This is a genomic window from Mesorhizobium sp. M4B.F.Ca.ET.089.01.1.1 (genome assembly GCF_004022605.1).
Taxonomy (GTDB): Bacteria; Pseudomonadota; Alphaproteobacteria; order Rhizobiales; family Rhizobiaceae; genus Mesorhizobium; species Mesorhizobium abyssinicae.
Genome location: NZ_RZOS01000004.1, coordinates 1 through 48,876 on the forward strand (window position 1 = coordinate 1; position 48,876 = coordinate 48,876).

The 48,876-nt window shown below is 61.7% G+C and carries 38 protein-coding genes and 2 pseudogenes; 23 read left to right on the forward strand and 17 right to left on the reverse strand.

What is annotated here, in order from left to right:
• Nucleotides 1-706 precede the first annotated feature (706 nt).
• Complete coding sequence (locus EN780_RS00810; RefSeq protein WP_128271606.1) at nt 707-889, forward strand: hypothetical protein; 183 nt, start codon at nt 707-709, stop codon at nt 887-889.
• A 1,428-nt stretch (nt 890-2,317) separates the two neighbouring features.
• On the opposite strand, the gene EN780_RS00815 is transcribed toward EN780_RS00810, so the two are convergent.
• A complete protein-coding gene (locus EN780_RS00815; RefSeq protein ID WP_127282319.1) occupies nt 2,318-3,031 on the reverse strand; it encodes a helix-turn-helix domain-containing protein in 714 nt (237 codons plus the stop codon).
• A gap of 177 nt (nt 3,032-3,208) precedes the next feature.
• Here EN780_RS00815 and EN780_RS00820 point away from each other — a divergent pair, with 177 nt between their 5' ends.
• From EN780_RS00820 to EN780_RS38605, 8 genes are all read left to right on the forward strand, one after another.
• Entirely contained in the window at nt 3,209-5,947 is a 2,739-nt protein-coding gene (locus EN780_RS00820; protein WP_128271608.1) for an MFS transporter, read from the forward strand.
• A 14-nt stretch (nt 5,948-5,961) separates the two neighbouring features.
• The gene (locus EN780_RS00825) at nt 5,962-9,702 is read left to right on the forward strand and encodes a nitrate reductase subunit alpha (protein ID WP_128271610.1); all 3,741 of its coding nucleotides are present in this window, start codon (nt 5,962-5,964) and stop codon (nt 9,700-9,702) included.
• Nucleotides 9,699-11,225 (forward strand): nitrate reductase subunit beta, encoded by a 1,527-nt coding sequence (gene narH, locus EN780_RS00830; RefSeq protein ID WP_127311190.1) that lies wholly within the window; start codon nt 9,699-9,701, stop codon nt 11,223-11,225. The genes EN780_RS00825 and narH overlap by 4 nt, the downstream gene beginning before the upstream one ends.
• Entirely contained in the window at nt 11,225-11,917 is a 693-nt protein-coding gene (narJ, locus tag EN780_RS00835; RefSeq protein ID WP_128271641.1) for a nitrate reductase molybdenum cofactor assembly chaperone, read from the forward strand. The genes narH and narJ overlap by 1 nt, the downstream gene beginning before the upstream one ends.
• A 12-nt stretch (nt 11,918-11,929) precedes the next feature.
• Entirely contained in the window at nt 11,930-12,709 is a 780-nt protein-coding gene (gene narI / locus EN780_RS00840; protein WP_127282306.1) for a respiratory nitrate reductase subunit gamma, read from the forward strand.
• A 3-nt stretch (nt 12,710-12,712) separates the two neighbouring features.
• The gene (locus EN780_RS00845; RefSeq protein ID WP_127311189.1) at nt 12,713-13,612 is read left to right on the forward strand and encodes a peptidylprolyl isomerase; all 900 of its coding nucleotides are present in this window, start codon (nt 12,713-12,715) and stop codon (nt 13,610-13,612) included.
• Between the two features lie 626 nt (nt 13,613-14,238).
• A complete protein-coding gene (locus EN780_RS00855) occupies nt 14,239-14,835 on the forward strand; it encodes a DUF2478 domain-containing protein (protein ID WP_127310526.1) in 597 nt (198 codons plus the stop codon).
• A 7-nt stretch (nt 14,836-14,842) separates the two neighbouring features.
• Nucleotides 14,843-14,980 (forward strand): hypothetical protein, encoded by a 138-nt coding sequence (locus EN780_RS38605; protein ID WP_167509424.1) that lies wholly within the window; start codon nt 14,843-14,845, stop codon nt 14,978-14,980.
• A gap of 97 nt (nt 14,981-15,077) precedes the next feature.
• On the opposite strand, the gene EN780_RS00860 is transcribed toward EN780_RS38605, so the two are convergent.
• From EN780_RS00860 to EN780_RS00875, 4 genes are all read right to left on the reverse strand, one after another.
• Entirely contained in the window at nt 15,078-18,344 is a 3,267-nt protein-coding gene (locus EN780_RS00860) for an efflux RND transporter permease subunit (RefSeq protein ID WP_128271614.1), read from the reverse strand.
• A complete protein-coding gene (locus EN780_RS00865) occupies nt 18,341-19,351 on the reverse strand; it encodes an efflux RND transporter periplasmic adaptor subunit (RefSeq protein ID WP_128271616.1) in 1,011 nt (336 codons plus the stop codon). Before EN780_RS00865 ends, EN780_RS00860 begins: the two co-directional genes overlap by 4 nt.
• A gap of 65 nt (nt 19,352-19,416) precedes the next feature.
• On the reverse strand, nt 19,417-19,620 hold the full coding sequence (locus EN780_RS00870; RefSeq protein WP_127310529.1) for a DUF2892 domain-containing protein: 204 nt from the start codon (nt 19,618-19,620) through the stop codon (nt 19,417-19,419).
• A 25-nt stretch (nt 19,621-19,645) separates the two neighbouring features.
• On the reverse strand, nt 19,646-20,938 hold the full coding sequence (locus tag EN780_RS00875; protein WP_127310530.1) for an FAD/NAD(P)-binding oxidoreductase: 1,293 nt from the start codon (nt 20,936-20,938) through the stop codon (nt 19,646-19,648).
• A gap of 168 nt (nt 20,939-21,106) precedes the next feature.
• Between EN780_RS00875 and EN780_RS00880 the strand changes: the two genes are divergently transcribed.
• The 4 genes and pseudogenes from EN780_RS00880 to EN780_RS00895 form a co-directional block, all read left to right on the forward strand.
• Nucleotides 21,107-21,403, forward strand: coding sequence for a metalloregulator ArsR/SmtB family transcription factor (locus EN780_RS00880; RefSeq protein WP_127287183.1), 297 nt, complete (start codon nt 21,107-21,109; stop codon nt 21,401-21,403).
• Between the two features lie 136 nt (nt 21,404-21,539).
• Nucleotides 21,540-21,944: a host attachment protein gene (locus EN780_RS00885; protein ID WP_127287182.1), complete on the forward strand. Its 405-nt coding sequence runs from the start codon at nt 21,540-21,542 to the stop codon at nt 21,942-21,944.
• A gap of 717 nt (nt 21,945-22,661) precedes the next feature.
• Complete coding sequence (locus EN780_RS00890; RefSeq protein ID WP_245478313.1) at nt 22,662-23,105, forward strand: pyridoxamine 5'-phosphate oxidase family protein; 444 nt, start codon at nt 22,662-22,664, stop codon at nt 23,103-23,105.
• Between the two features lie 139 nt (nt 23,106-23,244).
• A pseudogene (locus EN780_RS00895) lies at nt 23,245-23,436 on the forward strand (NapC/NirT family cytochrome c); the annotation flags it as partial.
• A 142-nt stretch (nt 23,437-23,578) separates the two neighbouring features.
• On the opposite strand, the gene EN780_RS00900 reads toward EN780_RS00895, so the two are convergent.
• Complete coding sequence (locus EN780_RS00900; protein WP_128271618.1) at nt 23,579-24,031, reverse strand: pyridoxamine 5'-phosphate oxidase family protein; 453 nt, start codon at nt 24,029-24,031, stop codon at nt 23,579-23,581.
• A 346-nt stretch (nt 24,032-24,377) separates the two neighbouring features.
• On the opposite strand from EN780_RS00900, the gene EN780_RS00905 reads away from it, so the two are divergent.
• From EN780_RS00905 to EN780_RS00925, 5 genes are all read left to right on the forward strand, one after another.
• Nucleotides 24,378-25,217, forward strand: a complete 840-nt coding sequence (locus EN780_RS00905) for a universal stress protein (RefSeq protein ID WP_245499836.1) — start codon at nt 24,378-24,380, stop codon at nt 25,215-25,217.
• A gap of 12 nt (nt 25,218-25,229) precedes the next feature.
• Nucleotides 25,230-26,867: an MBL fold metallo-hydrolase gene (locus EN780_RS00910; protein WP_127281995.1), complete on the forward strand. Its 1,638-nt coding sequence runs from the start codon at nt 25,230-25,232 to the stop codon at nt 26,865-26,867.
• Between the two features lie 74 nt (nt 26,868-26,941).
• Nucleotides 26,942-29,500 carry a cation-translocating P-type ATPase gene (locus tag EN780_RS00915; RefSeq protein WP_128271644.1) on the forward strand — a complete coding sequence of 853 codons (2,559 nt, stop codon included), beginning with the start codon at nt 26,942-26,944 and terminating at the stop codon, nt 29,498-29,500.
• Between the two features lie 182 nt (nt 29,501-29,682).
• Complete coding sequence (locus EN780_RS00920; RefSeq protein ID WP_128271620.1) at nt 29,683-32,070, forward strand: phosphoketolase family protein; 2,388 nt, start codon at nt 29,683-29,685, stop codon at nt 32,068-32,070.
• Between the two features lie 70 nt (nt 32,071-32,140).
• Complete coding sequence (locus EN780_RS00925) at nt 32,141-33,307, forward strand: acetate/propionate family kinase (RefSeq protein WP_128271622.1); 1,167 nt, start codon at nt 32,141-32,143, stop codon at nt 33,305-33,307.
• A 43-nt stretch (nt 33,308-33,350) separates the two neighbouring features.
• Here the strand turns inward: EN780_RS00925 and EN780_RS00930 are convergent, their stop codons facing one another.
• Both EN780_RS00930 and EN780_RS00935 read right to left on the reverse strand, forming a co-directional pair.
• A complete protein-coding gene (locus EN780_RS00930; protein ID WP_127309451.1) occupies nt 33,351-33,866 on the reverse strand; it encodes a GNAT family N-acetyltransferase in 516 nt (171 codons plus the stop codon).
• A gap of 64 nt (nt 33,867-33,930) precedes the next feature.
• The gene (locus EN780_RS00935) at nt 33,931-34,578 is read right to left on the reverse strand and encodes a helix-turn-helix domain-containing protein (protein ID WP_127281999.1); all 648 of its coding nucleotides are present in this window, start codon (nt 34,576-34,578) and stop codon (nt 33,931-33,933) included.
• A gap of 486 nt (nt 34,579-35,064) precedes the next feature.
• Here EN780_RS00935 and EN780_RS00940 point away from each other — a divergent pair, with 486 nt between their 5' ends.
• The 3 genes from EN780_RS00940 (at nt 35,065) to EN780_RS00950 (ending at nt 37,581) form a co-directional block, all read left to right on the forward strand.
• Complete coding sequence (locus tag EN780_RS00940; protein ID WP_127309452.1) at nt 35,065-35,313, forward strand: hypothetical protein; 249 nt, start codon at nt 35,065-35,067, stop codon at nt 35,311-35,313.
• A gap of 104 nt (nt 35,314-35,417) precedes the next feature.
• Complete coding sequence (locus EN780_RS00945; protein WP_127309453.1) at nt 35,418-36,158, forward strand: metallophosphoesterase family protein; 741 nt, start codon at nt 35,418-35,420, stop codon at nt 36,156-36,158.
• A 19-nt stretch (nt 36,159-36,177) separates the two neighbouring features.
• Complete coding sequence (locus EN780_RS00950) at nt 36,178-37,581, forward strand: bifunctional serine/threonine-protein kinase/universal stress protein (protein WP_128271624.1); 1,404 nt, start codon at nt 36,178-36,180, stop codon at nt 37,579-37,581.
• A 34-nt stretch (nt 37,582-37,615) separates the two neighbouring features.
• Here the strand turns inward: EN780_RS00950 and EN780_RS00955 are convergent, their stop codons facing one another.
• Together EN780_RS00955 and groL are read right to left on the reverse strand one after the other, a co-directional pair.
• Entirely contained in the window at nt 37,616-38,437 is an 822-nt protein-coding gene (locus EN780_RS00955; RefSeq protein WP_128271626.1) for a universal stress protein, read from the reverse strand.
• A 136-nt stretch (nt 38,438-38,573) separates the two neighbouring features.
• Nucleotides 38,574-40,196 carry a chaperonin GroEL gene (groL, locus tag EN780_RS00960; protein ID WP_127282045.1) on the reverse strand — a complete coding sequence of 541 codons (1,623 nt, stop codon included), beginning with the start codon at nt 40,194-40,196 and terminating at the stop codon, nt 38,574-38,576.
• A 363-nt stretch (nt 40,197-40,559) separates the two neighbouring features.
• On the opposite strand from groL, the gene EN780_RS00970 reads away from it, so the two are divergent.
• Complete coding sequence (locus tag EN780_RS00970) at nt 40,560-41,081, forward strand: SRPBCC family protein (protein ID WP_245499837.1); 522 nt, start codon at nt 40,560-40,562, stop codon at nt 41,079-41,081.
• Here the strand turns inward: EN780_RS00970 and arcC are convergent.
• The 4 genes from arcC to arcD are packed head-to-tail and all read right to left on the reverse strand — an operon-like array spanning nt 41,057 to nt 45,711.
• Nucleotides 41,057-41,998, reverse strand: a complete 942-nt coding sequence (arcC, locus tag EN780_RS00975; protein ID WP_127282004.1) for a carbamate kinase — start codon at nt 41,996-41,998, stop codon at nt 41,057-41,059. The two genes, EN780_RS00970 and arcC, sit on opposite strands and share 25 nt — an antisense overlap.
• Nucleotide 41,999: 1 nt before the next feature.
• Complete coding sequence (gene argF, locus EN780_RS00980) at nt 42,000-43,001, reverse strand: ornithine carbamoyltransferase (RefSeq protein WP_127282005.1); 1,002 nt, start codon at nt 42,999-43,001, stop codon at nt 42,000-42,002.
• An 18-nt stretch (nt 43,002-43,019) separates the two neighbouring features.
• Nucleotides 43,020-44,234 carry an arginine deiminase gene (locus tag EN780_RS00985; protein ID WP_128271630.1) on the reverse strand — a complete coding sequence of 405 codons (1,215 nt, stop codon included), beginning with the start codon at nt 44,232-44,234 and terminating at the stop codon, nt 43,020-43,022.
• A 10-nt stretch (nt 44,235-44,244) separates the two neighbouring features.
• Nucleotides 44,245-45,711, reverse strand: a complete 1,467-nt coding sequence (gene arcD, locus EN780_RS00990; protein ID WP_128271632.1) for an arginine-ornithine antiporter — start codon at nt 45,709-45,711, stop codon at nt 44,245-44,247.
• A gap of 346 nt (nt 45,712-46,057) precedes the next feature.
• Here arcD and EN780_RS00995 point away from each other — a divergent pair, with 346 nt between their 5' ends.
• A complete protein-coding gene (locus EN780_RS00995) occupies nt 46,058-46,507 on the forward strand; it encodes a sulfocyanin-like copper-binding protein (protein WP_245499838.1) in 450 nt (149 codons plus the stop codon).
• Between the two features lie 58 nt (nt 46,508-46,565).
• On the opposite strand, the pseudogene EN780_RS01000 reads toward EN780_RS00995, so the two are convergent.
• The 3 genes and pseudogenes from EN780_RS01000 to EN780_RS01010 all read right to left on the reverse strand — a co-directional run.
• Nucleotides 46,566-47,157, reverse strand: a pseudogene (locus EN780_RS01000) (NAD(P)H-dependent oxidoreductase).
• A 32-nt stretch (nt 47,158-47,189) separates the two neighbouring features.
• A complete protein-coding gene (locus tag EN780_RS01005; RefSeq protein WP_128271636.1) occupies nt 47,190-47,576 on the reverse strand; it encodes a hypothetical protein in 387 nt (128 codons plus the stop codon).
• Between the two features lie 74 nt (nt 47,577-47,650).
• On the reverse strand, nt 47,651-48,876 hold a 1,226-nt coding region (locus EN780_RS01010; protein WP_128271638.1), incomplete at its 5' end, for an MgtC/SapB family protein.

Below are 48,876 nucleotides of genomic sequence, written 5' to 3' on the forward strand. Positions count from 1 at the left end.
ATGCTGGAAACGACGCGGACGTCGGCCGCTGCACATGCTCCAGCGCCTGGTCGGCGATGACGACCGAGAATTGCTCGTCGGTTGCGGTCGCGGCAGATGTCGAAGTCGGTGAAGTCGACGAGCGATAGCTCGGACAGGTTGCCTTCCAATAGCGGTCCCGCCGGGCGATGTCTCGATCACGTGGGAGGCCTTGTGGTTGCCCGCCTCGAGAAAACCGCCTCGATCTGGCGGATGCGCAGCCAGCTGCGGCTATCGTAGCTGATCAGCCGTTTCACTGCATGTTTGCCGCGAACCTTTAGGATCCCGGCAAGGCTTGTCATTCTCGACCTCCTCATGACGGTGCGGGGACCAGCGCTGTGGGCGCTGGTCCGGCAAAGGTCCTCAATGATAGCGGCATAGCTAATTCGCCGCGGCACTGGGGCGGGGTGGAACTGCCGACCACCGCGCCGAGAAGGGCACCCGATCACGGTGCTCTGGGTGTTGCCGCCAAAAGCCTGGCCGACAGAGCGCCACCGGCAACGCCGATCAGTGCGCCGGTGTAATGTCATTAGTTGGCGGGTGGGGCCCACTGGGGAACGTGGACGCAACAGCCCCGGCGCCGATTAAGTCGGCACCTCACCCTTCAGAGTTAAAGGCTCCAAAGATCGCCGACCCGAACACCGACGCGTATCTAGTTCCGGGCGAGAAATCCCTGTAAAATGCCGCGATGAAGCGCAGCACGATCTATGCCGTCTATCAACCGCCCGTGTTCGGGCTTCCATTCCTCGCCGTGGTTCTAAAGCCGGACGGCACGACAACGTCTCGGCAGTTTGAGACTGTCGATGAGGCGCGCGCCTTCAACAAGTTCATGGCGCAGGCGGATCAATCAAGCGGCAAGACGCAGCATTAAAGGAAAAGCCCCAGCGCTGAAGGGGTGTTCTGCGCTAGGGCTTGTTTGGGCATGTACGCAATACCCTGCATGTCCACGTATGAGCTTGCGCTAATATCGTGAACGAAGGGTGAAGCGCTCACCGTGACCCGTTGGTGCCCCCACCAGCACCCGAAGCGGAGCCTCAGGCTTCATACTGACAGCGGGCGCTTCTTTTCAGGATCGACGGCGTCAGTACCGGTGAAATCGCGGACCATTTGCTCGGCAAATTTGAGCGCTTGCGGACCTCGCGGCGCAAGTCTCTGCCGGCGCCTTTAGCAAAGAGGTCGCAGATCGCCTCTTCGCGGACAGCGCGTATCAAAGCGATCAGCTCGACTCTTGTTCCGACAATTTTTGGTAGTCACGCATCCCGTCGACGTCGAAGACAGCCGAGTTTAACTGCTCCCCGAGAGCTTGGGGGGCGAGTCCGCCTATTTCTGGTAGCGAACACTTCAGGACATGCTGAAGCAAATCGGTCGGCCGCGTGTCCTGGAGACGGCGATGCCGCTCGTCCATTCCCCCCTGGCTACTCGGCGCTGAGGCCGTGGTTGCAACTGAAATTGGGGCTTGCATGAATGATGGCGCGACCAAGTGCCGATGGTTCGCGACGGATGGATCGCTCCAGTGGGGCGTGATAGATTGTGCTGACGGTACTTTTTGCGATCGAGTCGAGTGTCGACCGAACACCGTGAGAACGAAAATCGGCCGATTGGCACCGATAGTTGCTGAAACCTCAAAAAAATTTTTGTGACAATTTTCTCTTTAAAATCAATATCGTAAGTTTTGGCGGCCTGCGTGTCGGAAATTCAGGCCATTGCGAATAAAAAACCCATCTAAATCAAGGATTTAGATGGGTTTAAAACAATTGAGTGGGAGTAGGGGGAAAACGCCGGCGATAGCGTAGTTTGGGTGGCGATTTTCGCTGCCCTATGAATTGCCTTCGTGTCCATATCTGACTCCTACTCGACTGGAATTTCCATCGCCATCTGGCAGACCGATCTGCGCTGACATCCCGGATCAAGTAAAGTGCTTTCGAATGGCGCGAGCGCTGTGGCGTAAAACGGCGTGCGTAAAGGCGTGCTTGCTTAGCGCCTCGAAACAGACGTGAAAGGGCTCTGCTCGCTCCGGATAGCGGACGTCATCAGCGGCTGGAGCGGGGTCAGGAACTGATCGCTGCGGACGCTATGGCGATGCTGGTCTAGGCGAATGGCATTGTCGTGGAGGGAAGGGCAAAGTTGCCGTTAATGCGGTCATGCCTCTGCATTCCAGTCATGCCTGGGTGTTCGCGGCAGAAGGGTTCATTCAACCACGGCCGATATCATCGCCAGTCCTGACAGAAGGTTGGGGCGAGCACCTGCGGCAAATCCGCTGCCAAGCTCAGGTTGACTATGGCCGGACTAGGCGCGACGATCAGATTGCAAAGCCCTCACCGTCCGTCCCGTCGATGAGCGGGTCGGGAGCGCATGCGGCGGCGACGCGGGCCGCATCGAGAATTTCGATCGTCTGGCCGTCGACCCTGATGCCTGACTTTCCCAGGCTCGACAGTGCACGCGAAAAGGACTCGCGTGTTATGCCGAGCTCGGAGGCGATGAGCGTCTTCTCGAACGGCAGAACGGCTCGGTCCGGCGTGCCCTGCCGCTTCGACAGGGCCAGGAGATAGCAACCAACGCGCTCGGTCGAGCTCCTCAGCTTGAGGTTCTTGATCTGCCGGACCATGCGTCGAAATTGAGCGGCGAGGCTTCCGATCGCCGCATGAGCCAGCAAAGGCTCTACTTCCACCGCCGCCCGAAACGCTCCCGCGTGAATCAACAAGAACCGCGAAGGCTCTGGCACTCGGGCCTGCATGAGATAAGGCGCGCCGGTCAGGACGGCGGCGGGTATGACGAGATCTGGGGCTCTGACAGCCTCGATCAAGACTTCACGGCCTTCGGCCGATCGTCCAAACAACTGGGCCGACCCTGCCAGCACGATCAGCTGGAAGTTCGGCACGTCGCCTTGTTCGAACAGAACGGTGCCTGCGGACACGCTGTGCACCATGGCATGTCGCATCAGATCGGTCCGGCGGGGTAAGGGTAGCCCCCGAAACAACGGCAGCTCCTCCGGCGCCACGCCCTCATACGTCATTTCATCCAAATGTGTCGTCTCCGATGTGAGGCTTCCCTTTGCTTCCGCATCCTGAGTGACAAATGTCACGGCATGCCTTGATTTGGATCAATGCCGGATGATGCCGGCTTGGTCATGTTGGCCTTGAGGGGGCGAGAGTCCGCTCCTTGAGGCCAACCGTCTAAGAGGCTGCCGACAATGAAAACAACCGCGGATCCGAAGTCCGGTCAAATCCTGGGCGCAAGCACGGCGGCATTTACGGTCTGCTTCGCGGTCTGGACCATCTTTTCCATCATCGGCATTCGCATCCGCCAGGAACTCGGCCTCAGCGAGACGCAGTTCGGCCTGCTCCTCGGCACGCCGATCCTGACGGGTTCGCTGCTCAGGGTGGCGCTTGGCATCTGGACCGACCGCTACGGGGGCCGGATCGTCTTCACGGTGAACATGCTCGCGGCCGCGGTCGCAACTTTCCTTCTGTCGTATGCTCATACCTATCCTCAGATGCTGGTCGCAGCCCTCGGCGTCGGGATCGCCGGCGGCTCCTTCTCGGTCGGTGTCGCCTATGTGTCGCGTTGGTTCCCGCCGCAAAGACAAGGTACGGCGCTTGGTATCTTCGGTGCGGGCAATGTCGGTGCCGCCGTCACCAAATTCCTCGCCCCCTTCGTGCTCGTCGCCTTCGGATGGCAGGCCGTGGCTGAGGCCTGGGCAGCGGCCCTCGTCGTCATGGCCGCCATCTTCTGGTTCATGACGGATGACGACCCGGTCATCGTCGAACGTCGGCGATCCGGCATCAAGCCGAAAAGCGCGTGGCTCGAACTCGAACCATTGAAGAACGTGCAGATCTGGCGTTTCGCGCTCTACTATTTCTTCGTGTTCGGCGCCTTTGTCGCGCTCGCGCTTTGGCTGCCGCAATATCTCATCAACGTCTACGGCCTCGACATCAAGACGGCCGGCATGATTGCTGCCTTCTTCTCCGTGCCGGCGAGCCTGTTTCGCGCCTATGGCGGACACCTTTCGGACAGCTTCGGCGCGCGTCGCGTGCTCTACTGGACCTTCATGATTTCGGTGGCGGCGACCTTCGTCCTTTCCTATCCACCGACCGACTACGTCGTCCACGGCATCAACGGGACGACCGCCTTCCACATCGAGATGGGCCTCGTCGGCTTCATCGTCACTATATTCGTGCTCGGCTTCTTCATGGCCCTCGGCAAGGCCGCCGTCTACAAGCACATCCCGGTCTACTATCCCGACCATGTCGGTTCGGTCGGCGGACTCGTCGGCATGATCGGCGGCCTTGGCGGTTTCGTGCTGCCGATCCTGTTCGGCTTGCTGCTTGACCTGACGGGCCTCTGGACGAGTTGCTTCATGGCGCTCTTCCTGCTGGTCTCCGGCGCGCTGATCTGGATGCATATGGCGATCCGCCAGATGGAACGCGGCACCGTTGGCGAGGCCCTCGCCAAGCTGCCGCCTTTCCCGGAAATGCAGGACATGCCCACGCCTGTGGCAAAGGCCCGGACGGGCGGTGCTCTAACCGACTGGCGTCCGGAGGACAAAGCGTTCTGGGCTGAAACCGGCCGCCGCATCGCGAAACGCAATCTGTGGCTGTCGATACCGGCGCTACTGCTTTCGTTTGCCATCTGGCAGGTGTGGTCAGTCGTCGTCGCCAAGCTTCCGCTCGTCGGCTTCACCTTCACCACCGACCAACTCTTCTGGCTCGCCGCTTTGCCCGGAATCTCCGGGGCGACGCTGCGAATCTTTTATTCCTTCATGGTGCCGATCTTCGGCGGCCGGCTCTGGACGACGCTTACGACCTGGTCGCTCATCATACCGGCCGTGGGCATCGGGTATGCGGTACAAAATCCCGACACGCCCTATGTCGTGCTGTTGATCCTGGCACTCCTTTGCGGCTTTGGCGGCGGCAACTTCGCCTCGTCCATGGCCAACATCTCCTTCTTCTTCCCGAAGGCGGAGAAGGGAAATGCGCTTGCACTCAACGCCGGCCTTGGCAATCTCGGCGTCAGCGTCGTCCAGTTCATCGTGCCGCTGGCAATCACCACGGGGATCTTCGGCTGGCTCGGCGGCGATCCGGCCATGGTCAAGGGAGCTGCCGGCGATGCGCCGATTTGGTTGCAGAATGCCGGCTTCGTTTTCGTGCCCTTTATAGCGCTCTCGGCTTTCGCCGCCTGGTTCGGCATGAACGACATAGCTTCTGCCAAGGCATCTTTCAGCGAGCAGGCCGTTATCTTCCAGCGTCGGCACAACTGGATCATGTGCTGGCTCTACACCGGCACTTTCGGATCCTTCATCGGCTATTCGGCTGGTTTCCCGCTGCTCACGAAGATGCTGTTTCCGGACGTCAATGCGCTCCAGTTCGCCTTCCTCGGCCCGCTGGTCGGCGCTCTCTCTCGCTCGGGCTCTGGCTGGCTCGCGGACAAGTATGGTGGCGCGCGCGTCACCTTCTGGGCCTTCATGCTGATGATCGCAGGTGTTGCCGGTGTTTTGTGGTTCATCGGCATCAAGGATCAGCCGGGCGCGTTCACGGGCTTCTTCGTGGCATTCCTGCTGCTTTTCTTCGCCACCGGCGTCGGCAACGCCTCTACGTTCCAGATGATCCCGGTGATCATGGCCAAGGAGATGGGCCGCCTGATGCCCGACGCCGATACCGAAGCGCGTCGCAAGCAGGCGGAGAAGGAGGCTGCCGCCATCACCGGCTTTACCTCCGCGATCGCGGCCTTCGGCGCGTTCTTCATACCGAAGAGCTACGGCAGCTCAATCGCCCTCACGGGCGCGCCGAACGCCGCGTTGTGGGCCTTCCTCCTGTTCTACGTGAGCTGCCTTGCCATCACCTGGGGTGTCTACACCCGCAAGGGCGGCCTTCTGCACGACATCGAGCGCGCCAAGCGCGGCGCGCCCGTCCGCCCGGCCGCGGCCGAATAACCAGGGACAACGCAATGTCACATTTTCTCGACCGGCTAACCTTCTTTCGCAAGACCGTCGACAGCTTTTCGGACGGTCACGGGATAGTGACCAACGAAGACCGGTCCTGGGAAGACGGCTACCGCAAGCGCTGGCAGCACGACAAGATCGTGCGCTCCACCCATGGTGTGAATTGCACCGGCTCGTGCTCGTGGAAGATCTACGTCAAGGGCGGCATCGTCACCTGGGAGACGCAGCAGACCGATTATCCGCGCACGCGGCCCGATCTGCCCAACCACGAGCCTCGCGGCTGCGCACGCGGCGCGTCATACAGCTGGTATCTCTATTCGGGCGCCCGGGTGAAATACCCGATGATCCGCGGCCGGCTGTTGAAGCTGTGGCGGGCGGCTCGCGCCAAGATGCCGCCAGTCGCGGCATGGGCCTCGATCGTCGAGGACTCGAACAAGCGCCAATCCTACATCTCGATCCGCGGCCACGGCGGCTTCGTGCGCGCCACCTGGGACGAGGTGAACGAGCTCATCGCGGCCGCCAATGCCTATACCGCTCGCAAGCACGGCCCGGATCGCATCATCGGCTTTTCGCCGATCCCGGCCATGTCGATGGTCTCCTATGCCGCCGGCTCGCGCTATCTTTCGCTGCTCGGTGGCGTGTGCATGTCGTTCTACGACTGGTATTGCGACCTGCCGCCGGCGAGCCCGCAGACCTGGGGCGAGCAGACCGACGTGCCGGAGAGCGCCGACTGGTACAATGCCGGCTTCATCATCGTCTGGGGCTCGAACGTGCCACAGACGCGTACCCCGGACGCGCATTTCTACACTGAGGTCCGCTACAAGGGCACCAAGAGCGCCGTCGTCTCGCCGGACTATGCCGAAGCGACCAAGTTCGCCGACATCTGGCTCAATCCGAAGCAGGGCACCGACGCCGCGCTGGCGCTCGCCATGGGCCACGTGATCCTGCGCGAATACCACCTCGACCGCAGCGTCGCCTATTTCGACGACTATGCCCGGCGCTACACCGACATGCCCTTCCTGGTGCGGCTGGCGGAGCGCGACGGCAAGCTCGTTCCGGAGCGCCTGTTGCGTGCCTCCGAGATCAAGGGCGCTCTCGGCGAGAAGAACAACCCGCAATGGAAGACGGTCGCCATCGACGAGGCAACGGATGCGTTAGTCGCGCCACTCGGGTCGGCCGGCTACCGCTGGGGCGAGCAAGGAAAGTGGAATCTCGAGGAAAAGGATGGCAAGGGGCGGGACATTCGGTTGAAGCTCTCCCTCGCCGGCGATGGAGCTGACATTGCGGCTGTCGACTTCCCCTATTTCGGCGGCCGGGCAACGGAGCATTTCGTGGCCACCGAGCATGGCGAGATCCTGACCCGCAATATCCCGGTCCGCACGATCAAGACCATCGACGGGGCGGTGAAGGTGGCAACGGTCTACGACCTGCTCATGGCCAATTACGGCCTCGACCGCGGCTTCGGCGGCGCCAATGTCGCCTCTTCCTACGATGACGACGTGCCGTTCACACCCGCCTGGGCTGAGCGCATCACTGGCGTGAAGCGCGACGCCATCGTCACCGTGGCGCGCGAATTCGCCACCAATGCCGAAAAGACCAACGGCCGCTCGATGGTGATCCTGGGCGCAGGTCTCAACCACTGGTACCACATGGATATGAATTACCGGGGGATCATCAACCTCCTGGTGTTCTGCGGCGCCGTCGGCCAGTCGGGCGGCGGCTGGTCGCACTATGTCGGCCAGGAAAAGCTGCGGCCGCAGACAGGCTGGACGCCGCTCGCTTTCGCGCTCGACTGGGCGCGCCCGCCGCGCCACCAGAACTCGACGTCCTTCTTCTACGCGCACACGGACCAATGGCGATACGAGACCCTGACGGCGGCGGAGATCTTGTCGCCGACCGCGCCCGAAGGAGACTGGAACCAAAGCTTCATCGACTACAACGTCCGCGCCGAGCGCATGGGCTGGCTGCCTTCGGCGCCGCAGTTGAAGCAGAACCCGCTCGACATCGCCAAACGAGCTTCGGCGGCTGGCCTCGAGGTGAAGGACTATGTGGCAAGCGCACTGAAGTCGGGTGAACTCGACCTTGCATGCGAGGACCCTGACGATCCGGCCAACTGGCCCCGCAACATGTTCGTGTGGCGCTCCAACATTCTGGGGTCTTCCGGCAAGGGCCACGAATACTTTCTGAAGCACCTGCTCGGCACCACGCACGGTGTCATGGGCAAGGACCTCGGCGCCGAAGGCAAGGTGCGCAACAAGGAGGTCGTTTGGCACGACGAGGCTCCGCGGGGAAAGCTCGATCTTCTTGTCACGCTCGATTTCCGCATGTCGACGACCTGCGTGTACTCCGACATCGTGCTGCCGACCGCGACCTGGTACGAGAAGAACGACCTCAACACCTCCGACATGCACCCCTTCATCCACCCGCTGTCGGCGGCGGTGGACCCTGCCTGGGAGGCACGCTCGGACTGGGATATCTACAAGGGCCTCGCCAGGGCCTTTTCCGAGGTCGCTCCGGAGGTGCTGGGCGTGGAGCAGGACGTCGTCCTAACTCCCATCCAGCATGACACGCCCGGCGAGATCGCCCAGCCCTTCGACGTCGCCGACTGGAAACGCGGCGAGATCGAACCGATCCCGGGCAGGACGATGCCGGCCGTGAGCGTCGTCAAGCGCGACTATCCGAACCTCTACGCCCGCTTCACCGCGCTCGGCCCGCTGATGACCGAGGCCGGCAACGGCGGCAAGGGCATCAACTGGAAGACAGCGCATGAAGTCGAGGCGCTGGGCGCGCTCAACGGCGTCCAACCCGCCGGCCCCGCCAAGGGCCTGCCGAAGATCGAGACGGATATCGACGCGACCGAAGTCATCCTGATGCTCGCGCCGGAAACCAACGGCGAGGTCGCGGTGAAAGCCTGGGAGGCGCTCTCCAAGGCGACGGGCCGCGAGCATGCTCATCTCGCCATCCCGAAGGAGGACGAGAAGATCCGCTTTCGCGACGTTCAGGCCCAGCCGCGCAAGATCATCTCCTCTCCCACCTGGTCCGGCATCGAAAGTGAGAAGGTCTGCTACAATGCCGGCTACACGAACGTCCACGAACTGATCCCGTGGCGCACGCTGACCGGACGCCAGCAGCTTTATCAGGATCATCTGTGGATGCGGGCCTTCGGCGAAGGCTTCATCACCTGGAAGCCGCCGGTCGACCTGAAGACGATCTCCGCCGTCAAGGGAGTCAGGTCCAACGGCAACAAAGAGATCGTCCTCAACTTCATCACGCCGCATCAGAAATGGGGTATCCATTCCACCTACAGCGACAATCTCCTGATGCTGACGCTCAATCGCGGCGGTCCGGTGGTGTGGATTTCCGAGACCGACGCCAAGGCCGCGGACATCGTGGACAATGACTGGGTCGAGGTTTTTAACGCCAACGGAGCGCTTACGGCCCGCGCCGTCGTCTCCCAGCGAGTCAAACAGGGCATGATGCTGATGTATCACGCTCAGGAGAAGATCGTGAACACGCCCGGCTCCGAACTGACCGGCAACCGCGGCGGCATCCACAATTCGGTGACGCGCACGGTGCTCAAGCCGACCCATATGATCGGCGGCTATGTCCAGCAGTCCTACGGCTTCAACTACTACGGAACCGTTGGCTCCAACCGCGACGAGTTCATCGTGGTCCGCAAGATGGCGACCGTCGACTGGCTCGAGGAACCCCTGCAAGCGAATGCTCCCAAGGAGGCCGCAGAATGAAAATCCGCGCCCAGATCGCGATGGTGTTGAACCTCGACAAATGCATCGGGTGTCACACCTGTTCGGTTACCTGCAAGAACGTCTGGACCAACCGTGAAGGCGTCGAATACGCTTGGTTCAACAATGTCGAGACCAAGCCGGGCGTTGGCTATCCCAAGGAATGGGAGAATCAGCAGAAATGGAACGGCGGCTGGCGACGCAAGAAGAATGGCAAGATCGAGCCGAAGATGGGCGCCAAGTGGCGCATCCTCGCCAACATCTTCGCAAACCCTGATCTGCCGGAGATCGACGACTACTACGAGCCGTTCACTTTCGATTACCAGCATCTGCACACGGCGAAGGAATCGAAAGCTTTCCCTACGGCTCGTCCGCGCTCGGCCATCACCGGCGAGCGGATGGAAAAGATCGAATGGGGACCGAACTGGGAGGAGATCCTCGGCGGCGAGTTCGAGAAGCGGTCGAAGGACGTGAATTTCGAGGGCGTCCAGAAGGACATTTACGGCCAGTTCGAAAATACCTTCATGATGTACCTTCCGAGGCTTTGCGAGCACTGCCTCAACCCGACCTGCGCGGCGGTGTGCCCGTCCGGGGCCATCTACAAGCGCGAGGAGGACGGCATCGTACTGATCGATCAGGACAAGTGCCGCGGCTGGCGCATGTGCGTCTCCGGCTGCCCCTACAAGAAGATCTACTACAACTGGTCGTCGGGCAAATCGGAGAAGTGCATCTTCTGCTATCCCCGCATCGAGGCGGGGCAGCCGACGGTCTGTTCGGAAACCTGCGTCGGGCGCATCCGCTATCTCGGCGTGATCCTCTACGACGCCGACCGTATCGAGGCGGCTGCCAGCGTACCGCAGGAGAAGGACCTCTATCAGGCGCAGCTCGATATCTTCCTCGATCCGAACGATCCGGCCGTCATCGCACAGGCCCGTGCCGACGGGATTCCCGACAACTGGCTGGAGGCGGCCAAATTATCGCCGGTCTGGAAGATGGCGATGGAGTGGAAGATTGCCTTTCCGCTTCACCCCGAGTACCGCACGCTGCCGATGGTCTGGTACGTTCCGCCGCTCTCGCCCATCCAGTCGGCGGCTGCCGCCGGCAAGATGGGGCTGGACGGCGATATGCCCGACGTGCGCAGCCTGCGCATCCCGCTCCAGTATCTGGCCAATCTGCTGACGGCGGGCAATGAGGAGCCCGTGGCGCTTGCGCTCGAGCGCATGCTGGCGATGCGAAGCTACATGCGGGCAAAGACGATCGACGGCCGCCTCGACGAGTCGATCGCGACGCGGGTCGGCCTGACGGGCGCAGCCATCGACGACATGTACAAGGTCATGGCGATCGCCAATTACGAGGATCGTTTCGTCATCCCCACTTCGCACCGCGAATGGAGCGAGGACGCCCAGGACCTGCGCGGCTCCTGCGGCTTCTCGTTCGGCAACGGTTGCTCGGGCGGTTCCACCGAGACCAACCTCTTCGGCACCAAGCAGACCAAGCGGCCGACAAACCCGATGGAGATCGCGTGATGCTCTCGAACAGGACCTTCAAGGCGCTCTCGGCGCTCCTTTCCTATCCGACCGAGGAACTTTGCACGGCGATCCCGGAAATCACCGCGGCGGTCGCGGACGAGGGACTGGTATCGGACGAAGCAGGCAAGCACCTGCAGTCCTTGTTTGCCGATCTGGCCACCCTGGATCTCTACGATTTGCAAGAGCGTTACGTGGAATTGTTCGACAAGACGCGCCGCCACTCGCTGCATCTCTTCGAGCACATCCATGGCGAGAGCCGAGATCGCGGCCAGGCGATGGTCGATCTGGCCGAACACTACCGGCGTGGCGGGCTCGAGGTCGCGGCAAACGAATTGCCCGACTTCATCCCGCTTTTCCTCGAATTCCTCTCCGCCCGTCCCATTGAGGAGGCGCGCGGGCTGCTAAATGAAACCGGCCACATCTTCTCGCTGCTGGAAGGTCGGCTCGCCAAGCGCAACGCAGGCTATGCCGCTGTATTCACGGCCATACGCTCGATAGTCAGCGAGCCGGCCGTGGCCGTGGGCGCCGACGAACTCGACGAGCCCGACGACCTGGCAGCCATCGACGCCGCCTGGGAAGAGGCCGCGGTCGCATTCGGTCCCGGGAATGCGACCGACGGCTGTTCCGTCGACCGACTGAGAATCCAGATGCGCGCCGCCAATCGCGATGCGCGTAGTAGCGTTGCCTGACGGAGGAAAGCCATGTCCGACACAATCAACGCCGCGCTCTTTGGCTGGTATCCCTATTTCTGCCTGACCATCTTCCTGCTCGGTAGCCTGATCCGCTTCGATCGCGAGCAATATACCTGGAAGACAGGATCCTCCCAGTTGCTGCGGCGGCGTCAGCTCCGCTGGGGCTCCAATCTGTTCCACGTCGGTATCCTGATGATCTTCGCCGGCCACTTCGTCGGCCTGCTGACGCCGATCTGGGTATTCGATGCGCTCGGTGTCTCACACAGCTTCAAGCAGGGCCTTGCCATCACCGCCGGCGGCATCGCTGGCGTTGCCTGCTTCATCGGCATAGCGCTTCTGGCCCATCGTCGTCTGTTCGATCCTCGCATCCGCAACACGTCGGCGCCCGGTGACATCGCGATTTTGTTGCTGCTCTGGCTGCAGCTCACGCTTGGCCTTTCGACCATCTTCGTCTCGCTCGGTCACATGGACGGCCATGAGATGGTGAAATTCATGAACTGGGCGCAGGGCATCCTCACCTTGCGGCCGGCGGCCGCGGCCTACGTCGCCGACGTCAACCCGATCTTCAAGGCGCATCTCCTGCTCGGCATGACGATCTTTCTGGTCTTCCCGTTCACCAGGTTGGTTCATGTCTGGAGCGCGCCGGTCTGGTATCTCGGCCGTCCCGGCTATCAGGTCGTGCGCACACGCTTCGCCGAGCGCCGGTCGCCCGCGCCAGTGTCCGTGATGCGGTCGTCCGAGCCCTTGCGGCGCCCCGCTGCCGCTCCATCCCACCAGCCCGCGGAGTAAACCATGGCCGCGCTCGTCATCGATCATTCGGCCGGCCGCAAATCGTCCGAACATCCGCACGAACACCGGCCCGCAACTCCTGACACGGCGCCGTCCCGCGAACGCGTGGCGATGCCGCCGGTGACCGTCAACGGGGTGGCGATATCGCGCAAGGCGATCGCCGCCGAGGTGCAGAACTTTCCCGCCCGCAATCCCGGCGAGGGATGGCATGCCGCAACCCGTGCGCTCGTCATTCGCGAGCTGCTCCTGCAAGAGGCGCGGCGTCTCGACATAGCCGCCGACCAGCGGACCGACCAGGATGGACGCAGGGAGACCATCGAAGACGCGCTGGTGCGCGGCTTGATCGAGCGCGAGGTTCGCGTTCCCGAGGCGGATGAGGAGACGCTGCGGCGCTTCTATGAAAATAATCTTCGCCGTTTCATGACGCCGCCTCTCTATGAAGCCGATCATATTCTCATAGCGGCTCGTCACGATGATCGTGAGGCATTCGCCGCCGCGCGTAAAAGGGTGTCGTCGCTGAGATCTGCTCTGGCAGCTGCTCCAGAGCGTTTCGCGGCACTGGCGCGAGATTGCTCGGATTGCCCGTCGGGAGCCTTGGGCGGCAGCCTCGGCCAAATCGGGCCGGGCGACACCACGCCGGAATTCGAGGCTGCTCTCATCGAGCTCGTCCCAGGCGATATCTCGCAGCCAGTGGAGACGCGCTACGGCGTCCACCTCATTCGCCTGACGCGGCGCATCGACGGCCGCCAGCTTCCGTTCGAGGCCGTGCGGGAACGCATCGCGTCCTATCTGGCCGAGCACGTCAGCCGGCAGGCGACGGCGCAATACGTCTCCCTGCTTGTCGGCCGGGCGGACATCGTCGGGATTGCCATCGACGGCGCATCCTCGCCGCTGGTGCAGTGAAGGGGGAAGCAATGCTCGGAGATATCATCGCCTCACTGGAAGACCCGAAAGCGGCCATGGCAATCGTCGCCGACGTCGCGCACGTGGTCCTCTTCGCCAACCGACATCGGCCGAGTTGACCTTTACATGTTCTTGCAAGCCGGATCGCACGGAATTGGTGCCGGTTCGCCTGGATATTGAACAGGGGCGTACCTGACCGAGGAGGTTCGCCACGATCGGACGCGCGAAGACCAGCGCGCCAAAGGACGGCTTGCCGGGTTTCATCGCCACCTTGGCTATCTCGAGTTGGCCCCGATACCGCGGCCATCGCGCGAGTGCTCGAAGACAGCGCGAGGGAGGCGGATCTGATCATCACCACTGCCGGGATGTGATTGACCGCCAGCCGCAGCGGGCCGGATGGCTCGCACAGAATGATGCCGATGGTATCGGCCGACGCCATTGCGATTGTGCCCGGTGCGTCGATCCCAATTGAGCCTGGCATGCCCGTTGAAGTGCTTCCATTCAGCCGTGGAATATTTGGAAGATAGGCCGATGGTTTTGGATATCGCCGCGCCAATCCCGCTGCATCGGAGCTACCCCGCGCCTGCTGGCCGACTGGCAAAGTACAAACTGAAGGAGATTCCCTCATGCAGAGCCTTCGTCCTGACTGCCCCATTACCGCTATCGTTTATTCAAACGGCGTGGAGTTCGAAGCACTCCTGCAGGAAATGACTACCATCATGGCCGAGCGAGGCGTGCGATTGGCCGGCCTTGTCCAACTGAGCGAAAAGAAACCTGATCGGGTGAAATGCGACATGCACCTTCGGGATCTCGCTTCGGGCAAGCTCCACGGTATATCCGACGATCGAGGTCCCCACTCCCGAGGCTGTGTTCTGAATACCGATCGGCTGCTCCGCGCCTGCGAAGCCGCCGGAGCTGCGTTGTCCGGCAAGACCGATCTTCTGGTTCTGTGCAAATTCGGAAAGACCGAGGCCGAAGGCGGTGGCTTCAGGGCCCTCATCGCAAAGGCGCTGGAACTCTCCGTACCCGTGCTGATCGGCGTTCCCGTCATCAATCTCGCACCGTTCCGCGAATTTGCAGCCGATCTTGCCCGGGAAATCGAACTGCCCCGTCTGCCGTCCGATCGGCTCGCGGCGTTGGACTGTTTGCTCGACCGCAGCGTGACGGCGCGCGGCCCCTATCAATCCCTGGACGGGAGAATAGCCGGTGCCGAGGTGGCTTGAGACTATCGTGCGTTCCGTCGTCGCTGGCGGCGCCGTGGGTGTTTCGGCGGCCATCGTCAATCTGACGGGGGGCCCATCGGTTTTGATTGTCTTGGCGGCGATCGTGATAATGTTCGGCGTCTCCGGCGATTTCCGCCAGAGCTAACGCAATTCCAGGGAAACTGTGAAACGGTTTCCGACTGGACTTGCGTTAAAACAAAGAGATAGAGCGGCTCACCGTTTCCGTGAAGCGGTGAAACGATCTAGTGGTTTGCCGGCTCGGGATACTCAGTCAGCGCGGCTGCGACAGGTTCGCTCGGCCCAGCATCGGCACGCGGGCCACCGCGCAGCGCCACATAGATCGCCGGGATGACCAGCACCGTCAACAGCGTCGACGAGGCGAGGCCGAACAGCAACGAGATAGCCAGCCCCTGGAAGATAGGGTCGGTCAGGATCACCGCGGCGCCGATCATCGCCGCGAGCGCGGTGAGCAGGATCGGCTTGAAGCGGATAGCCCCGGCTTCGAGCAGCACTTCGAGCAGCGGACGATCCTCGCTCCGCGCATGACGGATGAAGTCGACAAGCAGGATCGAGTTGCGGACGATGATGCCGGCAAGCGCGATGAAGCCGATCATCGAGGTGGCCGTGAAGGGCGCGACGAACGCCCAGTGGCCAAGCATGATACCTATCAGCGTCAGCGGGATCGGGGTCAGGATCACCAATGGCAGGCGGAAGGAGCCGAACTGCGCGACGACCAGGATGTAGATGCCGAGGATCGCCACCATGAAGGCAGCGCCCATGTCGCGGAAGGTTACCCAGGTCACTTCCCATTCGCCGTCCCACAGGAGCGTCGGCTTCGATTCGTCGTCCGGCTGGCCATGCAGCGCGATCTGCGGCTTTGGCAGCGCGCCCCAGTCCGCCTTGGCAATCGCATCGTCCACGGCGAGCATGCCGTAGACCGGCGCCTCAAACGCCCCGGCCAGCTCGCCCATCACCATCTCGGCCGGCCTGCCGTTGTGGCGGAAGATCGGGTAGGAGGCCGGCTCCTGGCTCACCCGCACGACGTCGCCAAGCTCGACAACGTCGCGCGCGCCGGGAAGCGCGTTGGCGGCAACCGGCGTGGCCAGGGCACGCTGATCGACCACGCCATTTGCCTTGGACAAGGCGATGCGGATCGGGATCGGCAGGCGCCCGCCGCCTCGGTGCGAGTAGCCGACCGTGGTACCGCCGTAGAGATAGCTCAGCGTGTCGTACACATCCGCCTGTTCGACCTTGTAATATTCCAGGTTGTCCTGGTCGATCGAAAGCCGGAGCCGTTCCGGCTGGTTGTGGAAGCTGTCGTCGACGTCGACGATGAACGGGATGCTGGCGAAGGTCTCGCGAACCTTGGCCGCAACCGCGCGGCGGGTTTCGGCGTCCGGGCCGTAGATTTCGGCCAGCAGCGTGCCGAGCACCGGCGGTCCCGGCGGCGGCTCGACCACCTTCAGCACCGTGCCCGCCGGCATCGCCATGCCCATCAAGCGCTCGCGTAAGTCGAGCGCAATGGCATGGCTGGCGCGGCTGCGGTCTCCTTTGGGAAGCAGGTTGACGGCGATGTCACCCTGTTCGGGGCTCGATCGCAGGTAGTAATGGCGCACCAGGCCGTTGAAGTTGAAAGGCGCGGAGGCGCCCGCGTAGGTCTGGAACGACACTACCTCCGGCACGGAGGCCAGGCGATTTGCGGCGGCCTGGAGCAGTCGGTCGGTGTCCTCGACCGACGAGCCCTTGGGCAAGTCCGCCACTATCTGGAGTTCGGTCTTGTTGTCGAAGGGCAGAAGCTTGACCGTCACGTGCTCGGTGTAGATCAGCGCCATGGACGCAATCGTGGCAATGCCCACGACCAAAAGGAACGCCCAGGCTCTGAGCCGCGACTTCAAGATCGGTCGCGCCACCGCGATATAGATCCGCCCCAGCACGCCGCCCTGCGCGCTGCCGGCGTGGCCATGGGCGCCGACCCGATCCTTTCCGCCGAGCTTCATCATCAGCCACGGTGTCAACATCACCGCGACGAAGAATGAGAAAAGCATCGCGGCCGAGGCATTGGCCGGGATCGGGCTCATATAGGGGCCCATGAGGCCGGAGACGAACAGCATGGGAAGCAGCGCCGCCACCACGGTCAGCGTCGCCACGATGGTGGGATTGCCGACCTCGGCAACTGCATCGATCGCCGCCTGGGCGCGCGAGCGTCCGCCGTCCATCGCCCAATGGCGCGCGATGTTCTCGATGACCACGATGGCGTCGTCGACGAGGATGCCGATGGAGAAGATCAACGCGAACAGGCTGACACGGTTCAGCGTGTAGCCCATCACGCGTGAAGCGAACATGGTCAGCAGGATGGTCGTGGGTATCACGACGGCCACCACCAGCGCTTCTCGCCAGCCGATGGCTACTGCGATCAGCAGGACGATGGAGACGGTCGCCAGGCCCAGATGGAAGAGCAGTTCGTTAGCCTTCTCATTGGCCGTCTCGCCGTAGTTGCGCGTCACGCGCATTTCGACGTCGTTGGGGAAGATCTGGCCGCGCACCTGCTCGAGGCGCTTGACGATCATATCGGCGATGACGACCGCATTGGTGCCCGGGCGCTTCGCGATCGCCACCGACACGGCCGGCGCGCGCTCGAGACCGGTATCGGACTTAATGATATTGGTGACGCGGTTCTCAGCCGGTGACGTCGCGAGCACCACGCTGGCAACGTCGCGGATATAGACCGGCCGCCCGTCGCGAGCCGTGAGCAAAAGGTTGCCGATCTCAGACAAAGCCTGCAGCGTCTGACCGGCCACCAGCACCCGCTGATTACCCCGGTCGCGGACCGTGCCGATCTGGAAAGAGCGGTTGGCGCCCGCGATCTTGCCCATCAACTGCTGCAGCGTGATGCCATACAGCGAAAGCTTTTCCGGATCCGGCTCGACCTGGATCTCATCGGGCTGCTCGCCAACGACGTAGGTGAGACCGATATCGGGAAGCTTTGCGACCTCGACCTGCAGCTCATGCGCAAGACGCGTCAGGTCCGCCGAGGAATACCGCGCCGCCACCTGCGGCGCCGGCGTCAGTGTCACCACCACTATGGCAACGTCGTCGATGCCGCGCCCAACGATCAGCGGCTCTGGAATCCCGACGGGGATGCGATCCATGTTGGCGCGGACCTTTTCGTGGATGCGCAGGATCGCGGCATCCGAACTGGTGCCGACCTTGAAGCGGGCGGTCACCAGCGCGCCATCATCGGTGGTTTGGGAGTAGACGTGCTCCACGCCGTCAATGCCCTTTATGATCGTCTCCAGCGGCTCGGTCACGAGCTTGGCGGCATCTTCGGCCCTCAGGCCGTTTGCGGAGACGTGGATGTCGACCATAGGCACGGAGATCTGCGGCTCCTCCTCGCGGGGCAGCGTGACCAAGGCCACAAGCCCAAGCGCCAGCGCGGCCAGCAGGAAGAGAGGCGTCAGAGGCGATGCGATGAATGAACGGGTAAGCCACCCGGCGATGCCGAGTTTCATGGCAGAGCGACCTTGTCGCCATCGGCAAGACCACTCAGGATCTCGATGCGCGGCTGGCCGGCATCCTGGAATGTGCCACCCCGCACCACAGTGACGTCAAGCGGCCCATCCGCCGTCTCGATTGTGACATAGTCTATACCGTGGACGATCCTAAGAGCCTCTGGCGGAACGCCCAACATGGTCCGCTTTGCGACCGGTATGGACACGAGGGTGCGCTCGTTGACGAAATAGGTCCCGATGTCGGCGACTTCGACGTCGGCAATCACGCGACCTTTCTCGATCTCCGGGTAGACCTTTGCGATCCGGCCTTCCCCAGCCTTGACGAAGCCGGCATTGGTACCCGTGCCGCGTTCGCCGATATCGACGCGGGCGCCTTCCGTTATCTCGACGGCGTGCCGTTCCGGCAAAGACAGGCGCAGGTAATACTGGCCCGATGCCACCCGCGCGACGGGTTCGCCCGCCATTATCACCGAGCCGGCGGCCACGGGAACCGTCAGCACCCGGCCGTCGGCTGGGGCCAGGATATCGCCTTCCCGTGTGCTTTGCTCGATGACCGCCCGCTCGGCAATCGCAGCCGCGAGCTGGTTCGTGACGACATCGAACTGCGTCTTTGACGCGTCGACCCGGCTTTGGGCGGCAGCACCCTTGGCCAGCAGGTCCTGTGCGCGCTGCAGATCGGTGCGGGCACTGTCGAGTTGCGAATGCAGGGCCGCGATTTTGGCGTCGGCGGCTCTGGGCTGCAAGGCGAGCTTGTCGTCGACGACCGTGGCGACCATGTCGCCCTTGCCCACCTGGGCGCCCTCCGAGACGTGAACGGACGCGACGGTTCCCGAAATCCTTGCCCTGGCCGGCAGGATGGTGCGGCTCTCCACCTGTCCATACACGGCCTTCATCTCGGTGATGGTCGTGGACTTGACGATGAATTCGGCGGCGTGTGTATCGATCGCAAAAAGGCCGGCGGCGCCGACCAGAAGAATGTACGCCAGGGCCGAATGCAGTGGTCTCATTGGCTAATCTCAGTCGGTTGAAATGGATATGGAGGCGACGGAGCCGCCTCCCGGCTTAGCGGCCCTTACTCGAACGCTGCACCCGGCTTGCAGCCGAGCTTCTTGAAGACCATCGCTGCCGGGCAGAAGCCCGTGACCGAGGCCTGCATCATGTTGAGCCCGGCGAATGCCGTCAGCAGGAACCAGTAAGGCGAATAGTAGATGCCGAGCGTGAGCGATATCAGCACTACGACGCCCGCAAACCTGAGAACTGCCTTGTCTATCGTCATAATTCTTGTCTCCTGAACGCCGTGCCTATTCGGCCGGCTCGATGTGGATGGCCTTGAGTTTCTTGATGCCCAGGACGTCGAGCGCCAGCCCCTCGTAGAAGGTTTCGCTCTTTCCCTGCCGCACCTTGTGAAGGAAGTATTTCTCGAACCCCACTTTCGCCGCATGGACCCATTTGCCTTGCGAGGACCAGTTGACGTTGCGGGGAGGGATCTGCGGCTGCGCGACAAAGGCTATACCTTCATCGCCGAAATCGGCGAGGCAGATCGCGTTCCACGTCGCGACGGCCCTCGGTTCCTGGCCGCGTAGCAGCGCGCCGATGTTCTCGGCGGTGGCCGTGACCATGGATTCGATCATGAAGCCGGTCTTGGGAACGCCGACGGGAAGCGGCGTCTTGCCGACCGGCGGAATGGCCACGCAGACTCCGATCGCGAAGACGTTGGGATGGGTCTGGTTGCGCTGGTGCTTGTCGATGGTGACGAAGCCGCGCGGATTGACAAGGTCCTCGGTCCCCATCAGCGCCGGAACGCCACGGAAGGCAGGCAGCATCATCGAGAAGGCGAAGGGCAGGTCGCGCTTGGCTTTGGTCGTCCCGTCCTCGTCGACTTCCTCGACGTGCATCATGTCGGCGTCGACCGAAGCCACCTTGGCGTTGGTGATCCACTTGATGTGGCGATCCCGCATGGCGCTTTCGAGCAGGCCCTTGGTGTCGCCGACCCCGTCGAGACCGAGATGGCCGATATAGGGTTCCGGCGTCACGAAGGTCATCGGGACGCGGTCGCGTACCCTGGCCTTGCGCAACGCTGTGTCGAGGATGAAGGCGAATTCATAGGCCGGGCCGTAGCAGGACGCGCCCTGAACCGCGCCCACGACGACTGGACCGGGCTTGCGAACCAGTTCGTCGAACTTCGCCCGCGTGGCGACGGCATGGTCGATGTGGCAGATGGATTGGGTATGTCCGGCAGGTCCGAGACCCGGCACCTCGTCGAAGGCAAGATCGGGACCGGTCGCGATGATCAGATAGTCGTAGTCGACGAAGGTGCCGTCGTTGAGTTCGACGCGGTTTTCCTTCGGATGCACCTTCTTTGCGCCTTCGGGACGCAGCGCGATGCCGCGCCGCTTGAAGGTATCCGCCAGATCGACAGTGACATCATTGCGCTCCCGCCATCCTACGGCCACCCAGGGATTTGAAGGTACAAAGGAATAGGACGTGCCGAGCGTGACCACGGTCAGCCGATCCGCTCGGCGCAGCTTGTCGCGTATTTCGTATGCCATGATCGTGCCGCCGAGACCTGCTCCGAGGACGACGATGTGGGACATGATGATCCTCCCGTTGGTTCGATCTTCGAAGCATCCTGCGGGTGAAAGTCGCGTTCTTCGTTGATCGGGCTCAATTTCCAAACGGCGCGGCGCAATTGTAAGGTACGGCGTCGGCCAACCCGATTGGCAAGCTTGCATGTAACATTCAAAGATAATAAATTCAAGATTATGAATGTATCAGATTTGATCCCGGCCTCAGGCAGGGCGGCGGAACTGCTCCGGAGCCTGTCCCATCCACAGCGTTTGCTCGTGCTATGCGCCCTCGGAAATGAGGAGCGCTCGGTGGCCGAGTTGCGAGAGCTGCTCGACATCGACCAGGTGCCTATGTCGCAACAGCTTATGCGGCTGCGGGCCGATGGTTTGGTCGAGGCGCGCCGGGACGGCACGACGGTCTACTACCGTATCACGAGGCCGGAGGTGCTCACGGTGATCGAGGCGCTGCATTCCGCCTTCTGCCCGAGTTGACTCGGCGCATTCCGCTTGGGCTTGACTAAGGTCAATGCGACGCAGGTCGAACCGGCATTACCTGCCTGCCAATAGCAAAACGAAAAGATCGGACACGGCCCTACAGCGCTCGGCTGATCCAGCGTCGGAGAAACACATGATCCTGAACAACGGCACTCTCGTAGCGGTAACTGACGGCGAGATCCTGCGACTGTTTCATAATAAGGGGCATGAACCTCATATCGAGCTTATCGAAATCGAGGATCCCATCCTTGAAATGGCCCGCGCAGGATCCGGCGGGAGGCATCGCAGCTCAACCGCCAATCCGGACGAGTCTCGGCTGCGTGAGGACGACTTTGCGGGATCGGTCGCCGCTTATCTCAATGAGCAGTCGCATGAAGATTACTGTGAGCATGTTTTGATCATCGCCGACCCGCGCACGCTTGGAGAGCTGCGAAGGCACTATCAGCCCTCGTTGAGCGCCAAACTGGTCGGCGAGATCACCAAGGACTTTGTCAAGCATTCCGTCCTGTCGATCGAAGGTGCCATAGAGATTGCCTGATCAAACGCATTCTGCACCGCAGCGATTGGCATAGTGATCTCCATATAGATCGCTGTGTCCAATGTCTCGTGTCGGAGCGATAGGACGTTCGCCATGGCTGTTCGAGAAAACGCTGTCGTTCCACTCGGCGTATTGATGCGCTCGCGGGTTCTGCCGAGCACGCCACAACCTATGGCAGGGGCGCGCTGGGGGCACCCTTACTGAACCTTGATGGTTGCCCTTCATGAAATGATCGGGGACATTGCAGAAGACTGCGTAGAAGCCCGGCTTGAGGTTGAGGGTCAGTGACCCTGTCTTGCCTGGATCGAGCTCCGAGTCTTCGCCAAGGTGGCCCGCCGCATTCGTGTCGCCGTCCTTGTCCCGCGAATGCCGGCGCCGAAACTGCCAGCCTGGTCATGGCGCTCGCGACATTCGGGTTCCTCGTGCTGTAAGCCCCCAAGTCACAGCGAAAAGCGGTTCGTGGAGCCTGTTCCATGGGCTATATGCGATTGCGCGAAGCATTGAGGTGGCGGCATGTCGGACTGGCTCGCTTGAGAGGGCCACAAGGCGGTTCCTGATTACAGCGCAACTTGGATCAGGGCACCCGTCGTCGTCTTTGCTAGAGTGGTGCATGGAACACGGCGAGTAGCCCGGCGAGCGATCGTGCTTCTCGTGGAAGCCGCTTACGCAGCATCGAGATGCACAGCGTGAAGAACGCTATTTTACCGGGGGAGTCCCGTGATCATCAGTGAGATGACCGCCCAAGAATCCAGGATGCACCTAGCCGCGAGCAGGGTCGGGCGCCTTTGCGTAAGCGACGGGATGCCGTACGTTGTGCCGATTAGCTTCGTTTACGAACACGGCCACATCTACAGCTTCTCCTTGGTTGGTCAGAAGGTCTTGGCGATGCGCGGAAATCCTCAAGTTTGCGTCGAAGTCGACGAGATCCGTAATCCACGCAACTGGTGGAGTGTCGTTGCCTTCGGGCGCTATGAAGAACTCTCCGAAGGCCCCCGGCAGAATGAGCGCGACCATGCATGGTCGCTGTTGCAGAAGGCACGCCCCAACTGGTGGGAACCTGGCAGCGAGACGCCTCAATCCGAGGACAAGGTTGCCAGTCCGCCTCACCTTTTCTTCCGCATCAACATCGAGAGAATCACTGGCCGCCGTGCTCTCGCCTGACCCGGCCCAGTCTGGTTGTGACCGCGCAGGCCGAAGACCGGCAACACAGCGACATCGCCTTCGCGAAGCGCAAGGTCGCGCCAGGTCCGGACGCCCTGGCTCAAGCCGGTCCGTCGGCGGGGCGGAAAGTCGCTGAAACCATAGGCGCTACCTGCCTGCCGGCGAAGCGACCTGCATCGACTGTCATAACGGCATCGCGCATGAGCTGCCGAAAATGGAGGGCGTGATCCGGGCTGGAGGTGCCGCCGGAACTTCAGGGCGAGCAGCTTCCAAGTCGTCTGCCATCGACGAACTTGAACGTCTGATAGCGGTATATCATCCCGAGTCCTAACGAAGGCTACAGATCACCAACAAACCCAGAATCCACTTAGGACCCATCGTATGGGTGGGACCGTTAGCCCGCCGGGTCTGAATGCCTTGGCTTTGCCGGCCTCGCTCACGCAACCCAAAGGTTGTCTTGGGGGCGAGCGCGATCAGCAAGTGACGACATCGGTGTGGCCGAAACCCTTGGAGTAGTCGAGCACCGAGATGACCGTAGGCATCACGCGAAATATGCGCACCTGATCCGGAGTTGGCATCGGTCCTGGCAGCGAGACTTGCTGCGGATACTTCAGCGGCAGCATCCGCAGGACCTTTTCCGCTTCGGCCAGGTCTGTCACCGCCTGGGCTCGCGCCGCCATGGAAAGTCCGGTGATTTCCATCACCTGCGGCGTGTCGTGATCGATGGTCAAGGACACGCGATCGTCCTGCGTCAGATTCCCAGCCTTCTGGCTTTCCAGACCGCAGAGGAAGTAAAGGGTAAGGCCTTCGTTCACGTAGCCGACGGTGGTCGCCTGCGGCCAGCCGTCGGGCCTTAGCGTTGCGATGGTCATGATCCGATGCTGATCCAACAGCGTCACGATCTTCTTTCTGATCTCTTCCTTCATCCGTTGTCTCCAAAGTCATTGCTGACCCTGACCATAGTAGGGTCGTGGACCACCTCGCCTTGACGCACATCAACGCAAAGGAGGGCAAACGCGCATCTGCAGCATTGCCGGCGAAACGAGACGCAAATTATCTAGGCCCTCTCTGCGACCGAGCGGTCGATACCCTGGCTCTGCTGAATGTCAGCGTTCGCGGCGTCAAGGTGGGCTTGCCGAGTGAGTGCCTGTTCCTCGGCCCCACCGACGGCTGCATTTGCGGTGAATCAATGCGCACGCCGTCCACTGCCTCCATAGATGTCGCAGCAGCGCCGGCATCCAGTGGCCCGACCTCGCCGCAAAGGAGGCGAATATGATGAAGCCGATGGTATCCCTGTCTCTGGCGACGTACCCGGAGGCGAACACACCAAAGACCGCGTCTAATGCAGTCGCGGTTGCCAGGCGCATTGGAGCGACGCTGCACGCGGTCGCCATCAATGTCGACATTCCCGACGTTTCAAACGCTCTGTCGAGCTTCTTGCTCGACCTTCCCAACAAGATCAGGGAGGCCGAAGCGACCAGTCGCAGTTTCGGCAAGAACTTGCTGGAAACAGTTGCAAAAGAAGCATTGCAGGGCGGGGTCCGCTTGACGACGCAGGAGCTGACCGCGCCACCGGCCCTAATTGGGGACACAGCGGCCGAGCAGTGCCGCTACTTCGACATCTGCCTGGTCGGATGGGCGCCGGACAACCAGACGGCGCGAATGACAGCCGAGGCGGTCGTGTTCGGATCGGGTCGACCGACCCTGCTGCTTCCTGACGCCACGGATGTCGGCGCCCTTGACCATGTCGTCATCGCTTGGGACGGCAGTCGCGTGGCTGCGCGGGCCGTTGCCGATGCACGGCCGTTTCTGGAGCTTGCCACGATGATCACGGTTTTGACCGTGACGGACGAAAAGCCGCTTCCGGGACAAGACATCGGTGAACGCCTTGCGCAAGGCCTGAGGACGCGCGGTCTGGTGGCCGAAGCCGCATCAATTCAGGCGGGGGCGCGCTCGATCGCCACCGCTATCCAGGAGTATGCCCTCGAAATCGGCGGCAAACTATTGGTTATGGGTGGATACGGTCATTCGCGCGTCAGGGACTTCGTTCTCGGTGGGGCGACCGAAGGCATTCTCTCGGATTTGCGCCTGCCCATTCTCCTGTCGCACTAGGGCATGAGTCCCATGAACGCCAGTCGAGGCACGGATCCTGTTTTGCGCTTCCACGGCGCAGCCCACGGTGTTACCGGCTCTTGCTACGAGATCGAAACACCACGCGCGAGGATCCTCGTCGATTGCGGCCTCTTCCAGGGATCGAAGTCGGAGCGGGCCTTGAACTACGGCGCGTTCCCGTTCCCGCCGGAAGCGATCGACGCCGTCGTCCTGACGCATGCTCATATCGATCACAGCGGCCTTCTGCCAAAGCTGGTCACGCAGGGCTTTGCCGGGCCAATCCACACGACCCGAGCTACAATCGATCTTTGTTCGGTCATGTTGCCGGATGCGGCGCATATCCAGGAGATGGAGGTGGAACAGCTTAACCGCCGCAATGCGCAGCGCGGGCGGCCGCCGGTCGAGCCGATCTACAGGCAGCAGGATGCAGCAGCGTGCATGACCCTTTTTCGGGCCTTGGAATACGCCGCATGGACCACCGTAGCCCAAGGCGTTCGGGCTCGCTTTTGGAACGCCGGCCATCTGCTCGGCTCCGCATCGGTTGAGCTAGAGATCGACGTGGAACGTCAGAACATGCCGATGCGCATACTGTTTTCAGGCGATATCGGACCCGGTCACAAGCTGCTGCATACCGATCCGGAGGGCCCGGCCGGTGTCGACTATCTCATCTGCGAATCGACCTATGGCGACCGCGACCGCCCGGACGTTGCGCCTGAACAGCGGCGATCCATGCTCGGCGACGTGGTGCGCAGCGCTGCCGAGGCGAGCGGCCCCCTTATCGTTCCTTCCTTCGCCGTCGAGCGGACACAGGAATTGCTGGTAGACCTCCACCTGCTCATGAAAGCGGGAGAGGTGCCGACTGCTCCGATCTTCGTCGACTCGCCGCTGGCGACACGTGCCAGCACGATCTTCGAAAGACATGCCGACGACATCGAACAAGGCGACGGTCTGCGTCAGGCTCTCAGTTCACCCCAACTGCGCTTCACGGAAACCATCGAGCAAAGCAAGGCGATCAACCGCCTGAGAGGCTTTTTCGTCGTGATCGCCGCCAGCGGCATGTGCGACGCCGGGCGTATCCGCCATCATCTCAAGGCCAACCTCTGGCGGCGGAACGCGACCGTGATGATGGCGGGGTACCAGGCTCAAGGGTCACTCGGAAGGATACTGCTCGACGGCGCGCGGCGTGTGCGCATCCAGGGCGAAGAGGTAGAGGTCAAGGCCCGGATCAGCCTGTTCGATCTCTACTCTGGCCATGCCGACGCAAGCGAACTCGTCGCCTGGGCCTTGGCTCGAACTCCGGTCAAGCACACGGTGTTCCTGACGCATGGCGAAGAAGCAGGCTTGGTCGGCCTCAGCGGCCGGCTGGCTGGAGCGATTCCTTCGGACAGGATCATCATGCCGGAGCTGGATAGCGCTTTCCAATTGACGTCCCAAGGCTGTTTGCCGGTCGACGCCAACGAGCCGCGCCGCCTGAAGCCGGAAAAGGTTGCCCGGCTCGATTGGCACAACGATCTTTCAAAGCTTCTCCTCGACGTCACGGAGGCCGTCAACACCGCGGCCGACGAACGGGGTCGCGCCGCAATCATCAGACGGATGCGCCGAGCGCTGGACGCGCCGGCGCTCGGCGCCTTCGCAAATGACGAAAGCTGATCGCGCATCTTTGAATTCAATCTTCGTCACACGGGAAAATGCAAGACGGCACGCTGGGACTCGAACAAGGCCAAATGTCTCGATCCGCTTCATCCACCATTGCAATGCCCGGCCTCAGCGAGGCCGAAGCACAGGCAAGGCTTGCCACCGAAGGCTTCAACGAAATGCCCAGGCCCAGTCGCCGCACGCCGTTGCGGATTGCCATCGAGGTCGTGCGCGAGCCGATGCTCGCCCTGCTGTTAGGTGGAGGTAGCGTCTATTTGCTTCTTGGCGATCTCCAGGAGGCGTTGATCCTGCTTGCATTTGCCACGTTGTCGGTTGGGATTACCATCGTCCAGGAGGCGCGGACGGAGCGTGTCCTCGAGGCGCTGCGCGACCTGACCAGTCCGCGCGCCCTGGTAATACGCGACGGCGAACGCAAGCGGATTGCGGGTCGCGAGGTGGTGCGCGGCGATACGGTCGTGCTGGGCGAGGGGGATCGCGTTCCGGCCGACATCGTGCTCATCCAGAGCCGGGATATCCAGACCGATGAGTCCTTGCTGACCGGCGAGTCTGTTCCGGTGCGCAAGATTGCTGCCAGGGATGCCGATCTGCCGGCGCAATGCAGGCCGGGGGGCGACGACCTGCCTTTCGCATTTTCCGGATCACTCATCGTTCGCGGTTCAGGCATTGGCGAAGTTCTGGCAACCGGGCCGCTCAGCCAAATCGGTGCGATCGGGCAATCGCTGAGCACCATGGATACCGAGGCACCCCGCCTGCGGCGACAGACAAAACGCCTTGTTGGCATCTTCGCACTTGTCGGCGGCGCCGTCAGCGTTCTCGCGGTCGTGCTTTATGGCTTGTTGCGGGGCGGATGGCTTGATGCGGTGTTGGCGGGCATTGCGCTCGGCATGTCGATGCTGCCCGAGGAGTTTCCGATGGTGCTGACAATCTTCATGGCCATGGGTGCCTGGCGCATCTCGCAGGCGCGCGTGCTCACCCGTCGCGCAGCAGCGATCGAGACGCTTGGCTCGGCAACTGTCCTTTGCACCGACAAGACCGGAACGCTGACCGAAAATCGCATGACAATTGCAGAAATGAGAACGGCCGATGGAAAACTGCTTCGCCTGAACAGCTCAAACAAGGAGATGCCAGCGGCCTTTGCAGAGTTGGTCGAGGTCGGCGCGCTTGCCAGTGCCGAAATTTCCTTTGATCCGATGGAAAGGGCATTCCACAAGCTTGCCCAGGAGCCCCTGGCGAAGCGTGCTGAGGGTGCCGATTGGAAATTGGCCCGCGCCTACGGGTTGCGTCCTGAACTGCTGGCAATGTCGAACGCCTGGCGGCTATCGGCTGAGGGCAACGACTACCTGATTGCCGCCAAGGGTTCGCCGGAGGCCATCGCGGCACTCTGCCGTCTGCCTGCGGATCGTGTCGCTTCGCTCAAGGATGTTGTGGACGCCATGGCCACGGAAGGACTGCGCGTCTTGGGCGTCGCGCGTTCCAGCCATGCTGGCGATCAACTGCCGGACAAGCAGACTGAATTCGAATTTGAATTCTTGGGTCTCGTCGGGCTTGCCGATCCTCTGCGAGCGGAGGTTCCGGACGCGGTGAGCAATTGCCGCTCCGCCGGCATCAGAGTGATCATGATCACCGGGGACTATCCCGCGACAGCCAGAGCTATCGCCCGCAGGGCCGGGCTCGACTTCAACGATGTCGTCACCGGCGAAGAGCTCAAGGCGCAGGATGACGCAGCCCTGTCGGCGCGCGTGAAGACCGCAACGGTGTTCGCGCGGATCATGCCCGAGCAGAAACTGGCAATCGTCAGAGCCTTGAAGGCTAATGGCGAGATCGTTGCCATGACCGGAGACGGCGTCAACGACGCGCCTTCGCTGAAAGCAGCCGACATTGGCATTGCCATGGGAGGGCGCGGCACGGACGTCGCGCGGGAGGCGTCTTCCATCGTCCTTCTCGATGATGACTTCGGGTCGATCGTCAAAGCCATCCGGCTGGGCCGCCGCATCTACGACAATTTGCGCAAGGCAATGGGCTTCATTCTTGCCGTGCACGTACCGATTGCCGGGCTGGCCCTCCTTCCATTGCTATTTGGGCTGCCCATCCTGTTCGGACCTATTCACATTGCCTTTCTGGAGATGGTGATCGATCCGGTCTGCTCCTTGGTCTTTGAAGCGGAGACCGAGGAGGACGACACGATGAGGCGTGCGCCGCGACATCCGGAAGCTGCGCTCTTCTCGCGCTCGTTGATCGCGTGGAGCGTTGTGCAGGGCCTGCTGGCATTCGCGCTTGTTGCTGGCATCTTCCTCGTCGCCTTGCGCTGGGGAATGCCGGAGAATGAGATTCGCGCCCTGACATTCTTCTCGCTGGTGCTGACGATCGTTGGGCTGATTTTCGTCAACCGTACGTTCAGCGAGTCGCTGCTTGTTGCGTTGATCCGGCCAAACCGATCGCTTGCTTTCGTCGTCGTGGTGGTTGCCGCGGCGCTGGGCGGGACACTTGCATGGCCACTCGCAAGTGGCCTCTTCCAGTTCGGACCGCTGCACCTGGACGACCTCGCCGTGACGTTGGCGGCCGGGTTGGCAGTGCTGGTCTGCCTTGAGGTCCTGAAACACTTCTGGCGAGATGGGCTGAAAGCCTGATTGTTGGTGGCAGTATGACCGCGGTTCCAACCAGCGCGACGCCCAGCTTGCACAATGCTAGCGATGCAGCGAGCGGCCGCGCCGATCAGGTGATGAACTGAAAGTCGCGCGATGCGTTGGTGGCCCATGGCCAACGCGGAATCCCCGGGCTTTCGCAAAATGAGACAACGGAGCCAAGTAAGATGACCGGACAATCGGCAAAAACATTCAACAGCAACAAACGGTTGTCGGACCAGGAGTTGCACGACGTTGACGCCTATTGGCGCGCCGCCAACTATCTTACGATCGGGCAAATCTACCTGCTCGACAATCCGCTGCTTCGGGAGCCCTTGAAGCTGGAACATGTCAAGCCGCGGCTGCTAGGGCACTGGGGGACTTCGCCCGGCCTGAGCTTCATCTACGCCCATCTCAACCGCGCGATCCGGCTCAGGGATGCAAACATGGTCTACGTCTGCGGCCCAGGCCATGGCGGTCCGGCCATGGTCGCCAACACCTATCTCGAGGGCATCTACAGCGAGCTCAATCCCGACGTATCTCTGGACGAAGATGGCATGCGCAGGCTGTTTCGGCAGTTCTCTTTTCCGGGCGGGATTCCGAGCCATGCTGCACCGGATGTCCCGGGCTCGATCCATGAGGGTGGCGAATTGGGCTACGCGCTTTCGCATGCTTTTGGCGCAGCCTTCGACAATCCGGATCTCATCGTCGCCTGCGTGGTCGGCGACGGCGAGGCGGAAACCGGGCCACTTGCCACCGCCTGGCATTCCAACAAGTTCCTCAACCCGGCGCGCGACGGCGCGGTGCTGCCGATCCTGCATCTCAACGGCTACAAGATTGCCAACCCGACCATCCTTGCCCGCATCCCGGAAGACGAATTGCGCGCCTTGTTCGTCGGCTACGGTTACGAGCCGCTGTTCGTCGAAGGCCATGAACCGGGGGCAATGCATGAGAGGATGGCGGTTGTGATCGATGATGCGCTCGACCGCATCGGGGCAATCCAGGACGAGGCTCGCGGCGGTGGCGAAATTGCAAAACGCCGGCCGAAGTGGCCAGTGATCGTGCTGCGCAGCCCCAAAGGCTGGACCGGCCCGAAGGAAGTCGACGGGCTGAAAACCGAAGGCTTCTGGCGCGCCCATCAGGTTCCCTTGTCCGGCCTTGCGGAAAACCCCGAGCATTTGAAGATGCTGGAAGAGTGGATGAGGAGCTATCGGCCTGAAGAACTGTTCGATGCGATGGGTGCGCCTGTGGCCACGATACGTGCCACTGCTCCGCAAGGTACGAGGCGAATGGGCGCCAACCCGCATGCCAATGGCGGCTTGCTGCGCCGGTCCCTTGAACTGCCCAGACTGCGCGACCATGGCATTTCCGTTGAACGGCCCGGCGCGGTGAAGGCCGAGTCAACGCGAGTGATGGGCAAATTCCTGCGCGCCGTGATGGAACTGAACGATGGCGCGAAGAACTTCCGCATCGTCGGCCCGGACGAGACGGCTTCGAACCGGCTGCAAGACGTGTTCGAGGTTACCGAGCGCGCCTGGATGGAAACGATCCTGCCCGAGGATGTTCATCTCGGGCGCGACGGAAGGGTTCTGGAGATTCTCTCGGAACACACCTGCCAGGGCTGGCTTGAAGGCTACCTGCTGACCGGTCGGCACGGCTTCTTCTCCTGCTACGAGGCGTTCATCCACATCGTCGATTCGATGTTCAACCAGCATGCGAAATGGCTGGATGCATGTCGTGAAATTCCCTGGCGACGGTCGGTGGCGTCGCTAAACTACCTGTTGTCGAGTCATGTCTGGCACCAGGAACACAATGGCTTCAGCCATCAGGATCCCGGCTTCATTGATGTCGCCCTCAACAAGAAGGCCGATATCGTGCGCGTCTACCTGCCGCCGGACGCCAACAGTCTGCTCTGCGTGACCGAGCATGTGCTGCAGACATGGGACCGCATCAACGTCATCGTGGCCGGCAAGCCGCCGTCATGGCAGTGGCTTTCGATGGACAAGGCGATCGTTCACTGCAAAGCGGGCATCGGCATTTGGGATTGGGCTTCAACTGACGGCGGAGCAGAGCCGGACATGGTCTTGGCCTGCGCTGGCGACGTTCCGACCCTGGAGACGCTGGCGGCCGTCCAGATACTCAGGCACCATGTTCCGCAGCTTCGGATCAGGGTGGTCAACGTGGTCGACCTGATGACGCTGCAACCCAGGGAGCATCACCCGCACGGGCTGTCGGATCGCGACTTCGACGCGTTGTTCACCAAAGAAAAACCGGTCATCTTTGCCTACCATGGCTACCCCTGGACGATCCATCGGCTGACCTATCGGCGCACCAACCACGACAATATCCACGTGCGCGGCTACAACGAGGAAGGCACGACGACGACGCCTTTCGACATGACGGTTCTGAACGGCCTGGACAGATATCATCTGGTGCTGAGTGTCCTTGACCGTATCCCTGAGCCGACCGGAGTCGGACTGAAACAGATCATGGAAGGCAAGCTGATCGAGCACCAAGCTTATATCCGCGCCCATGGGCAGGATATGCCGGAGATCCTCGGCTGGAAGTGGGAGTAGTAGCCGGTGGAAATCAGTGCGGCGAACGGATCGGCAGTCGGGGTCCGTTGGCGGGCGCGGCGGACAGATCATGAATGACGCGATTCTTGTCCTTAACGGTGGCTCGTCGAGTCTGAAATTCGCGGTGTTTCAGCAGCGTGACGACCTTCACCTGCTGGTGCGCGGCAGCATATCGTCAATCCGGCAATGTCCACGGCTTCACGTCGCTCCAACGGCGCTGTCGTCCGGGATCGATCGGAGCTTGGGCGCAGGGTCGATCGATATCGCCAGCGCATTCGAAGTCGTGGGCTCCTTGCTTGCGGACCGCGGACTCCTGCGCCAGATCGGCAAGGTCGGTCACAGGATCGTCCATGGCGGACAGAGTTTTTCCAAAGCAGCCATCCTTGATGCAGAGACGACGAAGGCCTTGCATCTGCTGGAGCCGCTCGCCCCGATCCACCAGGCCATCAATCTCGAAATCGTCAGCTTGGCAGCTCGGCTATTGCCTGACGCCCTCCAGGTCGGATGCTTCGATACGGCCTTCCACGCGCGGCGGCCGGAACTTGCCAAGCTCTATGGCTTGCCGCGCGAGTTCTCGGAACAAGGCGTGATTGCCTACGGCTTTCACGGACTTTCCTACAGCCACGTCGCAACGAAACTTCGCAGCCGCTACGGCGCAAGCGCCGGCGGCCGGGTGATCGTTGCCCACCTGGGCAGCGGAGCAAGCCTATGTGCGATGAAGACGGGGGCAAGCGTCGCCACCACTATGGGGTTCTCAACGCTTGATGGCCTCATCATGAGCACACGTTGCGGCACGGTCGACCCTGGCGTGATCCTGTACCTGTTGCAGGACCAAAAGCTGTCATTGGGTGAGCTGTCCAACCTTCTCTACGAGGAATCCGGTCTGCTGGGTGTCTCCGGCATCTCGGGCGATATGCAGACATTGCTGGGCTCGAGCGACCCTGCAGCCGCGCGAGCCGTCGATCTCTTCATCTATCGTGTCGGGCGCGAGATCGGGTCACTTGCCGCGGCCCTTGGAGGTCTCGATACCCTCGTCTTCACCGCCGGCATTGGCGAGCACGCACCTGTGATCCGGCAAAAGATCTGCGAAGCCGCCGAATGGCTTGGCGTTGCGGTCGACAATGATTTGAACCAGAACGACGAAGGATTGGTCAGCAGCCCGCAGTCCCGGGTCGACGTCCTTGTCATTCCCGCAGACGAGGAAGCCGCCGTCGCCAGGGAAATCCTCGACGTCTGAACAAGAGCTTCGCTGCCGGCCCGCATCTGCGCGAGACCGGTCGTTACCGGGGCAGGGGGGTGCCGAGCTTTCGCCGAACCAGGAGAAGTGTCGGGTCGTCGGGGTCTGTGGTGACAGTGAATCCCATGTCGCGCTCAAGCTCGATTGCAGCGCGATTCTCACGGCTTTCGATCGACTCGATTGTCTCGAGGCCGATCCCGTCGGCCCACCTTGCGATATAGGCAAGCAGTTCCCAGCCGACGCCGAGATTCTTGCGGTCCTGGCGAATGCAGATAGCGACTTCGCCGCGCCGGTCGGCAGCGTCGCTGGCGAGTGTCGCCACTGCGATCAACGCTCCGTCAGTCGAGAACGCGAGAAAGTTATTGATATGCGGATCGTCGGAGCGAGTCATCGCTACCAGCCGTTCATGCGAGACCTCTTTCACTCCACCGAGAAAGCGGAAGCGCAGATCTTGCGGCGTCACATGGGTGAAGAACTCCGCCAGGGCGGGCTCATCTTCGGGGCGTGCGCGGCGTACATCGAAGCGAAACCCGGTATGCGTGGAAAGCGTGCTAACCATCGTTATATATGGTCTCCGATCCGAGGTGCGGCGCCGTTGTCCTGTCTCTCCAAGGCGCGCGACCTCACTCGCTCATGTATTGAAGCGCGTCCTGCTTGACGATTTCTATGCTGCGCAGGTTCAGCAGGCGGATGACGCCCTTGTCCTTCAGCCGGGTGAAGACTCGCGACACGGTCTCGATCGTGAGTCCGAGATAGTCGCCGATATCCGCGCGAGACATCGGCAGATCGACCTGCCGCAATCCGCCTTGCCGCTCTGCCATGTCGACCAGGAACGCGGCCACCCGTTCGATGGCATTCTGGCGACCGAGGACCAGGAGGTGTTCCTGCGCCCTGGTCAAACCTTTGAGGGCCAGGGGCAGCAACTGGCGCGAGACATCCGCCCCGGCAGCGAACCGATAGACCCGGATGCCGGTCGCGTTGATTGCTTCGGCGAAGAAATGATGTGTCGCGTCGGCTTCGAAACCGAATGTCTCGCCAGCCAAATGGAAGGCACTTATCTGCCGGCGGCCGTCGGCAAGGAGGCGATAGATGCGGACGGCGCCGAACTCGACCTGGTAGAGAGCTCCGGCCTTTTCCCCCTGCGCATAGATTTCCGACCCGGCCGGGTAGAAGTTGATGGGCTGCAACGGCACGCTGTCCAGAACTGCCGGGAGGCTCGACTGTGGCACGTGTGGCGGCAGTGAAATTGTGGAGGTCGTGTGAGCGTACATGGCTGCTTCTCCGTGATCCGTGGCATCAGCAATCGCGCGAATCGGAGGAAAGCGAAATTCGGTTAAGTCCCTACGGGAAACTACTTAGTGGGGGGACCCAGACGACATTGCATCCGCCGAGGATGGCATGGGCGCCACTGTTTGCCTTAACGCCAAAAAGACGGACTTTGCGATGTTGGCATGAGGAGAGCTGGCTGCATCGCAATTGCATCATCAAGGTGGTCGGCGCAGGCCGCGGGGGCAGCATTGTTGGGTGTGCTCGAAGCCCGCACCGACCGAGGCGGCAGGGGCCGCCTTGGTTGCGCTACAACATGTGAGAAAACCAGGAACCTGCCCGAACGCCGAACTTGGCCTTATGCACATACTTAGGTTCTGCGCGCCTGAATGGATTGGAAATATCCACGGTAAGATTTGATTCAACTCAAAGCGCGGGTGCCCCCGGAGGTTGTTGAAAGCCCTGTCGCTAAATGATCGGGGCAGGCCGCCATGTATTTTCCGCAATTTCTGGTGGGCATGCTCGTGACGTCGTTTGTCGTGGCGATCTGGATCGGTGTGGAAACAGGTTCGGGTTGGGTCGCACTCGGTGGGGCTTTGCTCACATTGGTCGTCCTGCAAGTTGGATATGTCCTCCTGATCATTCGCTTGGTCCTCAACCAGATACCGAAAACGGGAGCGGCGGCCTCGGCTTCGGTGAACCCGGCGCCACCGCTCCGCGGAGACGGGGTCTCGCTTTAGGCGAGCGAAGCACGAGGGTTGTTGGACCGCATGCGGTCCCATTGACTTTGTTAGCGCCGTTGTTTGACTGGTAGGGCGAGCTTGCAAGGTCCAGATGGAAACGAATGCGCATCGCGATCCTGTCTGACATCCATTCCAACCGCGAGGCGCTCGATGCGGTTCTCGAGGTGGTTGGCGAGCGCGGATGGGACGAGTTGGTATTGCTTGGCGATCTGGTTGGCTACGGGCCCGACCCAGTCTATGCGCTCGAGACGGCTGCGGACCTGGTCGATCGAGGCGCGCTCTGCGTCATGGGAAACCATGACGAAGCGATAGCCTTCAACAGGGGCGGCATGACGGAGAATGCTCGGACAGCGGCCAGTTGGACGCGTGAGCGTTTGACCTCGGCGCATGTCGATTTCCTGTCCCGTTTGCCGGTGTCGTTGACGTCGGAAGACCGGCAATATGTTCACGCCAGCGCCGAACGGCCGGGAAAATGGCTATACATCCGCGACGTGGATTCAGCAGAGCGCTGCCTGTCTTCAAGCGTGGCCCGTTTCGTCTTCTGCGGCCACACCCATATTCCGGCCATCTACTACGCGCTGCCAGGTCGCCGGCCGATCTGTTTTCAACCGCTGGCCAATGTGGCTGCGCCGTTGTCCGCGGTCGGACGGCTCGTCGTGAACGTCGGAGCGGTCGGCCAGCCTCGCGACGGCAATCCGGCGGCCTGCTTCGCCCTCGTCGATACGCAGCGGCACGAGGTCTCCATGATCCGTGTGCCTTACGACTACGAAGAGACCGCCCGAAAGATTGCTGACTCTGGGTTGCCGGCATGGCTGGGCATGCGATTGAAGATCGGACGATAGGGTTGTTGGAGACGATCGGGTGCAGCGGTTTGAATCAGGGGCAATCATTGATGGTTTCGAACTGGTCGAACGACTGGCGTCCGGCGGCATGGCCTCGCTCTGGCGCGCAAACAGCCCGCAGTTCGATTTCCCGCTGGTGTTGAAAGTCCCTTTCCTGGATCCGGGAGGCGATGTCTCCGTCATACTGGGCTTCGAGGCGGAAGAGTTGATCCTCAGGCGTTTGTCAGGTCCGCATGTACCCCGCTTCGTGGCCTCAGGAAACCTTTCAGAAATTCCTTTCATAGCCATGGAGTTCGTGGCCGGCACAAGCCTCGCCCAGCTGATCAGCAATGCGCCACTGCCAGCTGACGAGGTCGCGAGGGTCGGCTCCGAAATTGCCAAGGCGCTCGCCGCCCTGCATCGCCAAAAAGTGGTGCATCTCGATCTCAAGCCCGAAAATGTCATTCTTGCCGAGCGCGGCGCGGTGCTTCTCGATTTCGGGCTCGCGCGGCATGCAGAGCTTCCCGATCTTCTCGGCGCGGAAAGCTCCGTGCCGATGGGCTCCGCCGCCTACATGGCACCCGAACAAGTGCTTGGCGAAAGAGGCGACCCTGCAAGCGATCTTTTTGCGCTTGGCTGCATTCTTTACCAGCTGGCAACTGGCGAAGAACCGTTCGGGCGACCGGCGACTTTCGCCGGAATGAAGCGACGGCTCTACCACGCCCCCAGGCCACCGCGGGACCTGAACGGAGCCATCCCGCGGTGGTTGGAGGCAATCATGCTTCGGTGCATGGAGGTGGACAGGTCCAAGCGATATGTCGATGCCGCTCACGTGCTGTCCGATCTAAGGAACCCCGATCAGGTGGTGGTGACGCGGCACCTGCCTCGGAGCAAGGGAATTTGGGCCACGATCCTCGGTCTGCTTCGCAAGACTGACGACAAGTCGCTTGTCGGGATGCCGGCAGATCCCAGGCTTCTGGCCGGACCATCCATTGTTTTGGTCGCCGTCGATCTGGCCAACGGAAACGATCCGCTGGCCAGGGAGGTTCTGAGCGAGACCGCGCGCGTCCTTGGCTCGCGAGAAGACTCGTGGTTGGCCTGTGTGACAGTCCTGAAGACCGAGATTATCGGCGACACGCCCACGGTGGACGAGTCGGGCCGTTCGGAATATTTGAAGCGGCTGGTTGCCCTGAAGGATTGGTCCCGCCCGCTACATCTGCCGGAGGATCGCATCAGCTATCATGTTCTGGAGGCGGTCAGCCCCGCCGATGCGATCCTCAACTACGCTGAGCACAACGACGTCGGGCATATCGTTGTCGGGGCACGGGCGTCTTCCGCCATTCGCCGGCACCTCGGCAGTGTTTCTACCAAGGTGGTAGCACAGGCGCTTTGCTCGGTTTCAGTCGTGCGGTTGAAGGCGATCGAAGAACAAGGGCGTCGGTGAGCCGCTGCGCGCAAGGACCCGCCGGGACGCCGCCTCAGTTTGATAGCAGTCGATTGATTGCCCCCTGTTTCAGCAGGGAGCGTGTCATGCCGCCGAAGGCCCATTCCCGGATCCGGCTGTGACCATAGCCGCCCGCGACCACAAGTCCTGCATCCATCGCACGGGCGAGTTCGGCAACGGCTTCGCAGGGGTCTGCATTGCCGACGCCTATAACTTCGGATCTTGCCTTAACGCCATGCCTCGCCAGGAACCGGACAACGTCCTCGGCACTTTCGCGCGCGTTTCTCTGGCCCTGTTCCTCGATTGTCGCCACGAGCACATGTTGTGCGCCTGTCAAAAAGGGCATTGCATCGCTGACTGCGCGCCGCGCCTCGCGCGTGTCCTTCCAGGCGACAAGAACATTCTTTGGGTTGAGCGGAGCCAGGTTATCGACAGCAATCAGCACCGGCCGGCCCGCGGACAGCACCAGACTACCGGCATCTACGACACGGTGGCGATCGCTGGCGACGCCCTTTGCCGGCGCTCCCGTGACAATAAGGTCGGCGGCGCGGGCATGCATCGCGAGCAGACCTGTCGGATCTCCGATCTCCTCGCGCCAGAAAGCTCTGTCCCCGCCAATGCGGAGGAATTCTTCCCGCATCACCTTCAGGCGATCTTCGATTTCCGCCCTGCGTTGGCGCATTATCTCCGCAGCTGCAGCGGCGCCATTGTCTCCCGACACAAAGACATAGGCATCCGCCGCGGCGAAACCGATCAGTGTGGCATCGAACCGTTGCGCCAATTCCTGGGCATAGCGCGCGCGGGGGGACGCCGGAGAATCGATGTCCAGTTGTACAATAATGGTGTTGAAGATCATTTTGTGTCTCCACAGCATGCTTGTCGCACGGTCGTTTGAGGTTCGGTCACGACACTTGTGATCACCAGCCGCGCTGCCTGCCGCGGCGGCGCATCGTCATCGCCTTTCGACCTATGGAGGGTGCCCGGCGCACGACCTACATCGTCATTTCCGGTTCGAGAGCACGCTCCTTGGCCGGTTCCGGGATTTCCGTCATGGTCGCTTCGGTCAAGAGCAGAACACTGGCGACCGAGACGGCGTTTTCAAGTGCGATGCGCACCACCTTGGTTGGATCGATGATGCCGGCTTCGACGAGGTCAACATACTCTTTGCGTCCAGCATCGAAGCCAAAGTTTCCCGACCCCTCGATCATCTTGGCGATAACTACGCCACCGTCGACAGCCGAATTCTCGGCAATCTGCCGGACAGGCGTTTCGAGAGCGCGCCGGAGTATCTGCACGCCGGTCCTCTCGTCGCCCTCGGACAGTTTTTCTTCATCAGCTACCGTGGCGATGCAGCGCAGCAGCGCAAGCCCGCCGCCAGGCACCACGCCCTCGGCAACCGCAGCCTTGGTGGCGCTGATAGCGTCGTCTAGTGCCTCCTTCTTCGACTTCATTTCGGCCTCGGTTGGAGCCCCGACCTTTATGACGGCAACACCGCCGGCAAGCTTAGCCAGCCGCTCTTGCAGCTTTTCGCGATCGTAGTCGCTGGTCGTGCTCTCGATCTCGCGCCGGATCTGCTCTACGCGACCCTTGATTGCCTTGGCGTCTCCGCCACCGCCGATGATCGTCGTGTTGTCCTTATCGACGACCACGCGTTTGGCACGCCCCAACTGCGCCATCGTGACATTTTCGAGCTTGAGGCCAATATCCTCGGAGATGACCTGAGCGCCTGTCAGCACAGCTATGTCCTGCAGCATAGCCTTGCGCCGATCGCCGAAACCGGGCGCCTTGACTGCACAGTTCTTGAAGGTGCCCCGGATTTGATTGACGATGAGCGTGGCAAGCGCCTCGCCTTCGACTTCTTCGGCGACAACCAGCAGAGGCGAGCCCGACTTGGCCACGGCTTCCAGCAACTTGATGAGATCGTTCAGCGAAGCGATTTTCTTCTCCACGATCAGCACCAGCGCGTCTTCCAGGACCGCTTCCATCTTCTCGGGATCGGTCACGAAATACGGTGAAAGGAACCCGCGATCGAACTGCATGCCTTCGACGACGTCCAGAACGGTTTCAGTGGTCTTCGACTCTTCGACCGTAATGACTCCTTCACCGCCGACCTTTTCCATCGCCTCGCCAACCAACTGGCCGATGAGCGTGTCGTTGTGCGCCGAGATCGTGGCCACCTGTTCCTTTTCGCGCCGGGTCGAGACCGGTCGAGATATTTGCTTGAGTGTCTCGATCGCGCGCTTGGTGGCGCGATCGAGGCCGCGCTTGATGTCGATCGCGCTGGCGCCGGCGACGACATTGCGAACTCCATCGGCAAACATCGCGTGAGCGAGGATGGTCGATGTGCTGGTGCCGTCGCCAACCATATCGCCGGTCTTCTCGGCTGCTTGTCTCAGCATCCTGGCGCCGAGATTTTCTTCCGGGTCCTTCAGGTCGAATTCCTTGGCGATCGTCACCCCGTCGTTGCAAACGATCGGGGCACCCCATCTTTTTTCGATCAGTACAGATTTCGAGCGCGGCCCGAGCGTCACGCGCACGGCATCGGCGAGCTGTGTCGCGCCGCGAAGGATCTTTTCGCGCGCGGCTGAGCGGAACAGTACTTGTTTATGGGCCATGACCGTCTCCGAAATCTGTTGGCCAGTCTGAGCTAACAGGCATCCCGTCGGTCGGCCTTGATACGTATCAATCGCGATCAAGGGCCATGTTGACGAAGATCAATGACGACGGGACGCGTTACCTGCGTGATGGGATCGATCCAATCTGGAGGAGGACCATGCGGACGAATGAAACGCCCCGATACGACGACAGCGTGAATACCACGGGTTGCTGCCCCAGGTTCAATCCCGAGGGCTGGGACGGTAGCACCTGCACTTCAAGGGCAAGCGGTTTGTGAAAGCGAAAACCCACAGTGTCATGCACATCCCGATGAACATGGGCGGCGTGTTCGCGCGCGTTAGGACGAACCCGGAGGTGAGACGATGCCAGCAATGTCCCGCTCCAACGAGACTATCGTCGGAATAGAATGCGCGGCTGAGACCGTGTTTGCCTATCTTGATGACCACAGGCATCTGGGTGCTCATATGAGCACCTCGTCATGGATGATGCTCGGTTCGAAAATGCACTACGAATTCGATGCAGGCGAAGCCCGCTTGATCGGCTCCAAGTTCGGATTCCATGGAAAAATACTTGGAATTGCGCTGTCCGCCGAACAGGTGGTTACAATCCGGACGCCGCCAAAACTGAAGGTCTGGGAGACCATCGGAGCGCCAAGTCTATGGGTGATCGGCCGCTATCGGATGGGTTTCGAAATAGTGCCCGAGGCGAGAGGGTCCCGGCTTCGAGTCTTCATCGAATACGACCTGCCGGAGGCGGAACCGTCCCGTTGGCTTGGCCTGATCTTTGCGAATGCATACGCGCGCTGGTGTACTGGCCGGATGGCAAAAGACGCAGCCCGTTATTTCGCGACGGCGGGGGCTCAGGCAGTCCCTTTGAAAGGCTGAGCGGGACGAGCGGCGGCTTCGAACCGCGTGCCGCGCTCTCCTCTGACGATTTCGCTGGCATCATCGAGCTTGCCGATCGCTGCAGGTTTGCCCGTTGCATCAGCGAACTCGATTGCGGAGCTGACCTTCGGCCCCATGGAGCCGGCCGCAAAATCCCGCCCCGATATCTCGGTCGTTGCAACCCGACGGAGCGCGCGGGCGGTGGCGGTGCCGTGGCCACTATAGACCGCATCGACATCGGTCAGCATCAGCAGCATGTCGGCCTTCAGCTGGCGCGCGAGAAGTGAACTCGCCAGATCCTTGTCTATAACGGCTTCTACGCCGCACAGGCTGCCGTCGTCCCGCGCTATCACCGGGACTCCGCCGCCGCCCGTGCAAATGACGATGACGCCGCGTTCGACGAGAAACGAAATCACGGAGCCTTCAAGAATCTCCAGCGGCCTGGGCGAGGGCACGACCCGGCGCCACTTATCGCCATCGGGCGCGATCTGCCAGCTGCGTTCGTTGGCAAGCCTATGTGCTGTGTCCTCGTCATAGACCGGGCCGATCGGCTTCGTCGGGTGAGCGAAAGCCGGATCGTACGGGTCGACTTTCACCTGCGTCAGCAGCGTCGCGAACAGCCTTTCCTTTAAGAGGTTGCCGAGCTCCTGCTCAATCACATAGCCGATCATGCCAGCGCTTTCAGCGCCAAGGACGTCGAGTGGGAATGCGCCGCCATCCGGAGCGGCCGCCGCCTGGAGGGCCAGAAGCCCCACCTGCGGGCCGTTGCCATGCGTGACTACAATCGAGTGCCCTTCGCCGACGAGTGCCCCGAGTACGGATGCGGCGCGCTTGATGTTGGCACGCTGGTTTTCGGCGGTCATCGGTTCGCCGCGGCGCAGCAGCGCGTTACCTCCGAGTGCAACGACGATCAGCATCTCAGTTGCCGATCGTGGCGACGAGCAGGGCCTTGATCGTATGCATGCGGTTTTCGGCCTGGTCGAAGACGATCGATGCGCCCGATTCAAACACCTCGTCAGTGACCTCCATGCAGTCGATGCCATACTCCTTCGCGATGAACGCGCCGATCTCGGTGTCGGTGTCGTGGAATGCCGGCAGGCAATGCATGAACATGACATGAGGGTTGCCCGCGGCAGCCATCACTTCGCTCGTGACCCGATAGGGCGTCAAAAGGCGGATACGCTCGGCCCAGCCCGATTTGTCCTCACCCATCGACATCCACACGTCGGTGTAGACAAAGTCGGCGTCCTGGACGCAGCCCATCACGTCTTCGTCCAGCCTGAAGCGGCCGCTGCTTTGTGCTGCAAGGTCTCTGACATGGGCGCAGAATTCCTCGTCCGGCCAAAGTTCCCTTGGCGAGGCAATGCGCATGTCGATGCCGACCTTGGCTGCGCCCAGTGCCAGCGACAGCGCGACATTGTCACGTCCTTCGCCGACGAAGGTGACGGTCATGTCCGAAAGGTGCTTGTGCGTGAACTCGCGCATGGTCATGAAATCGGCGAGGATCTGTGTCGGATGCGCTTCGTCGGTAAGGCCGTTGTAGACGGGCACGCCCGCGTGCGCGGCAAGCAGTTCGGCCTGGTGCTGGCCAAAACCGCGATACTCGATCGCATCGTACATGCGGCCGAGCACGCGCGCTGTATCCTTCATGGATTCCTTGTGGCCGATATGGCTGCCGGTGGGGCCGAAATAGGTGACGTGGGCGCCCTGATCATAGGCCGCCACCTCGAACCCGGTTCTGGTGCGCGTCGAGTCCTTCTCGAAGATCAGCGCGATATTCTTCCTGATGAGACGCGGTATCTCGTGGCCAGCGAGCTTGGCCGCCTTGAGGTCGGCGGCCAGTTTCAGAAGAAAGCGGATCTCGTCGGCCGTGAGATCGTCGAGCGTGAGCACCGAGCGGCCGTGAAGGTTGATCGACATCGGGAATTTCCTTTCCGGTCAAATCGGATCGCGGGCAATCGGGCAGGTCATACAGTGGCCGCCGCCCCGACCACGGCTGAGTTCAGCGCCTTCAACGGTGATCACTTCAATCCCGGCGCGACGCAGCAGCGTGTTGGTATAGACATTGCGGTCGTAGCCGATGACGACGCCGGGTTCGACGGCAACGACGTTGTTGCCGTCGTCCCATTGCTCGCGCTCGGCCTCGTAACGGTCGCCACCGGTGGCGATGATGCGCAGCGAATTCAGTCCAAGCGCTTCTGCAACCACTGCCGTGAAAGGCTCCGTCTCATCCGTGACCTCGACGGCCGCCTCGCCATCGCCCGGTCGCAGAGAGAAGGTTCGCAGGCGGTCGACCACCGGCGGGTACATGGTCACCAGGTCGCGGTCGCAGAAGGTGAAGACGGTGTCGAGATGCATGAAACTGCGGTCCCGCGGCATCAGGGCTGCGATGACGCGTGTCGCTTCACCGGCCGCGAACAGGCTGCGTGCGAGGTCGCCCACGGCTTGCGGCGTGGTACGTTCTCCCATTCCGACAAGCACTGTTCCGCCGCCGATCGGCATCACGTCTCCACCTTCCAGACTGGTGCCTGTTCCCAAACCTGGCGATACGAAGGGGAGGCCGCTGTCGCGAAAACGGGGATGGAAGCGGTACACTGCTTCCACGTTGGCCGCCTCCGGGCGCCTCGCCGGCCAGTACATGGCGTTGACCGAAACTGATCCGTAGATCCAGCAGGAACTGTCGCGCGTGAAAAGCTGGTTCGGCAGCGGCGGAAGCACGAAGTCCTGGGGAGCAAGTGTCCTTCCGGTCAGTCCCTTCGGCTGGAAAGGAAGCTCGGCACGGGCAATGCCGCCGACTAGAAAGGACGCCAGCTGCTCCGATGGCATGTCGTTTAGCCATCCGCGCAACTCGTCGACCATATCCAGTCCGACGACACCGGGATGGACCCGGCGATCGAGAAGCCAGTCGCGCGCCTTGCTGATGGTCATGGCCTCCGCAAGGAGCTCTCCAAAGGAGTGCACCACCACGCCGCGTTCGCGCAACGCATCGACGAAGACGTCATGTTCCTGGCGTGCGCGCTTGACCCACAATACGTCGTCGAACAGCAGCGCCTTGCAGTTCTCGGGCGTGAGCCTGCGCAGGCTGAGGTCCGGTCGATGGACCATCACCTCGCGCAGGCGGCCGACTTCGGAATGGACTCCCAGGCCTGTCATCGTGCGTCCTTCAGAGCGGGCTGATAGCGCCGGTCCACATCTCGTAGACGGCCAGGATGGCGACAGCGACGAGGGCTGCAGCGACAGCAGCTTCCACAGGATGGAAGACACGCTGGTTGGTTTCGCGACGTGCCCAGACGTAGAGAATGATGCCGGGCGCATAAAGGATCGCGCACATGAACAGATATGCCGGTCCTGCCGCGTAGACGAGCCACAGGCCGTACACTGTCGCCAATATGCCAGCGAAAAGGGGACCAGCGCGTTGCTCGCCATTCTCATAACTCTCTCCGGTCAATGCGAGCTTGGCCGCGTAGGCCCCGGAGAAGATGTAAGGTACGAGGATGGCTGCCGACGCGATATAGAACAGTGCCTGGTAGGTGCTCTGTGCGAACAGCGTGATAACCAGGAACGCCTGCACGAGCAGGTTGGTGATCAGGAGCGAGGTCGACGGCACGCCCCGCTCGCTCTCGTGGCCGAAGAACTTCGGCATCGTGCCGTCTTTGCCGGCAACGTGCGGAATTTCCGCGGCAAGCAGCGTCCAACTCAGGAACGCGCCGACCACGGACACAACAAGCGCGATGTTGATGAGGATGGCGCCCCACGGTCCGACAACCGCCTCCAGGACGCCTGCCATGGAGGGGTTCTTCAACGCGGCGAGCTCAGTTTGGCTGAGGATGCCGAGCGACAGCAGCGAAACCAGCGCGTAGAGAGCGAGGCAGGTGAAGAATCCGAGAACAGTCGCCTTCGCGATGTCGCTGCGGCGTTCCGCACGGGCTGAAAATACGCTTGCTCCCTCGATGCCGATGAAGACCCACAGCGTCACCAGCATCGTGCTCTTCACCTGTGCGGCAATCGAGCCGAGACTGGCGTTGCCAAGCCCGCTGAAGTCGAGAGACCAGACCTGAAGCTTGAAAGCCACAGCGACGATCCCGACAAACAGCACCACAGGAGCAATCTTCGCCACCGTGACGACCAAGTTGACGACTGCTGCCTGACGGATGCCTGCCAGAACCAGGACGTGGATCAGCCACAACAGGACAGACGCGCCGAGCACCGCCTGCCAGGTATTGCCGTCGCCGAAAGCTGGAAAGAAGTAGGACAAAGCGCTGAACACGATCACCGCATAGGAGACATTGCCGACCCAGGCGCTGATCCAGTAACCCCAGGCGCTGTTGAAGCCGATGAAGGGACCGAAGCCGGCCTTGGCGTAGGCGTAGGGACCCGCGTCGAGTTCTGGTCGCCTTACCGCGAGCGACTGATAGACGAAAACAAGCGCCAGCATCCCAACCGCGGTGATCGCCCAGCCAATCAGGATCGCAAGAGGGCCGGCGCCGGCCGCCATGTTCTGCGGCAGGCTGAACACGCCGGAGCCCACCATCGAGCCGATTACCAATGCGGTCAGGGAACCCAGTCGAAGCTTGGCAGAAGTCGTCGACGTGACTTTTCGGATCGGGATATCGATTCCAGCCGTAGCCATGATGCTCTCCCCAATTTGAATCTTTGATGGGGGATATTGAACAGGAAACAGGTCGGAGGCCTTGACGTGGGTCAAGTGGCAAATGGTTGGCGCGCGGCCGTAAAGCCCAACCGGCGGGCATTACCTGACGATCCGTCACGGCACCGATCTACACCCTCAAACTGGCTGGCAGTTGCACCGGCGCCGCTAATGAGTCGCGCCGATCAGTTTGATTTGGCGCAAGGACGGCGCGGGAGTCCGCGAACAGGATGATAATCAGGACGTAGAGCGCTTTCTGCTGCCGTCCTGAAGGAGGTTCGCCATGAAAACCATATTAAAGAGAATAGCGCTCGGGCTGGCTGCTGCAATGCTGATGGTCGGCGATCGCGGAGCCCAGGCTGCGACGCTTGTCCAGATTTCGCTGTGGGACAAGGGCGCGGAGGTGCAGATGCCGACGGGGATCGCCTATGCAGCGCCAGGACTCGATCTCACCAAGGCGACCATGGGTATCAAGGCTTCGCCGGGTGCGGTGAAGGCCGGAGAGGTCACATTCAAGGTGACCAACGACTCCAAAGACACCGTTCACGAAATGATAGTGATGTACCTCGCCGATCCCGGCAAGCCGCTTCCTTACCTCGAGGCCGAGAACAGGGTCGATGAAGACAGGGCTGGTGACAAGGGCGAGGTTTCTGAGCTCGATCCCGGCAAATCAGGCACATTGACCGTCGAACTGAAGGCAGGAAAATACCTGCTTATCTGCAACGTGCCTGGTCACTATGGGGCCGGCATGTGGGCCGAATTCACCGTCGATCCATAGGCCCTGAAGAAACGGCCCCTGTGGGGGGCAGAAATGTCCCGGTTTGCGGATCGCCATGCTATAGCCCTCGCTCCCCTAGCTTGCGCATCTGCCCGATCCACCCTTGCTCTGGTCCTGTCGCTGGCGCCCGCGACCATCCCGAACAGGGTCTCCCGCACCGGTCTGATGCCGACAAAATGCAAGATGCTTCGCCGCATGCCGGCGATGCCGTGGCTGAAGAACCAAAGCCGGTAGAGAGCGGACGGCATGCCCATCGTTGCCACCACGCGAGCGGAGCGACCACGAAGCAACGTCCTGGCAAAGCCGCCGCCCTTGTCCGGGTAAGCAAAGGCGGTCCCCGGCCGCATGACCTGTTCCAGAAATGCCTTGAGCAAAGCCGGCATGGTCCCGAGCCAGAGTGGGAAGACAAACACGATATGCTCCGCCCAGACAATCGCTTCAGCGGCATGCTGGAGGCTGTTGGGGACGGCGCCGTGTTCGAATTCCTGCATTGTTCGCAGCACTGGAAAATCAATTGCCGCGATATCGATCCGGCGGACGCTGTGCTGTGCCTGCTCCGCCCCCTCGGCGTAGGCCTGCGCAAGAGAGCGACAGAGCCGGTCGGGGGATGGGTCGGGATGACCGACCACAATGAGGATGCGACGCGACATGGTCTGCACCTGGGAAGCCTGGCGTGGCGGTGTTACGGGCGCTCGACCCTTGCCACCTTGTAGGTGTGCATGGCTCCGTTGCGTTCGATCGAAACATATTCGCCTGTCACGAAGCGTTCGTCGCCAAGATGAAAACCGGTCTCGTCATCGCGATCGCCTTCGGCATAGTCGAAATACCATTGCCCGCCCGGCTTGCGCCGGAGGCGGCCGATCAAGTCGTCCTCGCCAGTGCGAAAACGGCGCACGCGGCAGGCGGCCCGGTGTGATTTCCATTCTTCCGCGTCAATCCTGCCTTCGCTGGTCAAGGGAGCGAGTACATCATAGCCTTCCTCGCGATCCCCTTCCGGGTGACCCTTCTCGCGAGCAAGCAGCAACCGCACATGGCGGAATTTCGGGGTGAGGTCCTGCAAACTGGTCATGGCGAACTCCTTTGATGTGATCCATAGCGCGGCCACGGGTGCCAGCCTTGATCCGTGTCAAAGGAGAGTTCTCGTTAGGGCACAAGCATGGTGAAACAGCCTGCTGCCGCTGCGACCAGCGTGATGCCAGCCAGAGGCAGCCAGAACCTCACTGGACCAGCAAATGCCGCCAGCGACAGGCGGCCGATCGCGTTTGCAGTGAGTGCTGTCAGCACCGCCAGGCCGACGGCTTCAACGGAGACCGAATGCTTCACCAAACGCAATGCGCTCAGCACTGAAACGTCGACATCGAACATTCCCGCAAGCGCTGAGCTCGCCAGCAACCCGTGTCCGCCGAACTGAGCTGCCAACGCGGCGCTTGCGGTCGAAACGATCGCGAAAAGCATGGCAAACAGCAGCAGCGGGCCCAGCTCAAATGGATTGCGTGTCGGGGTGCCCTTTTCTGGATCCCGGCCATGGTTGGTCAGCAGGAAAATTCCGCATAGTGCGAATGCGACCGACGCGGCAAGGGCAGGCATGCCGACCGTGGCCAATAGGCTTGGCTCGATGGCCAGAACTACAGTGCAAACGCGCAAAATCGAAACCATCGCGGCAAGCGAAGCCGCGCCCGCAAGCGGCAGAGGATTGGCGGCAGAAGCGGCACTGCGAGCAAGCGTAATGGTCACCGCGGTGGAGGAGACGACCGCACCGGCGAGCGAACTGACGAGCAGGCCGCGCGTACCACCGAGGACGCGGATGGCCACATAGCCGGCGAAGGATATCGAGGCCATCAGCACTGTGAGGAACCAGACCTCCCAAGGGTTGAACCCACCCCATGGGTCCATCGTGCGATTTGGCAGCAACGGCAGAACGATCGCGGTCATCACCGCAAGCATCAAGGCCGAACGAAGTTCAATCCAGGTCAGACGCCGCAAGAGACCGTGCAGAATTTCGCGACTTGCAAGGACGGCCGCGAGAGCTGCCCCGCCAGCCGCCGCGGCCCGATAGTCACCGGCGACCGAAAGCGCACCGAGCGCGAAGACGCCTAGGCCGGCGATGACGCTCGTAACACTGAAATCCTCGTCGTGGGCCGCCTCGCGTGCCTTGTACCAGGCGAAGATTGCCGCAAAGGCGATGAAACCGCCGACCAGAACGGATACAGCGCCAAGCGCGTTGGCCAGAGCTGTCACAATGCCGCCGAGTAGGCCTGATATGCCGAACGTCCGAATTCCGGCCGTCCGGCTGCGATCGGGTGCATCGCGCTCCCGCCAGCCGCGCTCCAATCCGACGAGTAGACCTATTGCCAAGGCGAGTCCGAGCC

Coding starts and splice junctions, on each gene's coding strand:
- EN780_RS00810 (WP_128271606.1), top strand. CDS start 707: ATGAAGCGCAGCACGATCTATGCCGTCTATCAACCGCCCGTGTTCGGG.
- EN780_RS00815 (WP_127282319.1), bottom strand. CDS start 3,031: ATGACGTATGAGGGCGTGGCGCCGGAGGAGCTGCCGTTGTTTCGGGGG.
- EN780_RS00820 (WP_128271608.1), top strand. CDS start 3,209: ATGAAAACAACCGCGGATCCGAAGTCCGGTCAAATCCTGGGCGCAAGC.
- EN780_RS00825 (WP_128271610.1), top strand. CDS start 5,962: ATGTCACATTTTCTCGACCGGCTAACCTTCTTTCGCAAGACCGTCGAC.
- narH (WP_127311190.1), top strand. CDS start 9,699: ATGAAAATCCGCGCCCAGATCGCGATGGTGTTGAACCTCGACAAATGC.
- narJ (WP_128271641.1), top strand. CDS start 11,225: ATGCTCTCGAACAGGACCTTCAAGGCGCTCTCGGCGCTCCTTTCCTAT.
- narI (WP_127282306.1), top strand. CDS start 11,930: ATGTCCGACACAATCAACGCCGCGCTCTTTGGCTGGTATCCCTATTTC.
- EN780_RS00845 (WP_127311189.1), top strand. CDS start 12,713: ATGGCCGCGCTCGTCATCGATCATTCGGCCGGCCGCAAATCGTCCGAA.
- EN780_RS00855 (WP_127310526.1), top strand. CDS start 14,239: ATGCAGAGCCTTCGTCCTGACTGCCCCATTACCGCTATCGTTTATTCA.
- EN780_RS00860 (WP_128271614.1), bottom strand. CDS start 18,344: ATGAAACTCGGCATCGCCGGGTGGCTTACCCGTTCATTCATCGCATCG.
- EN780_RS00865 (WP_128271616.1), bottom strand. CDS start 19,351: ATGAGACCACTGCATTCGGCCCTGGCGTACATTCTTCTGGTCGGCGCC.
- EN780_RS00870 (WP_127310529.1), bottom strand. CDS start 19,620: ATGACGATAGACAAGGCAGTTCTCAGGTTTGCGGGCGTCGTAGTGCTG.
- EN780_RS00875 (WP_127310530.1), bottom strand. CDS start 20,938: ATGTCCCACATCGTCGTCCTCGGAGCAGGTCTCGGCGGCACGATCATG.
- EN780_RS00880 (WP_127287183.1), top strand. CDS start 21,107: ATGAATGTATCAGATTTGATCCCGGCCTCAGGCAGGGCGGCGGAACTG.
- EN780_RS00885 (WP_127287182.1), top strand. CDS start 21,540: ATGATCCTGAACAACGGCACTCTCGTAGCGGTAACTGACGGCGAGATC.
- EN780_RS00900 (WP_128271618.1), bottom strand. CDS start 24,031: ATGAAGGAAGAGATCAGAAAGAAGATCGTGACGCTGTTGGATCAGCAT.
- EN780_RS00905 (WP_245499836.1), top strand. CDS start 24,378: ATGATGAAGCCGATGGTATCCCTGTCTCTGGCGACGTACCCGGAGGCG.
- EN780_RS00910 (WP_127281995.1), top strand. CDS start 25,230: ATGAACGCCAGTCGAGGCACGGATCCTGTTTTGCGCTTCCACGGCGCA.
- EN780_RS00915 (WP_128271644.1), top strand. CDS start 26,942: ATGTCTCGATCCGCTTCATCCACCATTGCAATGCCCGGCCTCAGCGAG.
- EN780_RS00920 (WP_128271620.1), top strand. CDS start 29,683: ATGACCGGACAATCGGCAAAAACATTCAACAGCAACAAACGGTTGTCG.
- EN780_RS00925 (WP_128271622.1), top strand. CDS start 32,141: ATGAATGACGCGATTCTTGTCCTTAACGGTGGCTCGTCGAGTCTGAAA.
- EN780_RS00930 (WP_127309451.1), bottom strand. CDS start 33,866: ATGGTTAGCACGCTTTCCACGCATACCGGGTTTCGCTTCGATGTACGC.
- EN780_RS00935 (WP_127281999.1), bottom strand. CDS start 34,578: ATGTACGCTCACACGACCTCCACAATTTCACTGCCGCCACACGTGCCA.
- EN780_RS00940 (WP_127309452.1), top strand. CDS start 35,065: ATGTATTTTCCGCAATTTCTGGTGGGCATGCTCGTGACGTCGTTTGTC.
- EN780_RS00945 (WP_127309453.1), top strand. CDS start 35,418: ATGCGCATCGCGATCCTGTCTGACATCCATTCCAACCGCGAGGCGCTC.
- EN780_RS00955 (WP_128271626.1), bottom strand. CDS start 38,437: ATGATCTTCAACACCATTATTGTACAACTGGACATCGATTCTCCGGCG.
- groL (WP_127282045.1), bottom strand. CDS start 40,196: ATGGCCCATAAACAAGTACTGTTCCGCTCAGCCGCGCGCGAAAAGATC.
- EN780_RS00970 (WP_245499837.1), top strand. CDS start 40,560: ATGCCAGCAATGTCCCGCTCCAACGAGACTATCGTCGGAATAGAATGC.
- arcC (WP_127282004.1), bottom strand. CDS start 41,998: ATGCTGATCGTCGTTGCACTCGGAGGTAACGCGCTGCTGCGCCGCGGC.
- argF (WP_127282005.1), bottom strand. CDS start 43,001: ATGTCGATCAACCTTCACGGCCGCTCGGTGCTCACGCTCGACGATCTC.
- EN780_RS00985 (WP_128271630.1), bottom strand. CDS start 44,234: ATGACAGGCCTGGGAGTCCATTCCGAAGTCGGCCGCCTGCGCGAGGTG.
- arcD (WP_128271632.1), bottom strand. CDS start 45,711: ATGGCTACGGCTGGAATCGATATCCCGATCCGAAAAGTCACGTCGACG.
- EN780_RS00995 (WP_245499838.1), top strand. CDS start 46,058: ATGCTGATGGTCGGCGATCGCGGAGCCCAGGCTGCGACGCTTGTCCAG.
- EN780_RS01005 (WP_128271636.1), bottom strand. CDS start 47,576: ATGACCAGTTTGCAGGACCTCACCCCGAAATTCCGCCATGTGCGGTTG.